General features: G+C 65.8%; 49 protein-coding genes (1 of these 49 only partly in view). 30 read left to right on the forward strand and 19 right to left on the reverse strand.

Features of this window, described 5'->3' with window-relative positions:
* The 4 genes from ACNFH5_RS10790 to ACNFH5_RS10805 all read left to right on the forward strand — a co-directional run.
* Positions 1–606: the end of a PBS lyase gene (locus ACNFH5_RS10790; RefSeq protein ID WP_416745831.1), read on the forward strand. 777 nt of this gene lie to the left of the window's left edge; only the last 606 of its 1383 coding nucleotides appear in the window; its start codon lies beyond the left edge, outside the window; it ends in the stop codon at positions 604–606.
* Positions 607–653: 47 nt separating this feature from the next.
* Positions 654–1679, forward strand: a complete 1026-nt coding sequence (gene rtcA / locus ACNFH5_RS10795; RefSeq protein WP_416745833.1) for an RNA 3'-terminal phosphate cyclase — start codon at positions 654–656, stop codon at positions 1677–1679.
* An 88-nt stretch (positions 1680–1767) separates the two neighbouring features.
* Positions 1768–2127 (forward strand): hypothetical protein, encoded by a 360-nt coding sequence (locus ACNFH5_RS10800; protein ID WP_416745835.1) that lies wholly within the window; start codon positions 1768–1770, stop codon positions 2125–2127.
* 125 nt (positions 2128–2252) lie between these two features.
* Entirely contained in the window at positions 2253–3284 is a 1032-nt protein-coding gene (locus ACNFH5_RS10805) for a cytochrome-c peroxidase (protein WP_416745836.1), read from the forward strand.
* Between the two features lie 609 nt (positions 3285–3893).
* Here the strand turns inward: ACNFH5_RS10805 and gdhA are convergent.
* Positions 3894–5228, reverse strand: a complete 1335-nt coding sequence (gdhA, locus tag ACNFH5_RS10810; protein ID WP_416745838.1) for an NADP-specific glutamate dehydrogenase — start codon at positions 5226–5228, stop codon at positions 3894–3896.
* Between the two features lie 213 nt (positions 5229–5441).
* Between gdhA and ACNFH5_RS10815 the strand changes: the two genes are divergently transcribed.
* Positions 5442–5741 (forward strand): hypothetical protein, encoded by a 300-nt coding sequence (locus tag ACNFH5_RS10815; protein WP_416745839.1) that lies wholly within the window; start codon positions 5442–5444, stop codon positions 5739–5741.
* Between the two features lie 56 nt (positions 5742–5797).
* Here the strand turns inward: ACNFH5_RS10815 and ettA are convergent, their stop codons facing one another.
* Positions 5798–7462 carry an energy-dependent translational throttle protein EttA gene (gene ettA / locus ACNFH5_RS10820; protein ID WP_017521646.1) on the reverse strand — a complete coding sequence of 555 codons (1665 nt, stop codon included), beginning with the start codon at positions 7460–7462 and terminating at the stop codon, positions 5798–5800.
* A gap of 380 nt (positions 7463–7842) precedes the next feature.
* Between ettA and ACNFH5_RS10825 the strand changes: the two genes are divergently transcribed.
* Positions 7843–12045: an EAL domain-containing protein gene (locus tag ACNFH5_RS10825; protein WP_416745841.1), complete on the forward strand. Its 4203-nt coding sequence runs from the start codon at positions 7843–7845 to the stop codon at positions 12043–12045.
* 273 nt (positions 12046–12318) lie between these two features.
* Positions 12319–13572 carry a serine hydroxymethyltransferase gene (glyA, locus tag ACNFH5_RS10830; protein WP_024763060.1) on the forward strand — a complete coding sequence of 418 codons (1254 nt, stop codon included), beginning with the start codon at positions 12319–12321 and terminating at the stop codon, positions 13570–13572.
* A 176-nt stretch (positions 13573–13748) separates the two neighbouring features.
* Here glyA and ACNFH5_RS10835 read toward each other — a convergent pair whose 3' ends face one another.
* On the reverse strand, positions 13749–14240 hold the full coding sequence (locus tag ACNFH5_RS10835) for a SecDF P1 head subdomain-containing protein (RefSeq protein WP_416745844.1): 492 nt from the start codon (positions 14238–14240) through the stop codon (positions 13749–13751).
* 277 nt (positions 14241–14517) lie between these two features.
* Here ACNFH5_RS10835 and ACNFH5_RS10840 point away from each other — a divergent pair, with 277 nt between their 5' ends.
* The 3 genes from ACNFH5_RS10840 to ACNFH5_RS10850 all read left to right on the forward strand — a co-directional run bounded on the left by ACNFH5_RS10840 (position 14518) and on the right by ACNFH5_RS10850 (position 17608).
* The gene (locus tag ACNFH5_RS10840) at positions 14518–15813 is read left to right on the forward strand and encodes an NCS2 family permease (protein WP_416745846.1); all 1296 of its coding nucleotides are present in this window, start codon (positions 14518–14520) and stop codon (positions 15811–15813) included.
* Between the two features lie 122 nt (positions 15814–15935).
* A complete protein-coding gene (gene trmA, locus ACNFH5_RS10845) occupies positions 15936–17021 on the forward strand; it encodes a tRNA (uridine(54)-C5)-methyltransferase TrmA (protein WP_416745848.1) in 1086 nt (361 codons plus the stop codon).
* Positions 17022–17116: 95 nt separating this feature from the next.
* Entirely contained in the window at positions 17117–17608 is a 492-nt protein-coding gene (locus ACNFH5_RS10850; protein WP_416745850.1) for a DUF4136 domain-containing protein, read from the forward strand.
* A gap of 20 nt (positions 17609–17628) precedes the next feature.
* Here ACNFH5_RS10850 and ACNFH5_RS10855 read toward each other — a convergent pair whose 3' ends face one another.
* Positions 17629–17931, reverse strand: a complete 303-nt coding sequence (locus tag ACNFH5_RS10855; protein ID WP_017521653.1) for a DUF1883 domain-containing protein — start codon at positions 17929–17931, stop codon at positions 17629–17631.
* 101 nt (positions 17932–18032) lie between these two features.
* Positions 18033–18491 (reverse strand): DUF4345 family protein, encoded by a 459-nt coding sequence (locus tag ACNFH5_RS10860; protein WP_416745853.1) that lies wholly within the window; start codon positions 18489–18491, stop codon positions 18033–18035.
* Between the two features lie 201 nt (positions 18492–18692).
* Here ACNFH5_RS10860 and ACNFH5_RS10865 point away from each other — a divergent pair, with 201 nt between their 5' ends.
* Positions 18693–19127: a DUF411 domain-containing protein gene (locus ACNFH5_RS10865; protein ID WP_416745855.1), complete on the forward strand. Its 435-nt coding sequence runs from the start codon at positions 18693–18695 to the stop codon at positions 19125–19127.
* Between the two features lie 176 nt (positions 19128–19303).
* Here the strand turns inward: ACNFH5_RS10865 and alaC are convergent, their stop codons facing one another.
* The gene (gene alaC, locus ACNFH5_RS10870; RefSeq protein ID WP_065084200.1) at positions 19304–20521 is read right to left on the reverse strand and encodes an alanine transaminase; all 1218 of its coding nucleotides are present in this window, start codon (positions 20519–20521) and stop codon (positions 19304–19306) included.
* A 172-nt stretch (positions 20522–20693) separates the two neighbouring features.
* Here alaC and ACNFH5_RS10875 point away from each other — a divergent pair, with 172 nt between their 5' ends.
* Together ACNFH5_RS10875 and ACNFH5_RS10880 are read left to right on the forward strand one after the other, a co-directional pair.
* Positions 20694–21554 carry a PhzF family phenazine biosynthesis protein gene (locus tag ACNFH5_RS10875; protein WP_416745858.1) on the forward strand — a complete coding sequence of 287 codons (861 nt, stop codon included), beginning with the start codon at positions 20694–20696 and terminating at the stop codon, positions 21552–21554.
* A gap of 67 nt (positions 21555–21621) precedes the next feature.
* Positions 21622–22515, forward strand: coding sequence for a neutral zinc metallopeptidase (locus tag ACNFH5_RS10880; protein ID WP_416745860.1), 894 nt, complete (start codon positions 21622–21624; stop codon positions 22513–22515).
* An 89-nt stretch (positions 22516–22604) separates the two neighbouring features.
* On the opposite strand, the gene ACNFH5_RS10885 is transcribed toward ACNFH5_RS10880, so the two are convergent.
* The gene (locus ACNFH5_RS10885; protein ID WP_416745862.1) at positions 22605–23039 is read right to left on the reverse strand and encodes a response regulator; all 435 of its coding nucleotides are present in this window, start codon (positions 23037–23039) and stop codon (positions 22605–22607) included.
* 153 nt (positions 23040–23192) lie between these two features.
* Positions 23193–25088 carry a propionyl-CoA synthetase gene (locus ACNFH5_RS10890; protein ID WP_416745863.1) on the reverse strand — a complete coding sequence of 632 codons (1896 nt, stop codon included), beginning with the start codon at positions 25086–25088 and terminating at the stop codon, positions 23193–23195.
* Positions 25089–25391: 303 nt separating this feature from the next.
* On the opposite strand from ACNFH5_RS10890, the gene ACNFH5_RS10895 reads away from it, so the two are divergent.
* Entirely contained in the window at positions 25392–25571 is a 180-nt protein-coding gene (locus ACNFH5_RS10895; protein WP_416745865.1) for a hypothetical protein, read from the forward strand.
* Here ACNFH5_RS10895 and ACNFH5_RS10900 read toward each other — a convergent pair whose 3' ends face one another.
* The 3 genes from ACNFH5_RS10900 to ACNFH5_RS10910 form a co-directional block, all read right to left on the reverse strand.
* Positions 25572–26747: a multidrug effflux MFS transporter gene (locus tag ACNFH5_RS10900; RefSeq protein ID WP_416745867.1), complete on the reverse strand. Its 1176-nt coding sequence runs from the start codon at positions 26745–26747 to the stop codon at positions 25572–25574.
* Between the two features lie 210 nt (positions 26748–26957).
* Positions 26958–30110 carry an efflux RND transporter permease subunit gene (locus ACNFH5_RS10905; RefSeq protein ID WP_416745869.1) on the reverse strand — a complete coding sequence of 1051 codons (3153 nt, stop codon included), beginning with the start codon at positions 30108–30110 and terminating at the stop codon, positions 26958–26960.
* Positions 30111–30122: 12 nt separating this feature from the next.
* Positions 30123–31307, reverse strand: a complete 1185-nt coding sequence (locus ACNFH5_RS10910; protein WP_416745871.1) for an efflux RND transporter periplasmic adaptor subunit — start codon at positions 31305–31307, stop codon at positions 30123–30125.
* A 155-nt stretch (positions 31308–31462) separates the two neighbouring features.
* Here ACNFH5_RS10910 and ACNFH5_RS10915 point away from each other — a divergent pair, with 155 nt between their 5' ends.
* Complete coding sequence (locus ACNFH5_RS10915) at positions 31463–32095, forward strand: TetR family transcriptional regulator (protein ID WP_416745873.1); 633 nt, start codon at positions 31463–31465, stop codon at positions 32093–32095.
* A 36-nt stretch (positions 32096–32131) separates the two neighbouring features.
* On the opposite strand, the gene ACNFH5_RS10920 is transcribed toward ACNFH5_RS10915, so the two are convergent.
* On the reverse strand, positions 32132–32329 hold the full coding sequence (locus ACNFH5_RS10920; RefSeq protein WP_416745874.1) for a heavy-metal-associated domain-containing protein: 198 nt from the start codon (positions 32327–32329) through the stop codon (positions 32132–32134).
* Positions 32330–32483: 154 nt separating this feature from the next.
* On the opposite strand from ACNFH5_RS10920, the gene ACNFH5_RS10925 reads away from it, so the two are divergent.
* The 3 genes from ACNFH5_RS10925 (at position 32484) to cueR (ending at position 35933) form a co-directional block, all read left to right on the forward strand.
* Positions 32484–32972: a hypothetical protein gene (locus tag ACNFH5_RS10925; protein WP_416745875.1), complete on the forward strand. Its 489-nt coding sequence runs from the start codon at positions 32484–32486 to the stop codon at positions 32970–32972.
* Between the two features lie 105 nt (positions 32973–33077).
* Positions 33078–35483, forward strand: coding sequence for a heavy metal translocating P-type ATPase (locus tag ACNFH5_RS10930; protein ID WP_416745877.1), 2406 nt, complete (start codon positions 33078–33080; stop codon positions 35481–35483).
* Between the two features lie 48 nt (positions 35484–35531).
* Positions 35532–35933, forward strand: coding sequence for a Cu(I)-responsive transcriptional regulator (gene cueR / locus ACNFH5_RS10935; protein WP_236200465.1), 402 nt, complete (start codon positions 35532–35534; stop codon positions 35931–35933).
* Between the two features lie 92 nt (positions 35934–36025).
* Here the strand turns inward: cueR and ACNFH5_RS10940 are convergent, their stop codons facing one another.
* The 5 genes from ACNFH5_RS10940 to ACNFH5_RS10960 all read right to left on the reverse strand — a co-directional run bounded on the left by ACNFH5_RS10940 (position 36026) and on the right by ACNFH5_RS10960 (position 42232).
* Positions 36026–36910, reverse strand: coding sequence for an EamA family transporter (locus tag ACNFH5_RS10940; protein ID WP_416745879.1), 885 nt, complete (start codon positions 36908–36910; stop codon positions 36026–36028).
* A gap of 170 nt (positions 36911–37080) precedes the next feature.
* Complete coding sequence (locus tag ACNFH5_RS10945) at positions 37081–37632, reverse strand: nucleotidyltransferase family protein (RefSeq protein WP_416746440.1); 552 nt, start codon at positions 37630–37632, stop codon at positions 37081–37083.
* Positions 37633–37637: 5 nt separating this feature from the next.
* Positions 37638–38534 carry a PA4780 family RIO1-like protein kinase gene (locus tag ACNFH5_RS10950; RefSeq protein ID WP_416745881.1) on the reverse strand — a complete coding sequence of 299 codons (897 nt, stop codon included), beginning with the start codon at positions 38532–38534 and terminating at the stop codon, positions 37638–37640.
* 72 nt (positions 38535–38606) lie between these two features.
* On the reverse strand, positions 38607–39788 hold the full coding sequence (locus ACNFH5_RS10955; protein ID WP_416745883.1) for an HD domain-containing phosphohydrolase: 1182 nt from the start codon (positions 39786–39788) through the stop codon (positions 38607–38609).
* 98 nt (positions 39789–39886) lie between these two features.
* Positions 39887–42232 carry an ATP-binding protein gene (locus ACNFH5_RS10960; protein WP_416745885.1) on the reverse strand — a complete coding sequence of 782 codons (2346 nt, stop codon included), beginning with the start codon at positions 42230–42232 and terminating at the stop codon, positions 39887–39889.
* A gap of 140 nt (positions 42233–42372) precedes the next feature.
* Here ACNFH5_RS10960 and ada point away from each other — a divergent pair, with 140 nt between their 5' ends.
* Positions 42373–43461 carry a bifunctional DNA-binding transcriptional regulator/O6-methylguanine-DNA methyltransferase Ada gene (gene ada / locus ACNFH5_RS10965; RefSeq protein WP_416745887.1) on the forward strand — a complete coding sequence of 363 codons (1089 nt, stop codon included), beginning with the start codon at positions 42373–42375 and terminating at the stop codon, positions 43459–43461.
* On the opposite strand, the gene ACNFH5_RS10970 is transcribed toward ada, so the two are convergent.
* Positions 43405–43998 carry an MFS transporter permease gene (locus ACNFH5_RS10970; RefSeq protein ID WP_416745889.1) on the reverse strand — a complete coding sequence of 198 codons (594 nt, stop codon included), beginning with the start codon at positions 43996–43998 and terminating at the stop codon, positions 43405–43407. The genes ada and ACNFH5_RS10970 overlap by 57 nt on opposite strands.
* 158 nt (positions 43999–44156) lie before the next feature.
* Between ACNFH5_RS10970 and ACNFH5_RS10975 the strand changes: the two genes are divergently transcribed.
* The 9 genes from ACNFH5_RS10975 (at position 44157) to ACNFH5_RS11015 (ending at position 53956) form a co-directional block, all read left to right on the forward strand.
* On the forward strand, positions 44157–44771 hold the full coding sequence (locus ACNFH5_RS10975; protein ID WP_416745891.1) for a phosphatase PAP2 family protein: 615 nt from the start codon (positions 44157–44159) through the stop codon (positions 44769–44771).
* Between the two features lie 237 nt (positions 44772–45008).
* Positions 45009–45917 (forward strand): glutamate/aspartate ABC transporter substrate-binding protein, encoded by a 909-nt coding sequence (locus ACNFH5_RS10980; RefSeq protein WP_065084484.1) that lies wholly within the window; start codon positions 45009–45011, stop codon positions 45915–45917.
* A gap of 195 nt (positions 45918–46112) precedes the next feature.
* On the forward strand, positions 46113–46859 hold the full coding sequence (locus ACNFH5_RS10985; protein WP_017521678.1) for an amino acid ABC transporter permease: 747 nt from the start codon (positions 46113–46115) through the stop codon (positions 46857–46859).
* The gene (locus ACNFH5_RS10990) at positions 46856–47524 is read left to right on the forward strand and encodes an amino acid ABC transporter permease (RefSeq protein WP_184592492.1); all 669 of its coding nucleotides are present in this window, start codon (positions 46856–46858) and stop codon (positions 47522–47524) included. The genes ACNFH5_RS10985 and ACNFH5_RS10990 overlap by 4 nt, the downstream gene beginning before the upstream one ends.
* Complete coding sequence (locus ACNFH5_RS10995; protein ID WP_236200475.1) at positions 47521–48255, forward strand: amino acid ABC transporter ATP-binding protein; 735 nt, start codon at positions 47521–47523, stop codon at positions 48253–48255. The genes ACNFH5_RS10990 and ACNFH5_RS10995 overlap by 4 nt, the downstream gene beginning before the upstream one ends.
* An 83-nt stretch (positions 48256–48338) precedes the next feature.
* Complete coding sequence (ggt, locus tag ACNFH5_RS11000) at positions 48339–50012, forward strand: gamma-glutamyltransferase (RefSeq protein WP_416745894.1); 1674 nt, start codon at positions 48339–48341, stop codon at positions 50010–50012.
* Positions 50013–50092: 80 nt separating this feature from the next.
* Positions 50093–51985 (forward strand): sensor histidine kinase, encoded by a 1893-nt coding sequence (locus ACNFH5_RS11005; RefSeq protein ID WP_416746441.1) that lies wholly within the window; start codon positions 50093–50095, stop codon positions 51983–51985.
* Entirely contained in the window at positions 51982–53316 is a 1335-nt protein-coding gene (locus ACNFH5_RS11010; RefSeq protein ID WP_416745896.1) for a sigma-54-dependent transcriptional regulator, read from the forward strand. Before ACNFH5_RS11005 ends, ACNFH5_RS11010 begins: the two co-directional genes overlap by 4 nt.
* Before the next feature lie 190 nt (positions 53317–53506).
* Positions 53507–53956, forward strand: a complete 450-nt coding sequence (locus ACNFH5_RS11015) for a hypothetical protein (RefSeq protein ID WP_416745898.1) — start codon at positions 53507–53509, stop codon at positions 53954–53956.
* Between the two features lie 150 nt (positions 53957–54106).
* Here the strand turns inward: ACNFH5_RS11015 and ACNFH5_RS11020 are convergent, their stop codons facing one another.
* The gene (locus ACNFH5_RS11020; protein WP_416745900.1) at positions 54107–55075 is read right to left on the reverse strand and encodes an AraC family transcriptional regulator; all 969 of its coding nucleotides are present in this window, start codon (positions 55073–55075) and stop codon (positions 54107–54109) included.
* A gap of 168 nt (positions 55076–55243) precedes the next feature.
* Here ACNFH5_RS11020 and ACNFH5_RS11025 point away from each other — a divergent pair, with 168 nt between their 5' ends.
* Both ACNFH5_RS11025 and ACNFH5_RS11030 read left to right on the forward strand, forming a co-directional pair.
* On the forward strand, positions 55244–56137 hold the full coding sequence (locus ACNFH5_RS11025; protein ID WP_416745902.1) for an NAD(P)H-binding protein: 894 nt from the start codon (positions 55244–55246) through the stop codon (positions 56135–56137).
* A 120-nt stretch (positions 56138–56257) separates the two neighbouring features.
* Complete coding sequence (locus tag ACNFH5_RS11030) at positions 56258–56500, forward strand: hypothetical protein (RefSeq protein ID WP_416745904.1); 243 nt, start codon at positions 56258–56260, stop codon at positions 56498–56500.
* The last annotated feature ends 157 nt before the right edge of the window (positions 56501–56657 follow it).

Consider the following 56657-nt stretch of genomic DNA (forward strand, 5'->3'; position numbering starts at 1 on the left):
CTGTGGCACGCGCCACGCGAAGGAATCGACCCGGCACAGGTACTGCTGCAAAGCGTATCCGGGGCAATGCCAGCGACCACCGCTCGATGGCTGGGTGTGCTGAGCCTGAGTGCGACCCTTGGCAAGCCAGTGTATACGACCTGGCTCGACGTCGCATTGCGCTCGGCCAGCACGCGGGTCCGATTGGCGGCCATCGCTCAGTTGGACGAAGACGCACTACCGGCCTTCATCGAACAGTTGGAGCATCCTTCGCCCAAGGTGTTTCGCGGCGCCCTCGAACGGTTGCGCAAACTCCCCTGGCAGAGCCTTCAGGGGCCGATCAGCCATTACCTCGATCGACGCTGGCGGGAGCTGGATGAGACTCGCCGCGAAACGCTCTTCGGTCTGCTGGCGTATTGGCAACGCCTCGCCTACCTACTGCGGAAAATCGACGAAGCGCCGGACTCGACCTACTGGGTGAAAGCACTGCGCTCATGGAGCTATCAGCGCTACGCGGGCCAGGACCCACTGACACCGCCTGAAGAGCGGCAGGCGCTGGCAGAACGAATCCGTCAGCTGGTCGCGACCGGTCAACTGCCCAAAGGCAGCCTGACCTGCATTGATTGAACTCGCCGCCTCGAAGCGGCTGAGTGAGCACACAAGGACTACACAAGATGAACAGGCACGTGATCGAACTCGACGGCGCCGAAGGTGGCGGGCAGATCCTGCGCAGCGCGCTGAGCCTGTCGATGATCACCGGCAAGGGGCTGCGCATCGTCAACATCCGCGGCCGGCGTTCGCGGCCGGGGCTGCTGCGTCAGCACCTGACGGCCGTGCGCGCAGCGGCGGAAATCTGTGGCGCGGTGGTGGAAGGCGACGAGCTGGGTTCGCGCAGCCTGGCCTTCCACCCCGGTGCGATTCGCGGCGGCGACTACTGCTTTGCCATCGGCAGCGCGGGCAGCGCCGTGCTGGTGTTGCAGACGCTGCTGCCGGCCCTGCTGTTCGCCGAAGGGCCGAGCAGCCTGGCGATCAGCGGCGGCACGCACAACCCGCTGGCCCCGCCGGCGGACTTCATCGAGCGCAGCTGGCTGCCGTTGCTGCGGCGCATGGGAGCGAAGGTCGACTTCGAACTGCTGCGTCATGGCTTCATGCCGGCCGGCGGCGGTGAGTTGCGGGTGGGCGTCGAGCTCGGCGAGCTGCAGCCACTGCATCTGCCGGAGAGCGGCGCTGTGCTTTCGCGTTCGGCCCGCGCCCTGCTGGCGGCCATTCCCGGCCATGTTGGAGATCGTGAGCTGGAGAAGGTGAAACGGCATCAGGATTGGCACATGGCATCCGCGCAGGTCGTCCGTCTTCCTGAAGACCAGGGGCCGGGCAACGCTTTGCTGCTGGAAGTCGAATGCGAGCAGTTGACCCTGCTGTTCTGCGCCTTCGGTCAGGCCGGAGTCAGCGCCGAACGGGTTGCCATCCAGGCGCTGCGCCAGGCCGATGACTGGCGCCGCTGCAGCACCAGCGTCGAGGAGCATCTCGCCGACCAGTTGCTGCTGCCCATGGCGCTGGCCGGCGGCGGCAGCTTCACCACGCCGGTGCTGAGCGATCATCTGCTGAGCAACCGCGCGGTTATCGAAGCCTTCCTGCCGGTGCGCATCGATTGCGAGGCACGCGAGGCGGGCGGCCAGCACATCCGCATCACACCGGCTTGACGCTTTCCTGACTAAACGCCGGATAGAGTGCCGCCCAATCATCCTATCCGGCGCGTGTGCCCGCCCTCCTCGGCCCACGGGAGTTTCCATGGCGCACCGCGCCGCCCTCGTTCTGCTCTGCGCCGCGCTGCTCGTCGGCTGCGAAACCACCCATGAAGCGCTCATCGCCCAGGGCTATCCGCCCGCCTACGCCGATGGTTATGACGACGGCTGCGGCAGCGGTCGCCAGGCGGCCGGTGCCATTTCCGGCGAGTTCCGCAAGAACGTGCCGCGCTATCTGGACGAGGCGAAATACGCACTGGGCTGGAACGACGGTTTCCAGCAATGCCAGGCCATGAGACTGAGCCAGGAACGCCAGCAGTACGAAGAACAGCGCAACAGCGACCGGGACCGCGACTGGGAACAACAGAAAGACCGCGCGCTGTCCCGTGCCCTGCGCGGCAACTGACCGCTGCGGCAACCATCCGCACCCGCCCAGGGCTACCCCCTTGATTTCGGTCAAGCCAGCCCCCCATCCCATCGCCTCTCCTTGAACTCAGAAGAAACCAAAAGCCTGAGAAAAGGAGACTCCACATGCAGCCCATCAAATTGGCCCTGGGCAGCCTGCTGCTGGCCGTGAGCACGGCGGCGGCGCAAGCGAACGCCGACGTCCTGCGCGACAACGCCAACAGCATCTTCAAGCCCATCCCGGAGCAGCCCAGCGACAAACTCGACCCCAACCAGATCGAACTGGGCCGGCAGCTGTTCTTCGAGCCGCGCCTGTCCGCCAGCCATGTGATCAGCTGCAATACCTGCCACAACATCGGCACCGGCGGCGCCGACAACGTGCCCGCCTCCAGCGGCCATGCCTGGCAGAAGGGCGCGCGCAACTCACCCACGGTCTTCAACGCGGTGTTCAACGTCGCGCAGTTCTGGGATGGCCGCGCCAAGGACCTGGAAGAACAGGCCAAGGGGCCGGTGCAGAACCCGGTGGAAATGCACAACACACCGAAGAACGTCGAGGCCACGCTGCGCAGCATGCCGGAGTACGTCGCTTCCTTTGAGAAAGCCTTCCCCGCTGACCAGCAACCGGTCAGCTTCGACAACATGGCGCGCGCGCTGCAGGCCTTCGAGTCGACGCTGATCACCCCGGATTCGCGTTTCGACCTCTACCTCAAGGGCGACGACAACGCCCTGGACGCCAAGGAGAAGAAGGGCCTGCAGACCTTCATGAGCTCGGGCTGCATCAGTTGTCACAACGGCGTGAACCTGGGCGGCCAGGCGTACTTCCCGTTCGGGCTGGTGAAGAAGCCGGACGGCAAGATCCTGCCCACCGGCGACCTGGGTCGCTTTGAGGTGACCAAGACGCAGAATGACCAGTATGTGTTCCGTGCCGCTCCCCTGCGCAACATCGCGCTGACCGCGCCGTACTTCCACAGCGGGCAGGTCTGGGACCTGGAGGAAGCCGTAGCGATCATGGGTACCGCGCAGCTGGGCAAACAGCTCAACGCGGAAGAAGTCGGCGACATCGTCGCCTTCCTCAAGACCGCCACCGGCAAGCAGCCGAAGGTGGAGTATCCGATCCTGCCGCCGAGCACCTCGACCACGCCCAAACCGGTGGATTAATCAGCCCAACGCCGAACCCGTAGGAGCGAGCTTGCTCGCGAACAGCCCCGCGCCAACGGCGAGAGGTTCGCGCCGGCCTGGAGAGGTTCGCGAGCAAGCTCGCTCCTACAAAACCCAAACAGCCTGCACGCCGGCTGGAATGAAGAATGGGGCCACCAGCCAGCCCTTTCTCTTCCTCAACACCACCATCGGCAGGCAGCTGAAGGTGGGTCGATCCGCCCAACGCCCCCGTGGGAGCGAGCTTACTCACGAACAGCCCCGCGCCCACGGTGAGAGGTTCGCGCCGGCCTGGAAAGGTTCGCGAGCAAGCTCGCTCCTACAAAACCAGAACAGCCTGCACGCCGGCTGGAATGAAAAACGGGGCCACCAGCCAGCCCTTTCTCTTCCTCAACACCACCATCGGCAGGCAGCTGAAGGTGGGTCGATCCGCCCAACGCCCCCGTGGGAGCGAGCTTGCTCACGAACAGCCCCGCGCCAACGGTGAGAGGTTCGCGCCGGCCTGGAGAGGTTCGCGAGCAAGCTCGCTCCTACAAAACCCAAACAGCCTGCACGCCGGCTGGAATGAAAAACGGGCCCGATGGGCCCGTTCTTTTCATGCTGTCGGAGCGATCAGACCACGCCTTGGGCCAGCATCGCGTCGGCGACCTTGACGAAGCCGGCGATGTTGGCGCCCTTCACGTAGTTGATCCGGCCATTCTCCTCGCCGTAGGCAACGCAGGCATGGTGGATGTTCTGCATGATGCCGTGCAGGCGCTGGTCGACTTCACCAGCGGTCCACAGCAGGCGCATGGCGTTCTGGCTCATCTCCAGGCCGCTGGTGGCGACGCCGCCGGCGTTGGAGGCCTTGCCTGGCGCGTAGAGGATGCCGGCCTCGAGGAAGATATCCACAGCCTCCAGGGTCGACGGCATGTTCGCGCCCTCGGCCACGCAGACGCAGCCGTTGGCCAGCAGGGTGCGCGCGTCGTTGGCATCCAGTTCGTTCTGCGTGGCGCAGGGCAGCGCGATATCGCAGGCCAGCGACCACGGACGCTCCCCGGCAATGAAGCGCAGACCGGGGCCGGTCATCTCGCTGAGACGGCCGCGACGGACGTTCTTCAACTCCATGACTTCCTCCCACTGCTCCAGGGTCAGGCCGGCTTCAAAGAACAGAGTGCCCTCGGAATCAGATAGCGAGATCACCTTGCCGCCCAGTTCCATGACCTTCTGCGCGGCGTACTGGGCCACGTTGCCGGAACCGGAGATAGCCACGCGCTGGCCGTCAAAACCGCTTTCGCGGGCCTTGAGCATCTCCTGGGCGAAGTACACACAGCCGTAACCGGTAGCTTCCGGACGGATCAGGCTACCGCCGTAGGACATGCCCTTGCCGGTCAGCACCGAGGTGAACTCGTTGGACAGGCGCTTGTACTGGCCGAACAGGTAACCGATCTCGCGGGCGCCCACGCCGATGTCGCCGGCCGGCACGTCAAGGTCAGCGCCAACGTGGCGGAACAGCTCGCTCATGAAGGACTGGCAGAAGCGCATGACTTCCGCATCGCTCTTGCCCTTGGGGTCGAAGTCCGAGCCACCCTTGCCGCCACCCATGGGCAACGAGGTCAGGGAGTTCTTGAAGACCTGCTCGAAGGCGAGGAACTTCAGCACGCCCAGGTTCACCGAGGGGTGGAAGCGCAGGCCGCCCTTGTACGGGCCGATGGCGCTGCTCATCTGGATGCGGAAACCGCGGTTGACCCGCACTCGTCCGGCATCATCCACCCACGGTACGCGGAACAGGATCGCGCGTTCGGGCTCGACGATGCGTTCGACGATGCCGGCCTGCAGGTAGTGCGGGTTGGCTTCGAGGAAGGGCCAGAGGGAGCGCAGCACCTCTTCCACTGCCTGGTGGAATTCGGGCTGATCGGGGTCGCGCCGCTTCAGGCGCTCGAGGAACGAGTCAACGGATTGCGTCATGTCTACACCGGTACTTTTCTGATTATGTGATGCTTTTTTGCCGGCAGACTCTAACAACCCACGCCGCCCCGAGATAGTGCGGCGTGACGCTTTTATGAATCTTTATGGTGCAAAAATATAAATCCCACTTCTGCCGGACCGGCAGAAAAACAGATTCTTGTATACAAAATCAATAGGTAGTTGCACTCAACAACTTACTCCACCAGGACGCCCATGATGCTCGCACGCCCTCTCGCGCTTCTCGCCGCCCTCACCTGCACCCTCGCCCTGCCCGCCCAGGGAGCCATGAAATTGGGCAACTTCACCGAACCCGGTGCGCTGGTGGTGGCGGATACATTCGACAGCGAAGTGATCCACAAGTCGAAGTTCAGCACCGACGACCTGGAGCGCATGTCCCGCCAGCTGGAAGAACAGCAACGCACCCTGCAGGACCAGGCGCGGCAAATCGACACACTGCAGCGCCAGCTGGAGGATCAGCGCCGCGCCCTGGACGATCTCAAGCGCAGCCGCTGATAAAGGCACAGAAATGAAAACGGGGCCCGAAGGCCCCGTTCTCTTGCAGAAGCGGCTTACGCCAGCTTCTTGTAACGCACGCGGTGCGGCTGCGAGGCAGCGTCGCCCAGGCGTTTTTTACGATCGGCTTCGAACTCGGTGTAGTTGCCTTCGAAGAAGACCACCTTGCCGTCGTCCTCGTAGGAGAGGATGTGGGTCGCGATGCGGTCCAGGAACCAGCGATCGTGGGAAATCACGATGGCGGCGCCGGGGAAGTCCAGCAGCGCTTCTTCCAGCGCACGCAGGGTTTCCACGTCGAGGTCGTTGGACGGTTCGTCGAGCAGCAGCACGTTGCCGCCCTGCTTCAGGGTCAGGGCCAGGTGCAGGCGGCCACGCTCACCACCGGAGAGGTCCTTGACGAACTTCTGCTGGTCGCCGCCCTTGAAGTTGAAGCGGCCGACGTAGCTGCGCGACGGGACTTCGTAGTTGCCGATCTTGATCTGCTCGAAGCCGTCGGACACTTGCTCCCACACGGTCTTGTTGCCGTCGAGGATTTCGCGGCTCTGATCGACGCTGGCGATCTGCACGGTTTCGCCGATCTCGATGGTGCCCGAGTCCGGTTGCTCCTTGCCGGTCAGCATGCGGAACAGGGTCGATTTACCTGCGCCGTTGCCGCCGATCACGCCGACGATGGCGCCCTTGGGAATGCTCAGCGACAGATCGTCGATCAGTTGGCGATCGCCATAGCCCTTGCTGACGTTGTGCAGCTCAATGACCTTATCGCCCAGGCGCGGACCGGCCGGGATATAGATCTCGTTGGTCTCGCTGCGCTTCTGGAATTCCTGCGATTGCATTTCCTCGAAGCGCTGCAGACGGGCCTTGGACTTGGACTGGCGAGCCTTGGCACCCTGGCGTACCCACTCCAGTTCGGCCTTCATGGCCTTGGCGTGGGAGGCTTCCTGCTTGGCTTCCTGGGCCAGGCGGTTGGCCTTGGATTCCAGCCAGCCGGAGTAGTTGCCTTCGAACGGGATGCCCTGGCCACGGTCCAGTTCCAGAATCCAGCCGGCGACGTTGTCGAGGAAGTAACGGTCGTGGGTGATCGCTACCACGGTGCCCGGGAAGTCGTGGAGGAAGTGTTCCAGCCAGGCGACGGAGTCGGCGTCCAGGTGGTTGGTCGGTTCGTCCAGCAGCAGCATGTCCGGGGCGGACAGCAGCAGGCGGCACAGGGCGACGCGGCGCTTCTCACCACCGGAGAGGTGTTCGATCTTGGCGTCCCACGGCGGCAGACGCAGGGCGTCGGCGGCGACTTCCAGCTGGCGCTCCAGGTTGTGGCCGTCGGAAGCCTGGAGGATGGCCTCCAGCTTGGCCTGCTCGGCAGCCAGGGCGTCGAAGTCGGCGTCCGGCTCGGCGTAGGCGGCGTAGACCTCGTCCAGGCGCGCTTGGGCGGCCTTGATCTGGCCGACAGCCTCTTCAACGATCTCGCGAACGGTGGCCTGCGGGTCGAGCTTGGGCTCCTGCGGCAGGTAGCCGACGTTGATGCCCGGCATCGGGCGGGCTTCACCTTCGATCTCGGTGTCGACGCCGGCCATGATGCGCAGCAGGGTGGATTTACCCGCGCCGTTCAGGCCGAGCACGCCGATCTTGGCGCCGGGGAAGAACGACAGGGAGATGTTCTTGAGGATTTCACGCTTGGGCGGCACGACCTTGCCGACCCGGTGCATGGTGTAGACGTATTGAGCCATGGATACCTGACTTCTGGGATGAATTGTGATCGGGATGGCCGGAACGGACGACGGCAGGTTCCGGGACGCCGGCTCTTCGGGCCGGAACGGTGGCACCGCGGGCCACCGGGGGGCGCGAGCGGCCGATGGACGGCCCTTCGCGCGGGACTCTGCGCGGATGTACTTTATGCCCCGAACTTTGGCCGTACATCACGCGCGCGTGCGGCAAAGCTACCGGAATGAATCGGGAAGGGCAAACGACGCTCGTCGGCCATGCTGGCACTTAGCCGCCTTTCCGGGCATCCTAGCCTGCGCCGAATTCAGCCGTATCGCCCCAGGTCCCTAAGTCCTTGTCTATTTTCCCCCGTACTCCTCCGGACGCCTTGGCCAGGCCTGGCCGCGTGGCGACCCGGACCGCGCTGGTGCTGCTGGTTCTGTTCATGCTCGGCCTGCTGGGCTTGCAGCTGCACCAGGAGTTCCGCAGCCAGGAGCGCTTCGAGCGTGAGCGGGTAGTGCTGCACGGCGAACAGATGGCGCAGCGGATCTCCCTGACCCTGGAGCTCAAGGCGGTAGCGGCCCAGGCTCTGCTGCAACAGGAACAGGACCGCGACCACAGCGATGCCCACCCAACACTGATCGCCGGCCTGAAGCACATCTATCCATCCTTCCACAGCCTGGTGCGGCTGGACGCCAGCGGCGTTCCCGTGCGCGACTCCGCCGGCGGCATCAAGGACGGCGCATTCATCGAGGCCTTGCGCCAGCGCAGCGCGCAACAGAGCTATCACTACGCGTTCAGCGAGGAAAACGGCGGCTACTTCTATGTCTGGCTGAAGGCCACCGAGCCGGACGAAGGCGACAGCGTCTTGCGTCTTGACGAGAAGATTGCCCGACGTGGCTGGGCAGCGCAGATTCGCCCCGAGTCGCCGGACTGGATTCTGGTCGACGACGTCCAGCAGAAGGTCCTCGGACGCTCCAGCGGCTTCCGCCCGGGCCCGCTGTCCGCCGCCTCACCGCTGGAACAGGCACAGAGCCTGGACGGCCTGGAGATCCAGAACACCGACTGGCGGTTGCACCCGCAATTCGACGACCGGCAGATCCGCACCACCCTGCTGCCGCGCCTGGGCGGCGAGCTGGCGCTGCTACTGGTGCTGGCAGGCATCGCCGCTGCCGCCCTGCTGCGCCTGCAGCGTGAACAGCAGAATCTGCGGGCACTGACCGCCGAGTCCCAGCAAGGCCTGCGCCAGGCCGCACAGGCCCTGGGAGCCATCGACGAACGCGTGCTGGTGACCCGCGCCGACGGCCGCCTCGCCTACCTCAACCCGCAAGCCGAGCAGTTGTTCGGCATCACTGCCGACAAGGCTGGCGAGCATCACCTGCTGGAGCTGCTGCCTGGCCTGGGCGCCCTGCTGCACGGCGGCGATACCTCGGCGGACAACGGCTCCGAGCTGGTGCGCGTCAACGATACCGGCCAGGCCAGGCTGTTCGCCGTCAGCCATCACTCGCTGGACGACAGCCCGCTGTCGCCGGAGCAGACCTGGGTACTGCGCGGCAACCTGCCCCACGGCGGGCAGGTCTGGGTGCTGCGCGATGTCACCGAGGAGCAGCAGGCGCTGCACATCCTCGAAGAGACCCGCCGGCGCTACCAGGACATTTTCGACGGTGTCGGCGTCGCCCTCTGCGTGCTCGACCTTTCTGCGCTGCGCCAGAGCCTGGTGGACCTCAACCTGCGCCGACAGAGCGACCTGCGCGAGTGGATCGCCTCGCAGCCCGAGCGCCTGCCCTGGCTGCTGCGCCAGGCGCGGATTACCGAGATCAACAACGTCGCCAAGCGCCTGATGCGCGTCACCAACACTGAGCAGGCCTGGCAGATTCTCATCGGCAGCGCCGGCATGCGCCCGGACGGCGTGCGCAGCAAGGTGCTCGAAGCCGTGCTGCACGGCCAGGGCATGGTCGAGCTGGAAGCCTGCATCAGCACGCGCCAGGGCGAGCAGCGCCACCTTTGGCTGCAACTGCGCGTGCCGGAAATGATCCAGGACTTCCACGCCGTCACCCTGAGCCTGTCGGACATCACCAGCCGCAAGCAGGTCGAACTGTCGCTGATCGAACGCGAGAAGTTCTGGTCCGATGCGGTGCGCGCGGTGCCAGACACCCTGTACATCCACGACATCGCCGCGCGCCGGGTGATCTTCACCAACCACAACCTCGGCTACCAGCTGGGCTACAACGGCGACGAGCTGCGCGAGATGGGCGAGCGCTTCTGGGAAAAGGTGTTGCACCCGGACGACGTCGAATACTACTGGCGCGTGCGCAACCTGCAGCAGGTGGTGGGCGACGGCCTGTTGCTGGACAGCCAGCTGCGCTGGCGCCATCGCGACGGCTCCTGGCACTGGTTCGATATCCGCGAGCAAGCCCTCACTCGCGACTCCGCCGGCCGCGTGGCACGGCTGATCGGCGTGGCAAAGGACATTACCGACACGGTCGAGGCACACAACTCCCTGCGCGAGAGCGGCCGCCGCTACCGCATGCTCGCCGAGAGCATCAGCGACGTGATCCTCTCCACCGACGCCCAGGTCCAGCTCAACTACATCAGCCCATCGATCCAGCAGGTGTTCGGCTACAGCCCCGAGTGGGTGCTGGCCAACGGCTTCCAGCAGGTGGCCGCCAACCCGGCGCAGCTGGAGCGCCTCGACGAACTGCTGCACCGCGTGCAGGCCGCCATCGGCGAGCCCAAGCGCCTGGCCGAACTGCGCGAGAGCGCCGAGCCGCAGCTGTTCAGCCTCGACTGTCTGCACGCCGACGGCCACAAGATTCCCGTGGAGCTGCGCATCGCCTTGATGTGGGACGACCACGGCCGCTTCGAGGGCCTGCTCGGCGTCGCCCGCGACATCAGCCAGCAGCGCCGCGCCGAGCGCGAGATGCGCATGGCGGCGACGGTGTTCGAGCACTCCACGGCGGCGATCATGGTCACCGATCCCGCCGGCTACATCGTGCAGATCAACGACTCCTTCAGCCGCCTCACCGGCTACTCCGCCGAGGAGGTGCTGGACCAGTTGCCGCGCCTGCTCACTGCCGACCGCCAGGAGGCCAACCAGCTCAAGCACGTGCTGGAAAGCCTGCGCAAGAGCGGCAGTTGGGAAGGCGAGATCCTGCAGAAGCGCAAGAGCGGCGAGCTGTACCCCAGCTGGGTCGGCATCACCGCGGTGCACGACGAAGAAGGCGACCTGGTCAGCTTCGTCTGCTTCTTCAGCGACATCAGCGAGCGCAAGGCCAGCGAGCGGCGCATTCACCGCCTGGCCTACTACGACGCCCTGACCCACCTACCCAACCGCACGCTGTTCCAGGACCGCCTGCACACCGCCCTGCTGCAGGCCGAACGGCACCAGCAGTGGGTGGTGCTGATGTTCCTCGACCTCGACCGCTTCAAGCCGATCAACGACTCCCTCGGCCATGCCGCAGGCGACCGCATGCTCAAGGAAGTGGCCGAGCGCCTGAGCCATTGCGTCAGCGACGACGACACTGTGGCGCGCATGGGCGGCGACGAGTTCACCCTGCTGCTGCCCGGCCAGAAGGACCGCGAGAAGGCGCTGAGGCAGGCGATCCAGGTCGCCGAGCAGATCCTCTCCAGCCTCGCCCGCCCCTTCACCCTGGAAGGCCGCGAGTTCTTCGTCACCGCCAGCATTGGCGTGGCACTCTCGCCGCAGGACGGCGCCGAGCTCAGCCAGCTGATGAAGAACGCCGACACGGCGATGTACCACGCCAAGGAAATGGGCAAGAACAACTTCCAGTTCTACCAGGCCGAGATGAACGCCCGCGCCCTGGAGCGCCTGGAACTGGAAAGCGACCTGCGCCGCGCCATCGAACTGCACGAGTTCGTGCTGCACTACCAGCCGCAGTTCACCGGTGACGGCCGCCGTCTGACCGGTGCCGAGGCGCTGCTGCGCTGGCAGCATCCCAAGCGCGGGCTGATCCCGCCGGCGGAGTTCATCCCGGTGCTGGAAGAGCTCGGCCTGGTCGCCCAGGTCGGTGACTGGCTGCTGGAGCAGGCCTGCCTGCAGCTGCGCGCCTGGCACCGCGACAAGGTGCGGGTACCGAAGATTTCCGTGAACCTCTCCGCCCGGCAGTTCGCCGACGGCCAGTTGGGCGAACGCATCGCCGGCATCCTCGAAGACACCGGAATCGCACCGGCGTGCCTGGAGCTGGAGCTGACCGAAAGCATCCTGATGAGCGACGTTTCCCAGGCGATGCAGATACTTCAAGGTCTGAAACGCCTGGGCCTGGCGATTGCGGTGGACGACTTCGGTACCGGCTATTCCTCGCTGAACTACCTCAAGCAATTCCCCATCGATGTGTTGAAGATCGACCGCAGCTTCGTTGACGGCCTGCCCCATGGCGAGCAGGACGCGCAGATCGCCCGTGCCATCATCGCCATGGCCCACAGCCTGAACCTGATGGTGATCGCCGAGGGTGTGGAGAGCCACGAGCAGTTGGAGTTCCTGCGCGAGCATGGCTGCGACGAAGTACAGGGCTTCCTCTTCGGCCGCCCTGTCCCGGCCGACCAGTTCGCCGCGCTGTTTGCCAGCAACGCGCTGTTCCTGCTGGGCTGACCCATCGGCTGAATGTTCGATACGGCGTAGGAGCGGACTCCGTCCGCGATCTGCCACCGGCCAGCTCGGAGCCGCCGGGGATCGTTCGCGGACGGAGTCCGCTCCTACACGCGCCCCACCGCCTCAGCAAGCGCCAAGCCGCTCGCAAATCCGCCGATCCGCGGCCTTGAACCCCGCTTGTCAGCCACATGACCGCCTTTCATGTGCCAGCACCGGCGCCTTGGGTTAGAATGCGCGCCTTTCCCCCAGCACCCGATCCTTAAGAGGACCGCCATGTTCAGCCGTGATTTGACCCTCGCCCGCTACGATGCCGAACTCTTCGCCGCGATGGAGCAGGAAGCCCAGCGCCAGGAAGAGCACATCGAGCTCATCGCCTCCGAGAACTACACCAGCCCGGCGGTGATGGAAGCCCAGGGTTCGGTGCTGACCAACAAGTACGCCGAAGGCTACCCGGGCAAGCGCTACTACGGTGGTTGCGAGTACGTCGACGTCGTCGAGCAACTGGCCATCGACCGCGCCAAGGAACTGTTCGGCGCCGATTACGCCAACGTCCAGCCGCACGCCGGTTCCCAGGCCAACGCCGCCGTCTACCTGGCCCTGCTGTCGGCCGGTGATACCATCCTGGGCATGAGCCTGGCCCACGGCGGTCACCTGACCCACGGCGCCAGCGTTTCCTCCTCCGGCAAGCTGTACAACGCAGTTCAGTACGGCATCACCGACGCCGGGCTGATCGACTACGACGAAGTCGAGCGTCTGGCCGTCGAGCACAAGCCGAAGATGATCGTTGCCGGCTTCTCCGCCTACTCCCAGGTGCTGGACTTCGCCCGCTTCCGCGCCATCGCCGACAAGGTCGGTGCCTACCTGTTCGTCGACATGGCCCACGTGGCCGGTCTGGTCGCCGCTGGCGTCTACCCGAACCCGGTGCCGTTCGCCGACGTCGTCACCACCACCACCCACAAAACCCTGCGCGGCCCGCGCGGCGGCCTGATCCTCGCTCGCAAGAACGAAGAGATCGAGAAGAAGCTGAACTCCGCTGTCTTCCCGGGCGCCCAGGGTGGCCCGCTGGAGCACGTGATCGCCGCCAAGGCCGTGTGCTTCAAGGAAGCCCTGCAGCCCGAGTTCAAGGCCTACCAGCAGCAGGTCCTGAAGAACGCCCAGACCATGGCCAGCGTGTTCATCGAGCGCGGCTTCGACGTGGTTTCCGGCGGCACCCAGAACCACCTGTTCCTGCTGTCCCTGATCAAGCAGGACATCACCGGTAAGGACGCCGACGCCGCCCTGGGTCGTGCCTTCATCACCGTGAACAAGAACAGCGTGCCGAACGACCCGCGTTCCCCGTTCGTCACCTCCGGCCTGCGTATCGGCACCCCCGCCGTGACCACCCGCGGCTTCAAGGAAGCCGAGTGCCGCGAGCTGGCCGGCTGGATCTGCGACATCCTGACCAACATGGGCGACGAGTCCGTGGTGGACGGCGTGCGCGAGAAGGTCAAGGCCATCTGCGCCAAGTTCCCGGTCTACGGCGCCTAAGCCGAACCCGCGAACAGCACGACGAAAAAGCCCGGCATCTGCCGGGCTTTTTCATGTCTGTCACTCACAGAACTCAAGGTGAACCTGTAGGAGCGAGCTTGCTCGCGAACAGCCTCCAGCCAGGCACCAGTGGTATGCGGTTCGCGAGCAAGCTCGCTCCTACATGCTTAGTGCGGCTATGGCTGCCCACCTGATTTCTGCTCCGGCTGCACCGGCACATCACGCAAGTCATTGAGCCGGCGCACCAGCGTCTCAGCCTCCGCCTGGCTGGTGAAGCCCTTGAGCATCACCTGGCCGTCCGTCACCACACGCGTCACTTTCGGCAACAGGCGCAATTGCCCATCGATCACGACGGCCAGGGCCTTGCCCTGCTCTTCCTGGGTCAGCTTTGCCAGACGCTGGCTGGCTTCGGGCGTGAACAAAACACGCACCGCCGGCTTGCCGTCTGCCACGCTGGCCAGCTCGGCCCGCTCTACATCGTGCTGGGTCAGAACCGGATGGGTTTCGAGCAATACCGCCTTGCCCTGCGGGTCGGCCAGGGTGCGCGTGCTGGCCGTGGGCCTGTCGGCCACGGCGTGGACATCGAAGGTATGCTGCGGCGCCGACGGCGGCGCACCGGCGCAGGCGCCCAATAATGAGGCGAGGAGGATCGGAATAGAGCGTTTCATCGACTGCGAATCAGACTGAGCGGCCCGGAAGGCCAGGGTTATAGAGAGTCAGACCACGCCGAAGGCACAAGTTGCACTCCCTTGGTCGGCGCCCGCGACTAAGCTTGCAGACGAACGGATGCTGGCGGTCCGGTCAGAAATTCTCCGGCTCAGGGCAAGCTGGTATCATGCGCGCCTTTTGCCGGTCACAAGAAAAGGCGCACGGCCCACCTGGGCATGCACCTTGCTTTTCCCGGCCAGAACGATAACGGCGCAAGAGCGTCACGGGGAGCCAAACATGCTGGAAAAGCTGTTCCAACTCAAGGCGCACAACACCACTGTGCGCACCGAGATCCTGGCGGGTATCACTACCTTCCTGACCATGGCCTACATCCTCTTCGTCAACCCGAGCATCCTCGGCGAGACGGGCATGGACAAAGGCGCGATCTTCGTGGCGACCTGCCTGGCCGCGGCCATCGGCTCGGCCATCATGGGCCTGATCGCCAACTACCCGATCGCCCTGGCTCCCGGCATGGGCCTGAACGCCTTCTTCACCTACACCGTGGTCCTGCACATGGGCCACACCTGGCAGGTGGCGCTCGGCGCGGTGTTCCTCTCCGCGTGCATGTTCTTCATCATTTCGATCTTCCGCATCCGCGAGTGGATCATCAACAGCATCCCGCTGGCGCTGCGCTCGGCGATCGCCGCTGGCATCGGCCTGTTCCTCGCGCTGATCGCGCTGAAGGAGTCGGGCATCGTCGTCGCCAACCAGGCCACCCTGGTTGGCATGGGTGACCTGGCCAAGCCGGCACCGCTGCTGGCGATCCTCGGCTTCATCCTGATCGTCGCCCTGGAAGCCCGCCGCGTGACCGGCGCGGTAATGATCGGCATCCTGGTCGTCACCTTCATCTCCATCGCCATCGGCGTCTCCCAGTTCGGTGGCGTGGTGTCGATGCCGCCGTCCCTGGCGCCGACCTTCCTGCAGCTGGATATCAAGGGCGCGCTGGACATCGGCCTGTTCAGCGTGATCTTCGCCTTCCTCTTCGTCGACCTGTTCGACAACTCCGGCACCCTGATCGGCGTAGCCAAGCGCGCCGGCCTGATGGGCAAGGACGGACACATGCCGAAGATGGGCCGCGCGCTGATCGCCGACAGCTCCGCCGCCATGGTCGGCTCGCTGCTGGGCACCTCCACCACCACCAGCTACATCGAGTCGGCGGCGGGCGTTTCCGCTGGCGGCCGTACCGGCCTGACTGCCATCGTGGTTGCCGTGCTGTTCCTGCTGGCGCTGTTCTTCGCCCCGCTGGCGGGCAACGTTCCGGCCTTCGCCACCGCCCCAGCGCTGTTCTTCGTCGCGGTGCTGATGGCCTCGGGCCTGGCTGAGATCGACTGGGACGACCTGACCGTCGCCGCCCCGGTGGTGGTGACCGCGCTGGCCATGCCGCTGACCTTCTCCATCGCCAACGGCATCGCCTTCGGCTTCATTACCTGGACCGCCTGCAAGCTGCTGTCCGGCCGCTTCCGCGAGCTGAACCCGGCGCTGGTCATCCTGTCGATCCTTTTCGTGATCAAGCTGGGCTGGTTCAACGCCTGATTTTCCCTTTCGCGGCAGGGGTATCGCCGCGCTTCTCCATCCGCAAGTGACACTGGCGTAGGATGGCGTGGAGCGCAGCGATGCCCATCAACTGCCGCCGACCCACACGAGTTCCCCGCCCCATGAGCAGTCCGCGTTTCGATCCCTCCCAATACGACAGCCAACTGGCCGACAAGGCCGCGCGCCTACGCGAGCTGCTGGCGCCCTTCGCCGCGCCGGAGCCGGAGGTGTTCGATTCGCCCCGCGAGCATTACCGCCTGCGCGCCGAGTTCCGCCTGTGGCGCGAGGGCGAAGCGCGCCACTACGCGATGTTCGAGCAGGGCGACAAGCACACGCCGATCCTGATCGAGGAATTCCCCATCGCCAGCCAGCGCATCAACGAGCTGATGCCGCGCCTGAAAGCTGCCTGGGCCGAGCCGACCCTGGGCCACAAGCTGTTCCAGGTGGAATTCCTCACCACCCTGGCGGGCGACGCGCTGATCACCCTGTGCTACCACCGTCCGGTGGACGCGACCTGGCAGGCCGCTGCCGAGAAGCTGGCTGTCGAACTGGGCGTGAGCATCGTCGGTCGCTCCCGCGGCAAGCGACTGGTGGTGGGGCGAGACTACGTCAGCGAGGAGCTGACCGTTGCTGGCCGCACCTTCCGCTACCGCCAGCCGGAGGGCGCCTTCACCCAGCCCAACGGCGAGGTCTGCCAGAAGATGCTCAACTGGGCGTACGAAGCCCTGGGCCAGCGCGAGGATGATCTGCTGGAGCTGTACTGCGGCAACGGCAACTTCACCCTGCCGCTGGCCACCCGCGTGCGCAAGGTAATGGCCACCGAGATCAGCAAGACCTCGGTGAACGCCGCCCTGGCCAACCTGGCCGACAACGCCGTGGGCAACGTCACCCTGGTGCGCCTCTCCGCCGAGGAACTGACCCAGGCGCTCAACGAGGTACGCCCGTTCCGCCGCCTGGCCGATGTCGACCTGAAGTCCTATGAGTTCGGCAGCGTGTTCGTCGACCCGCCGCGCGCCGGCATGGACCCGGACACCTGCGAGCTGACCCGGCGCTTCGACAACATCCTGTACATCTCCTGCAACCCGGAGACTCTGGCGCAGAACATCGCTCAGCTGCACGACACCCACCGGGTGAGCCGTTGCGCCCTGTTCGACCAGTTCCCCTACACGCACCACATGGAAGCCGGCGTGCTGCTCACCCGCCGCTGAGTACCTCGCACAAGTACGGGCCGCCCAACCTAGGGTTGGGCGGCGCCTCCTGGTTCTGCAGCTAGGCTTGCGGAACAACGACAAGAGGCACGCCCATGTCCCGCCTGATCCTTCCCCTGCTCTGCCTGCTGCTGGCCGCCTGCGCCGGTACCGATCCCGCCACCATCAACGTCTCCCCCGCCGCCAATGGCCGGCAAAGCACCTTCTTCATCCAGGCCGTGCGTGCACAAGGTCACCGCGAGGACCTGGAAGATCGCTTCGATCTCGCCGTGCGCCGCGCACTGGAAGCCAAGGGTTACCGCTATCAGGACAATTCAGGGGAGCTGCGGGTGATCTATGCCGTCGGCCTGGACAGCCAGACGGGCATCATCCAGCGACCGGTAGCGACCAGTGCGGGCGTGATCACCCAGACACAGTTCACCGATCAGGAGCAGGCGCGCCTGGCGCTGCAGATTCTCGACGAGGCGACCGGGCAGGTGCTCTACCAGGCGCAGGTGGCGCGCCAACTGCACGATCCGAAGATCACTCAGCAGGCCGTGGACGAAGGCATTGCCCGCCTGCTGGCGGACTTCCCCGCGCACCAATGAATGGGCCGGGGAGCTGAGGATCAGCTGTAGTTCGACGGCGACTTGCGTACGAACTTGATGCTGTACTTGAAGTCAGCCTTGCGCGTGACACTGATGGCGCGGCGGGTGACAGTATCGATGGTGATGTTCCAGTTGCCGGTACTGGGCACCTTTATCTTGGCCGGGAAACGATCGAACGCGCCGCCGTGGTAGACGTGACGACCGCCATTCTTGAAGCTGCGGAAGGCGGCGTCAGTCATCAGACGGATATTGCAGGTCATGGAGCACTCGATGACGACCAGGTCGCCTTCGTTCAGGTGCTCACGTTGATGTACGAACTTCATGCTGGCTCCGCCTTGCTTCTACCGCGAAATCAATACGATAGCACGGAGCGGGGGCTGCCCGGCAGCGGCGCTGCCAGCAGGCCGCGCCGCTCATCCGAAGCTCAGAGCCCCTCGAAGTCCGCCTTGCGCTCCTCAGGCTCCGGCTCTTCGCGCACTACCACCTGGCGACTTCGCGACTGCCGCTCCAGCCAGTAGAGGGCGAAGATCGCCAGCGCCGAGATCACCCCGCGATAGACCACGCCGGCCAGTTGCGCATCCCATTCCATGCCGCCCTCGGTCCAGGCGATGAGCAGGCGCGACAGCGTCAGGGTCAGTTGCACCAGGATCACCAGGATCAGGGCCGGGCGCACCAGCAGGCGACGACGCAAAGCGAAAACCAGGAACAGCGCGAGGGCGAACTGATGGCCGCCGTAGAAAACCCGGGCGTCACTCACCGACGATGGCTCCATCAGCAGCATGCCGCTGAGGTTGGCCATTTCATAAGGACGAATCCAGTAGAGCAGTCCCAGACCACCCCAGACCAGAGCCTGGACCAGCAGGACGAGACGGGCGAAGAGCATCCGATTTCTCCTTGGCCTTGCGGCCCTTGCCGAGCGTCCCTACCTGCGACGGACAGTCGCGGACGCACCACCGATCAGCTACAGACCCCGCACGGCGCGGCAAGTTCGTCGCCCGCGTCATATGGGGAAACAAACGGCGGGTGGGGAGGCAGGGCACACGGGAGTATGCTCGGTCGCGTTCAACTTCCAAGGTTTCGAACCATGCGCACCCTGCTTCTGCTCACCGCCCTTGTTGCCGGCGCCGTCCAAGCCGCCGAGCCGCTGACCATCGACGTACACCGCGATGCCAACTGCGGCTGCTGCAAGGACTGGATCAAGCACCTGGAAAGCAACGGTTTCACCGTCAACGACCACGTCGAAGCCGATATGAGTGCAGTGAAGACCAAGCTGGGCGTTCCGCACAGCATGGGTTCGTGCCACACCGGCGTGATCGACGGCAAGTTCGTCGAAGGCCATGTCCCGGCCGCCGACGTACTGAAGCTGCGCGAGCGCGCCGACCTGGTCGGCGCCGCCGTGCCCGGCATGCCCATGGGTTCGCCGGGCATGGAGATGGGCGACCGGCATGACGCGTACCAGGTAGTCGGCCTGAGCAAGTCCGGTCAGCGCGAAGTGCTGGCGGACTACCCCGCCCACTGACGTCTGACATCGAGGCACTCCCTCACCCCTGAACGCTGGTGGAGGTGGGATGGGGCTTCCGGCGCGTGGGGCACTCTCCAGGTTCCCGCGCGACATTGCTCCGCGAGCGGAATGGGGTGAGGGACTCCAAAACGAAAAGGGCGACCATCGGGTCGCCCTTTTCATTCACACGGCTTTTATTCGGCCTTCGCCGGTAACAGGCCATCGGCACGGAACATCGCCTTGATCCCACGCACCGCCTGACGCAGACGGTCACGGTTTTCGATCAGGGCGAAGCGCACGTGGTCGTCACCGTAGTCGCCGAAACCGATGCCCGGCGATACCGAGACCTTGGCGTCCTTGAGCAACTTCTTGGCGAACTCCAGCGAGCCCAGGTGAGCGTAGGGCTCGGGGATCTTCGCCCAGATGTACATGGAGGCCTTGGGGTTCTCCACCATCCAACCGGCTTCGTGCAGACCTTTCACCAGCACATCGCGGCGCTTCTGGTACTGGTCGGCGATATCGCGCACGCACTGCTGGTCGCCCTCCAGCGCGGCGATGGCGGCTACCTGCAGCGGGGTGAAGGTGCCGTAGTCGTGGTAGCTCTTGATCCGCGCCAGGGCCGAGACCAGCTCCGGGTTGCCGACCATGAAGCCGATACGCCAGCCAGCCATGTTGTAGCTCTTGGACAAGGTGAAGAACTCCACCGCGATGTCCTTGGCGCCAGGCACCTGCATGATCGACGGCGCCTTCCAGCCATCGAAGGTGATGTCCGCGTAGGCCAGGTCGTGCACCACCAGCACGTCATAGCGCTTGGCGAGGTCCACCACGCGCTCGAAGAAGTCCAGCTCCACGCACTGCGCGGTGGGGTTGGAGGGGAAGCCGAGGATCATCATCTTCGGCTTGGGAATCGATTCGCGGATCGCCCGCTCCAGCTCGTTGAAGAAGTCGATCCCCGGCACCAGCGGCACCGAGCGCACCTGCGCGCCGGCGATCACCGCGCCGTAGATGTGGATCGGGTAGCTGGGGTTCGGCACGAGGATGGTGTCGCCGTGGTCCAGGGTTGCCAGCATCAGGTGCGCCAGACCTTCCTTGGAGCCGATGGTGACGATGGCTTCGGACTCGGGGTCGATCTCGACCTCGTAGCGGTCGCGGTACCAGTGCGAAATGGCGCGGCGCAGACGCGGAATGCCACGGGAGGTGGAGTAGCCGTGGGTATCTTCGCGCTGGGCGACCTGGCAGAGCTTCTCGACGATGTGCGGCGGCGTGGCCCCGTCCGGGTTGCCCATGGACAGGTCGATGATGTCCTCGCCACGGCGGCGGGCGGCCATCTTCAGTTCGGCAGTGATGTTGAAAACGTACGGGGGCAGGCGATCGATGCGCGCAAAGCGACGAGCTGAACGGGGTTCAGTCATGGTGTCCTCTGATGAACGTAGGCGCCCGGAACCGTCCGAGCGACGCCGGCCACTGCGGTGGCCTGGAAAGCGCGGCGCTGTGACCTGCGCTTTCTTGTCGGCGAACATATAGCTCGCTAGGCTGGCTGTCGAGTTTTTCTTTGCGCCGCTCAAGGGCGGCATCTGGAGGCCCATGTCCGCGCAACAGTACTGGCAGCTCGACGTCTTCGCCGACCAACCGCTCACCGGCAATGGCCTGGCGGTGTTTCCCGACGCCCGAGGCATACCGGCCCAGACCCTGCTGGCACTCACCCAGGAGCTGCGCCAGTTCGAGTCGATCTTCCTGTTCCCCTCCGCCACGCTGGACACCTATTCGGCACGCATCTTCACCGTCGACGAGGAACTGCCTTTCGCCGGCCACCCGGTGCTTGGCGCCGCCGCGCTGCTGCATCACCTTCACCAGCGCGGCGAGGAAGAGCACTGGACGCTGGAGCTGCCCGCCAAGGCCGTGAAGGTCGCCACGCGCCGGCGCGGCACCGGCTTCCACGCCGAGATGAACCAGGGCGCCGCCGACTTCGGCACAGTGCTGGATGACGACGCGCGCCGCTGGTTCGCCGAGGCCTTCTCGCTTTCCGTCGCCGACCTCGCCGACTATCCCGCCGCAGTGGTCAGCACCGGCCTGCCTTACCTGTTGCTGCCGGTGCGCGGCGAAGCCCTGGGCCGCGTGCGCCAGCGCACGGATCTGACGGCCGAGCTGGCAAAGCTCAACGCCGCCTTCGTTTTTGTGCTGGATGTGGATAATCGCGAGGGCCGCACCTGGGACGGCGCCGGAATCATCGAGGACGTCGCCACCGGCAGTGCCGCCGGCCCCGTCGCAGCCTACCTGGTGGAGCTGGGCAAGGCGCGCCGCGGCGAGCTGTTCTACCTGTCCCAGGGCCGCTTCGTCGGTCGCCCCAGCCGGCTCGACGTGCAGGTCGGCCAGGACGATGACGTCCACGTCGGCGGCGACGTGCAACTGCTGGCTCGCGCCGAGTTGCTGCACCGCTTCGCCTGACGACCGGGCTGGCGATCAGCGCCACCCGCGACAACACTGAACCCACCTGTTCGATGGAGATGCCGCCATGCAATGGCGCAAAGGACGACGCAGCGACAACGTAGTGGATGCCCGCGATGAAACCGGCGGTGGCGGTGGTGGAGGCATGCGCATCGGCGGTCGCGGCCTGAGCCTGGGCGGTGTGGCCATCGTGGTGGTGATCGGCCTGCTCTCCGGGCAGGACCCGATGACCATCCTCGGCTCGCTGCTCGGCCAGATGGATGTCTCGCAGCAAGCGCCCGCCCGCCCAACCCAAGGCAAGCCGGCCACCGGAAATGATCCGCAGGTGGAGTTCGTTCAGTCGATCCTGGGCGACACCGAGGACACCTGGGGCGAGATCTTCGCCCGCAGCAACCAGCAGTATGAACAGCCCAAGCTGATCCTGTTCAACGGCGGGGTGAACTCGGCGTGCGGCTTCGCCTCCTCGGCAGTCGGGCCGTTCTACTGCCCGGGCGACCACCGCGTGTACCTCGACCTCGGTTTCTTCCGCGAGATGGAGCAGAAGTTCTCCGCCGCCGGCGACTTCGCCCAGGCCTACGTGATCGCCCACGAAGTCGGCCACCACGTACAGAACCTGCTGGGCATCTCCGCCAAGATCAACGCCGCCCGCCAGCGCGGCGCGCGCATGGAAGGCGCCAACGGCCTTTCGGTGCGCCAGGAATTGCAGGCCGACTGCTTCGCCGGCGTCTGGGCCAACCATGCTCAGCAACGACTGAACTGGCTGGAGCCCGGCGACATAGAAGAGGCACTCAACGCCGCCAACGCCATCGGCGACGACCACCTGCAGCGCCAGGCGCGCGGCACGGTGATGCCGGACTCCTTCACCCACGGCTCGTCCGAGCAGCGCGTGCGCTGGTTCAAGCTCGGCTTCGAAAGCGGCTCGCCGGGCAAGTGCGATACCTTCAAGGCGCAGGCGCTGTGACGTCTTGACCGGGTTCGCGAGCTCGCTCCTACAAGCACCGAACAGAACTGTAGGAGCGAGCTTGCTCGCGAACCGCCCGGAACGATGGTCTACAGGTACCGCCTTAGCACCTCAAGGAAATACGCCGGGTCCAGCGGCTTGACCATGAAATCCAGCACGTTCAGCCGCATCGCCTCGATCACGTCACGGGCATCGGCCTGACCGGAGACGACGATGATCGGCAGGAAGGTGCCGACCTCGCTCAGCTCACGGATCAAGTCCAGCCCCGCGCCCTCATGCTCCATGCGCAGGTCGGTCACCAGCAGATCGATATCCGACTCATCGCGACGAATGCGCCGCAACGCCTCGGTGGCGCTGCCGGCCGTCAGGCAATGAAAACCTGCGCTTTCAATCAGCTCGCGCAGCTCGGCGAGTACCTCGAGGTCATCATCGACCACCATCACCACCGGCTTGCGTGGCTTCGACGCGGTGATTTCGCGCAGCGCTTCGAGCTCCTCCTCATCGAGGACGACAGGACTGATCATGAACACCACACCGCAAATAGAGGCCCATTGACATCAGTCTAGATGGCAACTGGCCTTTATTCCTGCTGCTCCGGACGGGCGCTGCGCGGATAAAAAAGGGCCGCAACGAGTGCGGCCCTGGAAAAACACCGGCAACGCCGGCGTCGTGGGATATCAGCCAGCCTTGGCCAGCCCGGCCTGACCCAGGCGCTCGGCAATCTCGCCGAGGATGGCCGGATCATCGATGGTGGAAGGCGGCGAGTAACTCTCACCGTCGGCGATCTTGCGCAGCACGGCGCGCAGGATCTTGCCCGAGCGGGTCTTGGGCAGGCGCTTCACCACCACCGCGCGCTGGAAGCAGGCCAGCGCGCCGATGCGCTCGCGCACCAGCGCCACCAGATCGCGCTGCAGGTTGGCTTCGGTGGTTTGCGCGCCGTCCTTGAGCACCACCAGCCCCAGCGGCACATGGCCCTTGAGGTCATCCTGCACGGCGATCACCGCGCATTCGGCGACGGCCTCGTGCAGCGCCAGTAGCTCTTCCATCTCGCCGGTGGAAAGGCGGTGGCCGGAGACGTTAATCACATCGTCGGTACGGCCCATGATGTAGACGAAGCCCTCCTCGTCGACATAGCCGCCGTCGCCGGTGTGGTAATGGCCGGGATAGGTCTTCAGGTACGCCTGCAGATAGCGCGGGTGGTCGTTCCACAGCGTCTGCGCGCAGCCAGGCGGCAGCGGAAGGGCGATGACGATCGAGCCCTGCTCATTCGGCCCCAGCAGCCGGCCTTCGTCGTCCACTACCTGCACGTGATAACCGGGTACCGCGCGGTTGGTGGAGCCGGCGCGCAGGTCGTGGTCGCCCAGACCGGTGCAGGGCGCGGTCACCGGCCAGCCGGTTTCGGTCTGCCACCAATGATCGTGCACCGGCTTGCCAGTGAGTTGCTCCAGCCAATGTTGGGTGCTGCTGTCGAGCTTCTCGCCGGCCAGGAACAGGTGGCGCAGCGAGCTCAAGTCGTAGCGTTTGAGCAGGTCGCCCTGGGGATCTTCCTTGCGGATCGCGCGGATCGCCGTGGGCGCACAGAACAGGCTGTTGACCTTGTGCTCCTCGATCACCCGCCAGTAACTGCCGGCATCGGGCGTGCGCACCGGCTTGCCCTCGTAGAACACCGTGGTGCAGCCGTTCATCAACGGGCCGTAGACGATCAGCGAGTGGCCGACCACCCAGCCGACGTCGGAAACGCCCCACCAGACATCCCCCGGCTGCAGACCGAAGATGGTCGGCAGCGCATAGCTCAGCGCCACCGCGTGGCCACCGTTGTCACGCACGATGCCCTTGGGTTTCCCGGTGGTCCCGGAGGTGTACATGATGTACAGCGGGTCGCCACTGGCGACTTCCACCGGGTCGACCGGCTGCGCGTGGGCCAGCGTCTCGCGCCAGTCCAGGTCGCGATCGACCTGCAGCTCGGCCATTGCCTGGGGGCGTTGCAGCACCAGAACGTGAGCCGGCTGGTGGCTGGCCAGCTCCAGAGCCTTGTCCACCAGCGGCTTGTATTCGATCACCCGCTCGAATTCCAGGCCGCAGGAGGCGGTGAGCACCAGCTTGGGTTTGGCGTCGTCGATGCGCAGCGCCAGCTCGTGAGGCGCAAAGCCGCCGAAGACTACCGAGTGCACCGCACCGAGCCGCGCACAGGCGAGCATGGCCATGGCCGCCTGCGGCACCATCGGCATGTAGATGATCACCCCATCGCCCTTCTCCACCCCCAGCGCGCGCAGGGCACCGGCCAGGCGCGCGACCTCATCGCGCAGCTCCAGGTAGCTGAAGCGCTGCTGGGTGCTGGTCACGGGGGAGTCGTAGATCAGCGCGGTCTGGTTGCCGCGGCCGAGTTCGATCTGCCGGTCGAGGGCGAGGTAGCAGGTGTTCAGGCGGCCATCGGCGAACCAGCGATGGCTGCCGTCAGGCAGGGCTTGCAGGGTGTCCTGCGGAGCGCGATACCAGGCAACGCGGCCGGCCTGCTCGGCCCAGAAGGCGGAAGGCTCCGCAATGGAGCGGTCATGGGACTGCCGGTAACTCATCGTCACTGCCTCTTATTGTTGTTATCGAGGTCGAACAACGAGTATGGACGGGGATCGCCACCCCACCATCAACCTTTGGTCGTAGTCCTGCCGTCGGCCCGGCGGCGGGCTCGGCACTATTGCTTTGCAGGATTTTTCAGCGAAGCGGCAGAGCAGAGGCCCAAGCGCTCTGCAACGGGGCCTGGCTGAAGATTCGGGCGAGGAGCTGCCGCATGTCGGCGACCACAGGTCGCACCTCCTACCGAAATAGGACAGGACTACACTGAGAGTCCCTTTTCACCTGACAGCACAGGGGTGAGCACCGTGAACATCCTCGTCCGTCCGTCCAGCCTTCGCAAAGACCAGCCGTGGGAAGTCTGCCTCGACCAGCAAGCCGTGCGCTTCCGCAGCGAGCTCGAGGCGCGCAGTTTCGTGGCTACCCTCGAAGCCCGTCTCAAGGCCCCGCACCAGCTACCGGAACTGGTGCAGCGCGTCGCCAGTTGATCAGGCCGCGCGCTCGCTGATCTGCCCGCTCAGCCAGCCGAGCACGGCGGCCACCAGGCCGCAGACGGTGATGACCACTGCCATCGGCAGTGCCGAGCCGTCGTGCAACGCACCGACCAGCGCCGAAGCGCCGGCCGCGACGGTGAACTGCAGGCTGCCCATCAGTGCCGAGGCGCTACCTGCGTGCCGGCCCTGGCTGGCCATGGCGCAGGCCGAGGAGTTGGGCAGCAGGAAGCCCAGGCTGGCGATGGCGCCGAACAATGGAACCAGGAGCGGCCACAGGTGCTCGGGCTTGGCCAGGGTGATCGCCAGCAGCGCTACGCCGCAACCGAAGTACACCCATACCGCCCGGCGCAGCCAGAACCCTGGCCCGCGATAGCGCAGCAACCGCGCGTTGACCTGCGCCATCAGGATGAAGCCCGCCGCGTTACTGCCGAAGATCCAGCCGTAGTGCTCGGCCGGCACACCGTAGAGTTCGATGAAGACGAAGGGCGAGCCGGCGATGTAGGAGAACATCCCGGCGATGGCGACCCCGCCGGTCAGTGCATAGGTGATGAAGGAGCGATCGCGGAACAGCGCTCGATACTGCTTCAGTGCACCGCGCAATGGCGGTCGCGGCCCGCTCGGGATGGTCTCGGGCAGCCACAGGGCGATGGCGCCGCCGGCCAGGGCGCTGAACAGCGTCAGGCAATAGAAGATCGACTGCCAGCCGGACAGGCTCAGCAGCAGCCCGCCACCCAGCGGCGCGAGAATTGGCGCCAGCCCCATCACCAGCATCAGTTGCGAGAAGGCCTTGGCGGCCGCGATCGGGTCGCACAGGTCACGCACCACGGCCCGCGAGATCACCATCCCGGCACAGCCGCCCAGCGCCTGGACGAAGCGTGCGCCAATCAGCCATTCCAGGTTCGGCGCGAACGCGCAGGCCAGCGACGCCAGGGTGAAGATGCTCACCCCCAGCAGCAGCGGGATGCGCCGGCCAATGCGGTCGGCCAGCGGGCCGTAAAGCAACTGGCCGATGGCGAGGCCGGCGAAGTAGGCCGACAGGCTCAGCTGAATGTGTTCGACATCGGTGCCGAAGGCCTGCGCCAGCGCCGGGAAGCTGGGCAGGTAGAAATCGATGGCCATGGGCCCGAAGGCGCTCAGGGCGCCGAGGATCAGCAGGATGCGGAGGTTCATGGATCACCTGGTCACACGCGTCCGCCGAAGCCGGTGGAAACCGCGGGCGGGCAGGTGTGGATATCTTGTTGGCGCGCACGGATGGCGCGGCGAAGCCATGCATTGTGGCTTGGCCCGAAAAATTAGCAAGCTCCCTAAGCAACGCCCCGAGCAACTCCCCAAATAGTGGGAGAGAAAGGTCCGGCCATAGCGGCCGGACCTGTCGGAACGTCAGACCTCGTGCGCCCCCTCTGCGGCGGGCTTGGCCTTGTTCTTGCGACCGCTGAGCTTGTCGGCTGCCGACTCCACCAGCATGTAGAACATCGGGATGAGGAAGGTCGCCAGCAGGGTCGCGGCGAGCATTCCGCCGATCACCCCGGTGCCGATCGAGTGACGGCTCGCGGAGCCAGCGCCGGTACTGATGGCCAGCGGCACGCAACCCAGGATGAAGGCCAGCGAAGTCATCACGATCGGGCGGAAGCGCAGCTTGGCCGCCTCCAGTGCCGCTTCGACCGGGCCCATGCCTTGCTCTTCGCGGCACAGCACGGCGAACTCGATGATCAGGATGGCGTTCTTCGCCGCCAGGCCGATCAGGGTCACCAGGCCGACCTGGAAGTACACGTCGTTATCCAGCCCGCGCAGCCAGATCGCCAGGATCGCGCCGAACACCGCGAAGGGCACCGCGGTGACCACCGCCAGCGGCAGGGTCCAGCGCTCGTACTGGGCAGCAAGGATGAGGAACACCAGGATCAGGCCGAAGATGAACGCGGTACTGCCCGAGCCCTGGGTCGCCAGTTCCTGGTAGGCCGAGCCAATCCACGCCAGGGTGTATTCCTGCCCCAGTACCTCGTTGGCCACTTCCTGCATCGCTGCCAGTGACTGGCCCGAGCTGTAGCCCGGCGCCGGGCCGCCGAGCAGCTTGGCCGCCGGGAAGACGTTGAAGCGCGCGTAGGAGTCCGGGCCGAGGATGCGCTTGACCGACACCAGCGTGGTCAACGGCACCAGGTCCCCCGTGGACGAACGCACAAAGACCTGGCTCAGGTCATCGGGCTTGCGGCGGAACTCCGGCTCCGACTCCAGGGTAACCTGCCAGGTCCGCCCATAGAGGGTGAAGTCGTTGACGTAGTAGCTGCCGAAGGTGGACTGCATGGCGGTGAACACGTCATTGATCGCCACGCCCAGGGAGCGCGCCTTGGTGCGGTCCAGGTCGATGTAGTACTGCGGCACGTTGGCGTTGAAGGTGGTGTTGACCCCCGCCAGCTCCGGGCGCTTGGCCGCGGCGGCGAGGAACTTCATGGTCACCTCCTCCAGCTGTTCGGAGGTGCCGCCGCTGCGATCCTGGATGTAGGCCTCGAAGCCGCCGGTGGTACTCATGCCGGTAATAGGCGGCGGGTTGAACGACATCACCACGCCATCTTCCTGGCCGGCGCCCATCTTCATGAATTCATGGGTCAGGTTGCGCGCGTCCAGTTCGGGGGTGGTGCGCTCCTTCCAGTCCTTGAGCGGCACGAAAGAAACCCCGGCGTTGCTGCGGGTACCAAAGGTCAGGATGTCGAAGCCGGCGAAGGTCACCACATCCTGTACCGCCGGGTGCTTCATCAACTGATGGGTCACATCACTGGTGAGCTTCTCGGTCCGCGTCAGCGAAGCCGCCGGCGGCAGGAAGTAGGCGTTGAGCACATAGCCCTGGTCCTCGTCGGGCACCAGCGAGCCGGGCACCCGGCCGAACAGGATGACCAGCAGGGCGATCATCCCGCCGAACAGCAGCAGGCCGAGCGCCGCGCGCTTGAGGAAGAACTGCACGCCCGCGCCATAGCCATTGGTGGCTTTCTCGAACATGCGGTTGAACCAGCGGAACGGCGCTGCCGGCTCCTTGTGCTCGGGCTTGAGGATCAGCGCGCAGAGCGCCGGCGAAAGCGTCAGCGCGACGATGCCGGAGATAACCACCGACACTGCAATGGTAATGGCGAACTGTTTGTACATCTGCCCGGCCAGGCCACCGAGGAAGCCGACAGGGATGAACACCGCACAGAGCACCAGCACGATGGCGACGATCGGCCCGGTCACCTCCTCCATCGCCTTGATCGCGGCCTCCTTGGGCCCGAGCTTCTCGGTACGCATCACCCGCTCGACGTTCTCCAGCACCACGATGGCGTCGTCCACCACGATGCCGATCGCCAGCACCATGCCGAAAAGCGACAGCAGGTTGATGGAGAAGCCCATCAGGTACATGCCAGCGAAGGTGCCGACCAGCGAGACGGGAATCGCCAGCACCGGGATCAGCGTGGCGCGGATGCTTTGCAGGAACACGAAGACCACGACCATCACCAGGATCAGCGCCTCGATGAAGGTGTGGATCACCTCCTCGATGGAGACCTGTACGAAGATGGTGGTGTCGTAGGGAATCTTGTAGGTGATGCCCTGCGGGAAGCGCTTGGCCATGGCGTCCATGTGGTCACGCACGGCCTGGGCGGTATCCAGCGCGTTGGCACCCGGCTGCAGGTAGATACCGAAGGCGGCGTTCTGCTGGCCGTTCAGCGAGGTCACCAGGGAGTAGTCCTGCGCCCCCAGTTCGACCCGCGCCACGTCCTTGAGCAACAGGCTGGCGCCGGTGGAATCGCTGCGCAGGATGATGTTCTCGAACTCCTTAGGATCGGTGAACCGGCCCTGGGCGGTCGCCATGTAGGTGAAGTCCTGCGGCTCCTTCATCGGCTGCTGGCCGAAGCTGCCGGCGGCGAACTGCGAGTTCTGCTCGCGGATCGCGCTCGCCACGTCCGAAGGCGTCATGTTGTATTGCGCCAGCTTGTCCGGCCGCAGCCAGATGCGCATGGAGTAGTCCTTGGAGCCGAACTGGCTGACGTCGCCGACACCGGGAATCCGCTTGAGGTCGTCGATCACGTTGATCAGCGCATAGTTGCTGATGAAGATCGGGTCGCGGGAGTTGTCCGGCGAGAACAGGGTCACCACTTGCAGGATGTCGGAGGACTTCTTCTCCACCTGCACGCCCTGCCGGCGCACCTCTTCAGGCAGCTTGGCCAGTGCGGCCTGCACCTTGTTGTTGACGTCGATAGTGGCCTGGTCCGGGTCGGTGCCCACCTCGAAGTACACGGTCAGGCTCATGGCACCGCTGCTGTCGGAGTTCGACAGCTGGTAGATCATGCCTTCCACGCCGTTGATTTCCTGCTCCAGCGGCGCGGCCACGGTTTCGGCAATCACCTGCGAGCTGGCGCCGGGATAGGCGGCGGAAACCGACACCTGCGGCGGCACGATCTCGGGGTACTGGGCAATCGGCAACGCGCGCATGGCGACGAGGCCGGCAAGCAGGATCACGATGGAAATCACCATCGCGAACACGGGACGTTCGATGAAGAAGCGCGAAATCACGATGGGCGCTCCTTAGGACTGTGCCTGGGCGGGTTGCGTCGCGGGCGCCTGCGGCGCTGCCTCACTGGCCTTCACCGGTTGGTCCGGTCTCACCTTGGGGATGCCTTCGACGATGACGTGATCGCCGTCGTCCACGCCGGCATCGATGATCCAGCGACCGTTCACGGTCTTGGAGGTGGTCACCTGGCGCACGCGGGCGAAGCCGTCCTTGTCCACCACGTAGACGAAGGTGCCGCGCGGGCCCTGGGCCAGCGCGCGCTCGGGCAGGGTCACGGCATTGCTCTGGGTGATGCCGGTGATCAGGATGCGCACAAACTGGCCGGGGATCAGCAGGTTGTGCGGATTGGGCACCACGGCACGGGCATTCACGGTGCCGGTGCCGGTGTTGACAAAGCTGTCGGTGAAATCGACCACGCCCTCGATGGGGTACTTGCTGCCATCGCCAAAGCGCAGTTCGGCGGTCAGCTTGCCGTCCTTGGGCAGGATGTAGCGACCGCTCTTCACCCCGTCGTTCATCTGCGTGGCCTGGGTGTCCGGGTAGGCGAAGTTGACGTATACGGGGTCAAGCTGGGTGAGCTTGGTCAGCAGGCTGGAGTTCGGATCGCTGGCCGCCACCAGGCTACCTTCGGAGCGCACTTCCTTGCTCGCCATGCCGGAGATCGGCGCGGTGACGGTGGTGTAGTTCAGGTCGATCTGCTTGGCCTGGACGTTGGCCTTGGCCGCCTCGACGTCGGCCTTGGCCTGTTCGAAATCGGAGACGTAGCGATCCAGCTCGCTTTCGCTGGCAAAGCCCTTTTTCTGAAGCTCCCGGATACGCTTGAGGTCGCGCTCGGTCTGCCGATAGCGCGCCTGAGTCTGTGCCAGCGAACCCTTGGCCTGGCCCAGCGCAGCCTGGTAGGGGCGCGGATCGATGCGGAACAGCACCTGGCCTTCCTTCACCGGTCGGCCTTCCTCGTAGGTACGGCGCTGAAGGATGCCACTGACCTGGGCGCGCACTTCCACTTCGCGGTAACCGGCAGTTCGCGCGGCGTACTCGAAAGTCAGGGGAACCGGAGCACTCTTGGCGACTTCGACCGTCACTGCCGGGGGAGGAGGTGCTGCCGTAGCGGGTTTGTCCTCGGCCTGGGCCCAGGCAGCGAACAGGACTGGCAACCCAACGACAGCAAGCGCGACGGGCAAACGACGGGCAAACGGCATGTAACCTCTCCATGGAAATGACTGACGGCGGAACCCCAGGGGACAACGGCTGAGCGACTTTTACCTACGCCAGTGTCTGTAAAGCACTGTTAGCGCTATAAAATCAGTAAACTGCCTGTCACCCAGTGATCCTAGCCTGTATACCAGCAAGCGCCATGCGAAGAACTAAAGAAGATTCGGAACGAACCCGCCAGACGATCCTCGACTCGGCAGAGGGCCTTTTTTTTGCGAAAGGCGTCTCAAATACCAGCCTGGAAGAGATTGCCCGCGCCGCGGGCGTCACTCGCGGAGCGGTGTATTGGCACTTCCAGAACAAGGCGCATCTGTTCAACGACATGCTCAACCAGGTCCGTCTGCCGCCCGAGCAACTGGCGCAACGGCTGTCCGGCTGCGACGGCCACGACCCGATCGAATCGCTGTTCCAGCTCAGCGTGGAAGTGGTCGAGAATCTCGCCCGTGACGAGCAGCGCCGGCGCATCCTCACCATCCTCCTGCAGCGCTGCGAGTTCACCGATGAACTGCGCGACGCCGAGGAGCGCCACAACCATTTCATCCGCCAGTTCATCGAACTCTGCGAGCAACTGTTCAGCCGCGAGGATTGCCGCACGCGGCTGATGCCAGGGGTGACGCCCAAGATAGCCTCGCGCGCAGTGCACGCGATGATCTTCGGCCTGCTCAGCGACTGGCTGCGCGACCCTGCCCTGTTCGATCCGCTGCAGGAAACCCGCGAGTTGTTCGATGCCGTCTTCCGTGGCCTGGTGCGCGCCTGGCACCCGGCACAGGCGTAAGGGCCGGCAGGACGCCGGCCCGGAAGGGATGAAACCTCAGTTGGCCTCGGCCTCGTAACCTTCCTCGCGGATCGCCGCGAGGATTGCCGAGTCGTCCAGCCGGCTGGCGACGCGGACTTCACCGGCGCCCAGATCGACCTGTACGTCCGCCGCGGCGTCCAGCGCCTGTACCGCCTGGGTGATGGCCCGCACGCAGTGCCCGCAGCTCATGCCTTTGACATTGAAGGTGTGCATGGAATCTCTCCTCTGATGGATTGAAGCGTTGGGTGCAGTCTCGACCTTGCCACCTTGGCAAGGTCAAGCCTCCCGCGCTGCGCTCGCCTTGCACTTGTCCTACGTCAGCCTCTCAGCCAAGCTGCGGAAATAGCTGACTCATCGGAGAACGCCCATGCGCCGTTCCCTTCTACTGGCCGCCGCCCTGGCTGCTGCCCTGCCCTTCACTGGCCTGCCCATCACGGCGTGGGCCGACGGCATGCCCGAAGAACCTTCGGCGCCGCCTGCTCCCGCGCCCGCCTCCCCGACCGCGCCGCCACCGAGCACACCCGGCTCCTGGCCAGTGCCCGACGCCCAGCCGGTGGCCTACGCCGTGCTGATCGTCAGCCGCGAACGGCTGGATACCGGCACCGCCTGCGATATCGACCTGTATGTGCAGGACGAGAAGGTCTCGCGCCTGCAACCCGAGGGTGAAATCGCCCTCAACCTGCCGCCGGGCGAAGTCTCCCTGCGCCTGCAGACTGCCAACTCCGGCCTCTGCCGCAGCGGCATCCAGCCGCTGCGCGCGCAGTCTGTCCAGCTGCACGCCGGCGAAGTGCGCAAGTTCCGCATCGCCAACAGCGAGAGCGGCCTCTACCTGATGCCGGTTTCCAGCGGCAGTTGATGGCCCGCTCCGCGGTTTGACCTGCGACAAGATGTCAACAGACGAGGGTTGACCTTGCCCTTATGTCAAGGTTGATGCTATCGGGGAACTTCAGGGAGAAGCCCCATGAGCAGCGCCAACCCCATCGAACTCGACTTGCCCGTTTCCGGGATGACCTGCGCCAGCTGCGCTGGCCGGGTCGAGCGCGCCCTGCGCAAGGTACCGGGCGTGCAGGACGCCAGCGTCAACCTCGCCAGCGAGCAGGCCCGCGTGCAACTCGCCGCACCATCCAACAGCGAAACGCTGCCTGCGCTGGTAGCCGCCGTCGAGCACGCCGGCTACCAGGTCCCGGCCCACAGCCTGGAACTGGCCATCGAGGGCATGACCTGCGCCAGTTGCGTCGGCCGCGTCGAGCGCGCCTTGAACAAGGTCCCGGGCGTACGCTCGGCGAGCGTCAACCTGGCCAGCGAACGCGCCCACGTCGAGCTGCTCGGCGCAGTGGACATCGCCACGCTGGTCGCCGCCGTCGACAAGGCCGGCTACAAGGCTCGCCCTATCGAACCCGACCAGCCCGCGGCTGATCCGGCCGTGGCCCGCCTGGCGCGCGAGCGCTGGTGGCTGGCCGCCGCCATCCTGCTGTCGCTTCCACTGGTGCTGCCAATGGTGGGCGACTGGTTCGGCCAGCACTGGATGCTGCCGGCCTGGGTGCAATTCCTTCTCGCCACGCCCGTGCAATTCCTTATTGGCGCACGCTTCTACGTGTCGGCCTACAAGGCCGTGCGCGCCCGCAGCGGCAACATGGACCTGCTGGTCGCCCTGGGCACCAGCGCCGGCTACGGCCTGAGCCTGTACCTCTGGTACGCAGCAGCGCCTGGGCAGATGCCGCACCTGTACTTCGAAGCCAGCGCCGTGGTCATCACCCTGATCCTGCTCGGCAAATACCTGGAAAGCCGCGCCAAGCGCCAGACCGCCGCCGCCATCCGGGCGCTCGAAGCATTGCGCCCCGAACGCGCCACCCGGTTGCGGGACGGCGTCGAGGAAGACGTCGCCATCGCCGAACTGCGCCTGGGTGACGAAGTGCTGGTGCGCCCCGGCGAACGCTTCCCGGTGGACGGCGAAGTCCTCGCCGGGCAGAGCCACGCCGACGAAGCCCTGATCACCGGCGAAAGCCTGCCGGTGCCCAAGGACGTGGGCGACCCGGTCACTGGCGGCGCGATCAACGGCGAAGGCGTGCTGCGCGTGAAGACCACCGCGCTGGGCGGCGAAACAGTGCTGGCGCGCATCATCCGCCTGGTGGAGGACGCCCAGGCGGCCAAGGCACCGATCCAGAAGCTGGTGGACAAAGTCAGCAACGTCTTCGTCCCGGTGGTGATCGGCATCGCCCTGGTCACCCTGGTCGGCTGGCTGCTCGCCGGTGCCGGCTGGGAACAGGCGCTGATCAATGCCGTCGCGGTGCTGGTCATCGCCTGCCCCTGTGCCCTCGGCCTCGCCACCCCGACCGCAATCATGGCTGGCACCGGCGTGGCGGCCAAACACGGCATCCTGATCAAGGACGCCGAAGCCCTGGAAGTCGCCCATGCCGTGACCGCCGTGGCCTTCGACAAGACCGGCACCCTCACCTCCGGCCAGCCGCGCATCACCAACCTCGCAGCAGACGGTGACGAGGCTGAAGCCCTCGCCCTGGCCGGCGCCCTGCAACGCGGCAGCGAGCACCCGCTGGCCCGCGCCGTGCTCGACGCCTGCACGGAGCGCAGCCTGAACCCAGCCGCCGCCGAGGCCACCCAGGCCCTGACCGGCCGGGGCATCCAGGGCCGTATCAATGGCCGCCTGCTGGCACTGGGCAACCGGCGGATGCTCGACGAAGCACAGCTGTCAGCCGGTGCGCTGGCCGACTCCGCTGTGCAATGGGAGGCCGAGGGCCGCACCCTGTCCTGGCTGATCGAGCGCGAACCGCAGCCCCGCGTCATCGCCCTGTTCGCCTTTGGCGACAGCCTCAAGGAAGGTGCGAAAGTCGCCATCGACGCCCTGCGCGAACGCGGCATCGCCAGCCACCTGATCACCGGTGACAACCGTGGCAGCGCCAAGGTCGTCGCCGACGCCCTGGGCCTGGACGACGTGCACGCCGAAGTGCTGCCCGGCGACAAGGCCGCCGTGGTCGGCGCATTGCGGCAGGCCGGCAAAGTCGTGGCAATGGTCGGCGACGGCATCAATGACGCTCCGGCACTGGCTGCAGCGGACGTCGGCATTGCCATGGGCGGCGGCACCGACGTGGCCATGCACGCCGCCGGCATCACCCTGATGCGCGGCGACCCGCGCCTGGTCCCGGCGGCGCTGGACATCTCCCGGCGCACCTACGCGAAGATCCGCCAGAACCTGTTCTGGGCCTTCATCTACAACCTGGTGGGCATCCCGCTGGCCGCCTTCGGCCTGCTCAACCCCATGGTCGCCGGCGCGGCGATGGCCGCCTCCAGCGTCAGCGTGGTGAGCAACGCCCTGCTGCTCAAGCGCTGGAAACCGCGGGATCACCCATAAGCCCCACGCCCCGTCGAAAAGCGGGGCGTTCGTTCAGGAGACATCGGTATGAACATCGGCGAAGCAGCGAAGAAGAGCGGCCTGACCGCGAAGATGATCCGCTACTACGAATCCACCGGCCTGCTCGCCCCCGCCGGCCGCAGCGCCAGCGGCTACCGCCACTACAGCGAACAGGACCTGCACACCCTGGCCTTCATCCGCCGCTCGCGGGACTTCGGCTTCTCGCTGGAGGAGGTCGGCCAGCTGCTCGCCCTCTGGCAGGACCGCCAACGCGCCAGCGCCGACGTGAAAGCCCTGGCCGCCCGACATATCGACGAGTTGAACCGCAAGATCGCCGAACTCAGCAGCCTGCGCGACACCCTGCAGGAGCTCAGCGACCACTGCCAGGGCGACCACCGCCCGGACTGCCCGATCCTCAAGGACTTGGAGTCGGGGACGTGCTGTCACTGATCTGCTGCCTGTAGGAGCGAGCTTGCTCGCGAACGGGCCCCGTAGTGAGGTTGGTTCGCGAGCAAGCTCGCTCCTACAGGTAAGGAATGATCCTAGGCTTTCGCCGCCGTGCGGCGGCTCCAGATCGAAGCCGGCAATACGGTCACCGCGAGACCGACGAAGACCAGCACGCAGGCCATCCAGTCCTGGGTGGTGAGGTCTTCGCCCAGGAACAGCCAGCCCGACAGCAGCCCGGACACCGGCACGGCCAGGGCGAAAGGCGTGACCTGGCTGGCCGGGTAGCGGCGCAGCAGGAAGCTCCACAGGCCGAAGCCCACGGTGGTGGCGAGGAAGGCGATATAGAGCAGCGCGCCCACCCCGCTCAGGCTGATGTTCAGTACGGCGTGCTCGATGGCCTCGGGGCCTTCGAAGATCCACGACAGCACCAGCAGGGGCAACGGCGGGATCAGGCTGACCCAGCTGATCAGGCGCAGCATGTCGCTGGCTCCGGAGCGCTTGGTGGCGATGTTGGAAAAAGCCCAGGCCAGTGCGGCGGCAATCACCAGCAGGAAGGCCACCAGGCTATCGCCCATGGGGCGCTCCAGGCCGATCAGCAGCAGACCGCCGGCGGCCAGTGCCAGACCGAGCAGTGCGCGTGGGCTGGGGCGCTCGCCGAGGAACGCAGCGGCGATCAGCACAGTGAAGAACACCTGGCTCTGCAGCACCAGCGACGACAGCCCGGCAGGCATACCGATGTGCATGCCGACGAACAGCAGGCCGAACTTGACCACGCCCAGCAGTACGCCGATCTGCACGATTCGCCAGAACGGCGCCGGCAACGGGCCGCGCAGGAAGATCAGCGGTATCGCGGCGAGAGCGAAGCGCAGGGCGCAGAACAGCAGCGGCGGGAAGTCGTGCAGCCCGACCTTGATCACGACGAAGTTGACGCCCCAGATCAGGGTGACCAGCAGGGCAAGGAGGACGTGGCGGAGGGGCATGGCAGAGCGCTCGGGGTGGGATAGCGGAAAACTAACAGCCCGTGCCTGAAATGTATGGATACAGTTGCGGCCTTACAGTTCTCCGAGACGCTTTTTGTAGGAGCGAGCTTGCTCGCGAACAGATTCACCGGGCAAATCGGCGATGGGCGGGTTCGCGAGCAAGCTCGCTCCTACAAGGAATCGATACGCAGCTTCGGCCAGCGCGCCGGCCAGTTCTTGGCGGCAATACGCTCGCGATAGATGTGCGGCTTGGCGCGGAAGTGCTCGGTCGGCCGGACGCGCAGCGCCCAGATGTCGTCGATCCCCAACGGCGCCAGCAGCTCGAGGCTATCACCGCGCAAGCGCAGCGCCACCGCCGTGCAGACCTCCGGCCAGCGGCACATGGCGTCAGCGCAATCCGCATAGGGCATATCGCCGTTGCGCAAGTGCATTCTTGCCTGATTGCGCACCGACCAGGGCGCGTCCGGGCAAACTTCCAGCAGCTTCCGCTCCCAGGCGAAGTCTGCCTCGGGCTCCAGGCTATCGGCCGCGAAATACACTACGTCGATATCGCTGAGTGGCGTCTGCTCGTCGTAGCCATGCATGGCGTCCCACACCGCGTTGCGCACAAAGCCGGCGGCGATCCAGGCGCCTTCCGGGCCGTGATCGCGCACCATGCGCAGCAAGTACATGCGTTCGGGTTGCGCGGCGACCAGGGCAAGCAGCTCGGATTCGCCGGGCAATTCCTTCAGGCCTGTTCCCACGGTGGGGGCGGTGGCTCGTCGCGTTGCTGCGGGGCGTCCTGGGCGGCACGGCCAGCTTCGCGGCGCTCCTGCTCACGCATGGCTTCGGCGATCTCGCGCAGCACCGAATCCACATCCGCCTCGTCTTCCGGATCATCGAAATGTCCGGTCAGCGGAGTGTCTGGCTGCAGCTTGCCGTCCTCATAGAGGGCCCACATTTCCTTGGCGTAATGCGTATACCTGAGCTCCGGGGCGAAGCGGCCGAAGTAGGCGGCCATGTTGCCCACGTCGCGCTCGAGCATGCGGAAGGCGTGGTTGTTGCCAGCGGCGTCCACCGCCTGCGGCAGGTCGATGATCACCGGGCCGTCGGGGCCGACCAGCACGTTGAATTCCGACAGGTCGCCGTGCACCAGACCGGCGCAGAGCATCATGACGATCTGGCGGATGAGGAACTCGTGGAAGTCGCGGGCCAGCTCGGGCTCCATCACCACGTCGTTCAGGCGCGGCGCGGCGTCGCCCTCTTCGTCGGCGACCATCTCCATCAGCAGTACGCCGTCGAGGAAATCGTAAGGCTTGGGTACGCGTACCCCGGCATTGGCCAGGCGGAACAGCGCGGCCACCTCGGCGTTCTGCCAGGCGTCCTCCTGCTCCTTGCGACCGTACTTGGTGCCCTTGGCCATGGCGCGGGCCTGGCGGCTGTTACGCACCTTGCGGCCTTCCTGGTACTCGGCGGCCTGACGGAAGCTGCGCTTGTTCGCTTCCTTGTAGACCTTGGCGCAGCGCAGCTCGGTGCCGCAGCGCACCACGTAGACCGCAGCTTCCTTGCCGCTCATCAGCGGGCGTAATACTTCATCGATCAGGCCGTCTTCGATCAACGGCTCTAGGCGTTTCGGGGTCTTCATCGGGCTTCCTGGCGTACCTCTCTGGGGCGCTGCGCTCCTTATACGGCAATCATCGACAACCGCCCAGCGCGATCAGGGCTCGGGCGGTGTCAGCTCGATACTTTCAGTGACCGCATCTTCCAGCCGCTGCAGCTCCAGCCCCAGCGCCTCGTCGCTGTCGGCGTAGCGCTGGGCGATGTTGGCGAAGCCTTCGGCGACTTCGCCGAAAGCCTCCGCCACGCGCGGGTCGAACTGTCGGCCGGCGCCGGCCTTGATGCGCTCGGCGGCTTCTTCCGGGGTCAGCGAGGTGCGATAGGCGTGGCGGCAGGTGAACTCGTCGTAGCAGTCGATCAGCGACAACATCCGCGCGCCCAGGGGAATCTGCTCGCCAGAAAGGCCTTCAGGGAAGCCGCTGCCGTCCCAGTGTTCGTGGTGGCTGTAGGCGATTTCTTTGGCGTAACGCAGAAATTCCGCCGGAGAACCCAGCTTGCGCTCGGCCGCCGCCAGGGCATCACGGCCAACGGTGGTGTGGCTTTCGAGGATCAGCCGGTCAGCCTCTTCCAACTGGCCGGGGCTGTGCAGAATGCGATCGGGCACGGCGACCTTGCCGATATCGTGCAACTGCGCCGAGCGCACCAGCAGTTCGATGTTCTCCACCGACAGCTCGGCGGCGAATTCGTCGTGCAGGGACAGCGAGCTGCCCAGCAGGCGCATGTAGTGCTCGATGCGCACCAGGTGGTTGCTGTGCGGGTTGTCGCGCAGGTCGCAGAGGGTCGCCATGGCTTCCAGGGTGGCATCCTGGATGGCCTGCAGCTCGCGGGCGCGGCGACGCACTTCCAGCTCCAGGTACTCGCTCTTGTCGCGCAGGAAGTCGGAGTTGGCTTTCAGGTTCAAGTGGGCGCGGATACGCGCCAGGGTCACCGGCGGGCTGATCGGCTTGGTCAGGTAGTCCACCGCGCCCAGGTCCAGGCCCTTCTGCTCGTCGGCGGCGCTGACCATGCCGGTGAGGAAGATCACCGGGATGTCGCGGGTGAGCGGGTCGGCCTTGAGCTGGCGGCAGACTTCGTAGCCGTCCATCTCCGGCATCATGATGTCGAGCAGCACCAGGTCCGGCCGCGGATCGCTCTGCATCAGGCGCAGGGCCTTCGGCCCGCTGGAGGCGACGCGCACCTGGTAGCGGTCCATGAGCAGCTCGCTCATGAGCATCAGGTTATCCGGCTGATCGTCCACCACCAGGATCATCTCCTGTTCCGGCCGGTCCAGCATGCTATCCATCGCAACTCCTCACATCGGTCAGATTCGTGACATGCCACGGGGGATCGGACCACGGCCCGGTCCGCGTGTTCCTACCCCGTCTTGCCGTAGCCACCTCTTCATATCCGGATATCGCGCTCCCTCGCGAGATTCACCAGACTTTCCAGGGCCCGCTCGAACTCGAAGCGCCGCACGCTCGTGGCGATGCCCTCGTAGCCCTCATTGAAGACGCTGCGCAGCAGGCTTGCACGCTCGCCGAGCAACCGTCCGGCGCGCGGGTCGTCCGCTGCCAGCAGATGCGCCAGGCGCCGGCAGACCTGCTCGACCTCGGCGTCGTTGCCGCTCTCCAGCAGCGCCGGCGCCGCCGCGGCGGCCGGCAGCATCGGCACCGGCAGCGGTTCGTGGCTGATGTTCTGCAGGCTCAGGCTCGCCGAGTCGTCCACGCGACCCATCGGCAACCGGCACCAGAACAGGCTGCCGCGGTTCGCTTCGCTCTCCACCCCGACGCTGCCGCCCATCGCCTCGGCCAGTTTCCGGCAGATCGCCAGGCCCAGGCCCGAACCGCCATAGCGCCGGGTGATGGAGCTGTCCGCCTGCTGGAAGGACTCGAACAGGCGCTGCTGCTGCGGTTCGGTGATGCCGATGCCGGTGTCGCGGAAGGCGAAGTAGAGCTGCAGGCTGTCTTCGTCCTCGTCTTCCAGGCGAACGATCAGCACCACTTCGCCCTGCTCGGTGAACTTCAGTGCGTTGTTGCCGTAGTTCATCAGGATCTGCCGCAGACGCAGCGAATCCCCCACCACCTGGGCAGGCACCCGTGGATCGATCTCGCAGCGCACCGCCAGGCCCTTGCTCGCCGCGCGGATGTTGAACAGATCGAACAGCTCGCCGAGCAGGCGCTCCAGGTCAAAGCCGATATGCTCGAACTCCAGCTTGCCGGCCTCGACGCGGGACAGGTCGAGGATGTCGCTGATCAGCTCCAGCAGGTACTGGCCCGACCCCTGGATCTTGCCCAGGTAATCCACCTGCTGGGGGTCCAGCGTCGTTTCCTGGAGCAGGTGTGCCAGGCCGATGATGATGTTCAGCGGCGTGCGGATCTCATGGCTCATGTTGGCCAGGAAGTCGCTCTTGAGCTGCGCCGCTTCTTCGGCCAGGTCGCGCGCCTCGGCCAGTGCCAGCTCGGTGGACTTTCGCGCGGTGACGTCACGGCTGACCCCCACCAGGCCGAGCAGCCGGCCACGGTCGTCATGGAAGGCGCTGCGCAGGGTGTCGAAGAGCACCCGCCGGCCATCGGGATAGACCACCCAGCCCTCGCTGGCGTAAGGCTCGCGCTCGGTCAGCGCCTGACGGTCACGCTCCTGCCGGCCGCTGCCGGCCGCCTGGCTGAACATCTGCTGGTCGCTGCGCCCGACTATGTCCTCTGGCGCGCGTCCCAGGCAGTCGGCAAAGGCCTGGTTGACCCCCAGGTAGCGCCCCTGGGTGTCCTTGAACCAGATCGGGTCGGGGATCGAGTTGATCAGCGCCAGCAGGGTGCTGCGCTGGCGCCGCTCCTCCGCCTCGGCGCGGGCGCGCTCGGCCACCTGGATCGACAGCCGACGGTTCCACACCAGTACAAAGGTCAGCAAGGCGAGGAAGCCTACCACCCAGGGCCAGGCGAGCTGCAGCAGGTTCATCCAGTCGAAGACATCCAGCGACGGCAGCCAGCGCGCCTGGATCGCCTCCTGTTCACTGCGGGTGATGTTGCCCAGGGCACGATCCAGCAACGGCACCAGCGGCTCCAGTTCCTTGCGCATGGCAAAGCGCACCTGGCTGTTGCCCAGCCCGCTGTCGCCCCGCACCTCCATGTTGGAAAGGCTGAGCTGCTCGATCAGGAAGGTGGTGGTGATGAGGTTGCCCACATAGGCGTCGGCACGCCCGGTGGAGACGGCCTTGAGCGCGCTGGGGGAATCCTCCACCAGGACGAAGTCGACCCCCGGCACCGCCTTGTTCAGCAGTTCATGGACGGCGTAGCCCTGCTCGACCGCCACCCGGCGGCCGGAAAGGTCGTCCAGCGTGCGGATGGTGCTGTCGCGCCGGGCGAAGATCAGGCTGCTGGTCGTGACGTAGGGCTGGGTGAAGCTCAGGAAATGCTGGCGCTCCTCGGTGGCCGCCATGGACGGCACCAGGTCCACTTCGCCAGCCTTCACCGCCGCCAGTACCTCCTCCCAGGTGTTGTACAACACCGGCTGGACTTTCATGCCCAGGCGCTCGGAGAGCAATTGCAGGTAGTCCGCGCTGATGCCGTGGAACTGGTCGAACTCGTCGATGACCTCGAACGGCGGCCAGCCGGCGCGGAACAGGCCGACGCGGATCGGCTCGTGGGCCGAAATTAGGGCTCGCTCCTGCTCGCTCAGCGCGAGGCTCGCGGCACGGGTCTGGGCGCTCAGCGCGAGGAGCAGCAGAAGGCAGCACAGGCAGAATCGGCGCAAGGCATGAGGTCTTCTTCAGGGAATACCCAGCAAGCGTAGCCCCTGCCGCCGGGCTTCGAGTTTGAAAACGCGATGCGGATTGCTGCACCGCGTGTCGGGACGGAGAATCTGCCCAACAGCCATTGCCCCGGAGAGCTGCCATGACGACTACCCGACTTGACCCCGAGCGCTGCTGGCAGGCGGTCTGCGAGCGCGATGCGCGCTACGAGGGGCGCTTCGTGTTCAGCGTGCGCTCCACGGGCGTCTACTGCCGGCCGAACTGCCCGGCGCGCCGGCCCTCGCGGGAAAACGTTGCTTTCTACGCCGCTCCCGAAGCCGCCGAGGCCGCCGGCTTCCGTCCCTGCAAGCGCTGTTCGCCACATGGCCCGAGCCCGCGCGAGCAGCTGGATGCGCTGGTCGCCGCGGCTTGCGAGCTGCTCGACAGGGCCGAGAAGCCTCTGACCCTGGACGAGCTGGCCGGCCGCATCGGACTGTCCGCCTCGCACCTGGCCCGCGCCTTCAAGGCCCGCACCGGCCTGACGCCGCGCGCCTGGGCGCAATCGCGCCGCGAGCAACGCCTGGCCGCCGCCCTGCCGCAATCACGCTCGGTGCTCGATGCGGCGCTGGAGGCCGGCTACTCCGGCACCCGTGCCCTGTATGAAAACGCGACGCCGCTGAGCCCTGCACAACGCCGGCAGAAAGGCGCCGGCGAACGCCTGCGCTATGCCATCGCGCCCTGCCCGCTGGGGCTGGTGTTGCTGGCGGCCACTGACAAGGGCGTTTGCGCGCTGCTGTTTGCCGACGATGCCGCTGAACTGGAGCGTCAGCTGGCCGAACGCTTCGCCGCCGCCGAGCGCAGCCGCGACAACGCTGGCCTTGGCGACTGGCTGCGCGAAGTGATCACCCAGCTGGAAGAACCCGAACAGGCCGCACACCTGCCGCTGGACCTGCATGGCAGCGCCTTCCAGCTGCGCGTCTGGCGCGCGCTCACGCGCATTCCCAGCGGCGAGACACGGCGCTACGGCGAACTGGCCGAACAGTTGGGCACCCATCCCCGCGCCATCGCCCGTGCCTGCGCCAGCAACAATGTCGGCCTGCTGGTGCCCTGCCACCGGGTGGTCGGCGGCACCGGCGAAGGCGGCTATCGCTGGGGTCTGCCGCGCAAGCGCGAGCTGCTGCGGCGCGAAGGCGGCTCAGGCGACGCCGGCGAACTCCGCCACCGAGCCGATCAGGATCAACACCCAGAGTAAGCCGCCAAGGACCAGGAAGGGCACGTTGTAGCGGGTAATCGAAGCGTTGCCCTGCCCCTGCGGATCGCCACTGGCCTGGTTGGCGCGGCGCTGGATGTTCGTCAGCGGAATGAGTGGCACCAGACCGAGGACGAGGAACGGCAGGCTGTAATGGCTGAGTTCGGGAATTCGGCTGGTGAGCTTGTCGGCGACATTGGAGAGGATCAGCAGCACCACGGCCCAGGTGGCATCGCTGCCATAGCGCCAGACCTTGCGCTGCTCCTCCGGCAGCGCTTCGTGCACACGCCGGGCGAGGGAGTGGATATAGAAGATCATGAACAGGCTGCGCAGCGGCGGGTTGATCCTGCCCGGCATGTGCGGCTTCTGGATCGACCAGTGCTTGTACATCCAGTAGAGGTTGAACAGGCCCAGCGTCGCCACATACAGCACGATCATCTTGGTGATGGAGATGACGAAGAACCGATTGGCCTGTTCGGCGCCACCTGGCGCCTCGACCAGCCGGGCTTCAGGGGCGCGGTAGGGATTTTCCATGTCCATGACGAGCATTCCTTTGGGCTGAAGCCGTCATTGTGGGCCCTGGCCGACGCCGGGGCCAAGCTGGCGCAAGCGCGCAGGCTCACATCCGTCGTGTGGCAGCCTGGGACGGCACCAGCCTGTGCTACTGTTGCCGGCCTTCGCCCCATCTTCCGATACCCATGACCTTCTGGCCCCTGATCACCCGCCTCGGCGACAGCTCCCTGCTGGCGCCGGCCGCCGTGTTCGTCTTCTGCTGGCTGCTGTACCGCCGCGAAACCGCCAAGGCAGGGCTGTGGGCGATGCTGTTCGGATTCTCGACTGCGCTGGTGGTGAGTTCGAAGCTGGCGTTCATGGGCTGGGGAATCGGAATTCCGAACCTGAACTTCACCGGCATCTCCGGCCACAGCATGCTGGCCGGGGCGGTACTGCCCACGCTGGCCGCGCAGCTGTTCGGCACGCGGCGTGCGGGCTTGTTCGCCGCGGCGCTCGCAGCCCTGCTGGCAATGCTGGTGGGCATCTCGCGGCTGGAGATCAACGTGCATTCGCCGGCAGAAGTCTACGCCGGCCTCTCGCTCGGGCTGGGCACCAGCGCCCTCTTCCTCGCGGCGACACGCGCCCACCTGCCAGCTTTCCAGCCCGCCGTTCTCCTCCTGGTAATCGCCCTTAGCCTGGGCCAGACGGTCACCGGCGTGCGCGCGCCGACCCATCAACTGCTGGAGCGCATCGCCATGCACCTGGCTGATCGCCCTGCGCCCTTCCAGCGCGGCCAGTGGGCCGGCCAGCCGGACGTCTGAGCCAGGTATTCGTTCGGATTTCCGAACACAGAATCCCGAAAAATCCGGCCAGCCGAACACCGCTTGCAGACTTCAGTTCTTATTTTTCAATTTAACTCTTTAAATTCAATGAGTTACAAATAGGTTAAAGCATTGGCACGGAGCCTGCTCTGCTCCTCCTCGAACGTGCGACCGGCCTGGAGTGAGCCTCGTCGGCGCAGGACTGAATAACAAACACAACCAGTCGAGGTAGTCTCCATGCGTTTCGCACCCCGTGCGTTGGGCGTCGCCATTGTCGCGGCCCTGCTCGCCACTCCCGTCGTCGCCGAAGAGCTGACCGGTACCCTGAAGAAGATCAAGGACTCCGGCACCATCGTTCTCGGTCACCGTGACGCCTCCATCCCCTTCTCCTACCTCGGCAGCGACCCGCGTCAGCCGGAAGGCTACTCGCACGACCTGCAGATCAAGGTCGTCGAAGCCCTGAAGAAAGAGCTGAATGCCCCCGACCTGAAGGTTCGCTACAACCTGGTGACCTCCCAGACCCGTATCCCGCTGGTGCAGAACGGCACCGTGGACATCGAGTGCGGCTCCACCACCAACAACCTCGAGCGCCAGAAGCAGGTCGACTTCTCCGTCGGCATCTTCGAGGTCGGCACCCGCCTGCTGACCAAGACCAGCTCGGGCATCAACGACTTCCCGGACCTCAAGGGCAAGAACGTGGTGACCACCGCCGGCACCACCTCCGAGCGCCTGCTCAAGCAGATGAACGCCGACCAGAAGATGGGCATGAACATCATCTCGGCCAAGGACCATGGCGAGTCCTTCCTGATGCTCGAATCCGGCCGCGCCGTGGCCTTCATGATGGACGACGCGCTGCTCTACGGCGAAATGGCCAAGGCCAAGAAGCCGGACGACTGGCACGTGGTCGGCAAGCCGCAGTCCTACGAGATCTACGCGTGCATGGTTCGCAAGGGCGACGCGCCGTTCAAGAAAGTGGTCGACAAGGCCATCTCCGACACCTTCGCCTCGGGTGAGGTTAACAAGATCTACGACAAGTGGTTCATGCAGCCCATCCCGCCGAAGAACCTGAACCTCAACTTCCCGATGAGTGATGAGCTCAAGAAGCTGATCGCCAATCCGACCGACAAGTCTGCCGAGCAGATGTAACGGTCGCGGGGGGGGGGGCCCCCCCCCCCCCCCCCCCCCCCCCCCCCCGGCGGGGGATCGGGAGCGCAAGCCATGCGCTCCCGGCCCACTACCCAATGAAGACGATGCCGGAACACCCGCTATCCGCGGGTGGCGGGTAGCTGCACGTCCGCATCCGGCTTCGCACCGTGAAACGCAATCGAGGGGAAACCCGTCATGGATTACAACTGGGACTGGGGCGTGTTCTTCAAGTCCACCGGGATTGGCGACGAGCGCTACCTGGACTGGTACATCACCGGCCTTGGCTGGACCATCGCCGTCTCGCTGGCGGCATGGGTCATCGCCCTGGCGCTCGGCTCGCTGCTGGGCGTGATGCGCACCCTGCCCAACCGCTGGCTGTCGGGCATCGCCACGGCCTATGTGGAGCTGTTCCGCAACGTCCCGCTGCTGGTGCAGCTGTTCATCTGGTACTTCCTGGTGCCGGACTACCTGCCGCAGCCGATCCAGGACTGGTTCAAGCTGGGCATCGCCCCGGAAACCTCGGCCTTCATCAGCGTCGTCGTGTGCCTGGGCCTGTTCACCGCCGCGCGGGTCTGCGAGCAGGTGCGCACCGGCATCCAGGCTCTGCCCAAGGGCCAGCTCGCCGCCGCCAGCGCCGTGGGCTTCCGCCTGCCGGCGATCTACCGCCACGTGCTGTTGCCGCAGGCCTTCCGGATCATCATTCCGCCGCTGACCTCGGAATTCCTCAACGTCTTCAAGAACTCCTCGGTGGCCTCACTGATCGGGCTCATGGAGCTGCTGGCGCAGACCAAGCAGACCGCCGAATTCAGCGCCAACCTGTTCGAGGCCTTCACCCTCGCCACCGCGATCTACTTCACCCTGAACATGAGCCTGATGCTGATCATGCGCATGGTCGAGAAGAAAGTCGCCGTGCCGGGCCTGATCTCCGTGGGAGGTAAATGATGGACTTCAGCCAGATCGTCCCCGCCCTCCCCGGCCTCTGGGAAGGCATGCTCACCACCCTGCAGCTGATGATCCTCGGTGTGCTGGGCGGCGTGGTGCTGGGCACCATCCTCGCGCTGATGCGGCTGTCCAACAGCAAGCTGCTGTCGAACATCGCCGGCTTCTACGTGAACTACTTCCGCTCGATCCCGCTGCTGCTGGTGATCACCTGGTTCTACTTCGCGGTGCCGTTCATCCTGCGCTGGATCACCGGCCAGGACACCCCCGTGGGCGCGTTCACCTCGTGCCTGGTGGCCTTCATGATGTTCGAGGCGGCGTACTACTGCGAGATCGTCCGCGCCGGCATCCAGGCCATCCCGAAGGGCCAGATCGGCGCGTCCTACGCACTGGGCATGACCTACGGCCAGTCCATGCGCCTGATCATCCTGCCCCAGGCGTTCCGCAAGATGACCCCGCTGCTGCTGCAGCAGAGCATCATCCTGTTCCAGGACACCTCGCTGGTGTACTCGGTCGGCCTGATGGACTTCCTCAATGCCGCCCGCTCGCGTGGCGACATCATCGGCCAGCCCCATGAATTCCTGATCTTCGCCGGTCTCGTCTACTTCGTCATCAGCTTCGCCGCGTCCCTTTGCGTGAAGCGCCTGCAGAAAAGGTTAACCGTATGATCTCCATCGATAACGTCAGCAAGTGGTACGGCGACTTCCAGGTTCTCACCGACTGCAACACCAAGGTCGCCAAGGGTGAAGTGGTGGTGGTCTGCGGGCCGTCCGGCTCGGGCAAGTCGACCCTGATCAAGTGCGTCAACGCGCTGGAGCCCTTCCAGAAGGGCGACATCACGGTCGATGGCACCTCCATCGCCAACCCCAAGACCGACCTGCCCAAGCTGCGCTCGCGGGTTGGCATGGTGTTCCAGCACTTCGAGCTGTTCCCGCACCTGACCATCACCGAAAACCTCACCATCGCCCAGCGCAAGGTACTGGGGCGGAGCAAGGAAGAGGCGATGGAAAAGGGCATGAAGCTGCTCGACCGCGTCGGCCTGCAAGCCCACGCCCACAAGCATCCCGGCCAGCTCTCCGGCGGCCAGCAGCAGCGCGTGGCGATCGCCCGCGCGCTGGCGATGGACCCGATCGTCATGCTGTTCGACGAACCGACCTCGGCGCTCGACCCGGAGATGGTCAACGAGGTGCTCGACGTAATGGTCCAGCTCGCCCAGGAAGGCATGACCATGATGTGCGTGACCCACGAGATGGGCTTCGCACGCAAGGTCGCCGACCGGGTGATCTTCATGGACCGCGGGCAGATCGTCGAGGACTGCCCGAAGGAGGAATTCTTCGGCGACCTGCAGAACCGCGCCGAACGCACCCAGCAGTTCCTGGCCAAGATCCTGCCGCACTGATCCCGCTGTTGTTTTACCCGAAGGCCCCGGTTCGCCGGGGCCTTCACCCTCACCGCAAGCACAAGAATAAATAAGGAAGTCCCATGCGCGTGTTCCACTTCAGCAAGCTGCCCCTGGGCGTCGCGATCCTCGCGGCGAGCTCGTCGGTCTTCGCCGTCACCCTCGACGGTGGCGCGGTTGCCGCGCCGGATCAGTACGGCGCGAAAGTCGCCGCCGAAATCCTCAAGAAAGGCGGCAACGCCGTCGACGCCGCAGTCGCCACCGCCTTCACCCTCGCGGTCACCTACCCCGAAGCCGGCAACATCGGCGGCGGCGGTTTCATGACCCTGTACGTCGACGGCAAGCCGTATTTCCTCGACTACCGCGAGATCGCGCCGAAGGCCGCGACCAAGACCATGTACCTGAACGAGAAGGGCGAGGTCATCGAAAACCTCAGCCTGGTCGGTGCCAAGGCCGCCGGCGTGCCGGGTACGGTGATGGGCCTGTGGGAGGCGCACAAGCGCTTCGGCAAGCTGAAGTGGAGCGAACTGCTGACCCCGGCCATCGGCTACGCGCAGAGCGGCTTCCGGGTCGCCGACCAGCAGTACCAGTACCGCCAGGACGCCATCGCGCTGTTCAACGGCAAGACCAACTTCGGCGACTACTTCGGCACCCTGTCGCCGGGTGAAACCTTCAAGCAGCCGGAACTGGCCAAGACCCTGGAGCGTATTGCCGACAAGGGCCCGGACGACTTCTACAAGGGTGAGACAGCCAAGCTGCTGATCGCGCAGATGAAGCAGGACGGCGGCCTGATCACCGCCGACGACCTGAGCACCTACGAAGCCAAGTGGCGCGAACCGATGCGCATCGACTGGCAGGGCAACACCCTCTACACCGCGCCGCTGCCCAGCTCCGGCGGCATCGCCCTGGCCCAGCTGATCGGCATCAAGGAACAGCGCGCCGCTGACTTCAAGGGCGTGGAACTGAACTCCGCCAAGTACATCCACCTGCTCTCGGAAATCGAGAAGCGCGTGTTCGCCGACCGCGCCGACTATCTGGGCGACCCGCAGTTCTCCAAGGTGCCGGTGGCCCAGCTGACCGACCCGAACTACATCGCCAAGCGCGCCAAGGAAGTGAACCCGGACGCCATCTCGGAAACCGAGAAAGTCCGTCCGGGCCTTGAGCCGCACCAGACCACGCACTTCTCCATCGTCGACAAGGATGGCAACGCCGTCAGCAACACTTACACCCTCAACTGGGACTTCGGCAGTGGCGTGGTGGTCAAGGGCGCGGGCTTCCTGCTCAACGACGAGATGGACGACTTCAGCTCCAAGCCGGGCGTGGCCAACGCCTTCGGCGTCGTGGGCAGCGACGCCAACGCCATCGAGCCGGGCAAGCGCATGCTCTCCTCCATGAGCCCGAGCATCGTCACCCGCGACGGCCACGTCAGCCTGGTACTGGGTACGCCCGGCGGCTCGCGGATCTTCACTTCGATCTTCCAGGTGCTGAACAACGTCTACGACTTCCACCTGCCCCTGGAGAAGGCCGTGGCTGCGCAGCGTGTGCATCACCAGTTGCTGCCCAAGGACACCATCTACTACGACGCTTACGCGCCGCTCACCGGCAAGGTTGCCGACGAGCTCAAGGCCATGGGCTACACCCTGGAAGACCAGGGCTGGAACATGGGTGACATCCAGGCCATCCGTGTGAACGGCAAGGCCCTGGAAACCGCCTCCGATCCGCGCGGCCGCGGCATCGGGATGGTGGTCAAGCCCTAAGCCCCGGCAGACGCACCGTGTGGTATCCGAGCCAGTCCATCGCCGCCCCCCGGCGTTGGGCTGGCTCGGCCCCGACGACTGTGCTGCAATGCGCTTCCAGCCCATTGCCGCCGCCGCTCACCGTGAAGCCACGCCTCGTGCGCAACTACCTGTTGCCCTTCCTGCTGCTCCTGCTCACCCTGGGCTTCGGCTACGGCGGCTACCTGATCAGCGAAGGCGCCGGCACCCGCAGCCTGATCGAGACCGGCGAACGCCAGCTGGAACTGCACGCCCGTGGCGTGGAAAGCGAGATCAGCCGCTACACCTACCTGCCCAGCCTGCTCGAACTCGAAGGCAGCGTCAGCCGCCTGCTGACCGACCCGACGCCGCTGCACCGCGACCGCGTCAACCATTACCTCGAAGGCCTCAACCGCCGCGCCGGAAGCCGCGCCGTCTACCTGCTGGATACCTCCGGCCGCGTGCTGGCCACCAGCAACTGGCAGGACGCCGACAGCTACCTGGGCGAAGACCTGTCCTTCCGCGCCTATTTCCAGGAAGCCGTGCAAGGCCGCCCCGGACGCTTCTACGGTATCGGCAGCACCACCGGCGAACCCGGTTACTACCTTGCCCACGGTCTGGTCCACGGCGGCAAGATCGTCGGCGTCGCCGTAGTGAAAGTGCGCATGGAATCCCTCGAAGAGCGCTGGGAGAAGGCGCGCCTGCAAGCCTTCGTCAGCGACGAGAACGGCATCATCATCCTCTCCAGCGACCCCACCTTGCGCCTGAAGGCCGTGCGCCCGCTGAGCGATCAGGACAAGGAACGCCTGGCCCGCAGCCTGCAGTACTACTGGTGGGCGCTCAACGAATGGCAGCCGCTGTCACGCCGCCCGCTGGGCGAGGGCGTCGAGGAAATCAGCTTCCCGCCGGGCGAGCACGCCGACAGCCACAAGCCGCTCAGCTACCTGATGCAGACGCGCCAGCTCAGCGACACGCCGTGGCACTTCACCCTGCTCACCCCGCTGGCCGACCTGCGCCGCGAAGCGATGATCCACGGCATGCTCGCCGCCGCCGGCTTCGCCCTGTTCGCCTTCCTGCTGATCGCCTGGAACGAGCGGCGCAAGGTCATCGCCACCCGCCTCGCCGCCCGCGAGGCACTGGAACAGGCCAACAACGCCCTGGAGCGACGCATCGCCGAGCGCACCGCCGACCTGCGCGCCAGCAACCAGCACCTGCGCGAGCAGATCCGCGAGCGCCGGCAGGCCGAGGACACCCTGCGCAAGGCCCAGGATCGGCTAGTCCAGGCCGGCAAGCTGGCGGTCATCGGGCAGATGTCCACCAGCATCGCCCACGAGCTCAACCAGCCACTGGCGGCGCTGCGGACTCTGTCGAGCAACAGCGTACGCTTCCTTGAGCGCGGCAAGCTCGACGTCGCCAGCAGCAACCTCGAAGCCATCGCCGAAATGGTCGACCGCATGGGCCGCATCACTGCCAGCCTGCGCGCCTTCGCCCGACGTGCCGACGACCACGGCCAGGCCACACTAAGCAAGGCCGTGGATGCCGCGGTGATGGTATTGCAGGGGCGTCTTTCGGAAGTGCCGGCGACCTTGCACCGCGACTATGCCGATGCGCGCCTGGCCATCGACCAGACGCGCCTGGAACAGATACTGGTCAACCTGATCGCCAACGCCCTCGACGCCATGAGCACGCAGACCGACCGCCAGCTCTGGCTGGAAGGCCGCCGCGAAGGGGACGGTCACTACCGCCTGGTGGTACGCGATAACGGCCCCGGCATTCCGCCGGACGCACGCGTGCACCTGTTCGAACCCTTCTTCACCACCAAGCCCGGCGAACTCGGCCTGGGCCTGGGCCTGACCCTTTCCGCCAGCCTCGCCACCGCCGCTGGCGGTACCCTGGGCGTGGCCTATCCGGAATCCGGCGGCACCGCCTTCGAGCTGCACCTGCCGCTGCTGCCCGCCATGGAGACACCCGCATGAGCGACCCATCCCTGCGCGTCCTGATCGTCGAGGACGACCCCCACGTCCGCCTCGGCTGCCAGCAGGCGCTGGCCCTGGAAGACATCGAGACCGACAGCGTGGGCAGCGCCGAAGAAGCGCTGAAGAAAGTCGGCGCGGACTTCCCCGGCATCGTCGTCAGCGACATCCGCATGCCCGGCATGGACGGCCTGCAACTGCTGGAGAAACTCAGGGAGCGCGACCCCAGCCTGCCGGTGGTGCTGATCACCGGCCACGGCGACATCGCCATGGCGGTCAAGGCCATGCGCGACGGCGCCTACGACTTCATGGAGAAGCCCTTCTCCCCCGAGAAGCTGGTGGACACCGCGCGGCGCGCCCTGGCCCAGCGCGCGCTGACCCGCGAAGTCAGCCAGCTGCGCCGCCAGCTCGCCGGCAAGCAGGCACTGGAAGGCCGGCTGATTGGCCGCTCGCCCGCGATGCAAGCGCTACGCGAGCTGATCGCCAACGTCGCCGACACCTCCGCCAACGTGCTGATCGAGGGCGAGACCGGCACCGGCAAGGAACTGGTCGCCCGCTGCTTGCACGATTACAGCCGACGCCAGGCCAAGCCCTTCGTTGCGCTCAACTGCGGCGGACTGCCGGAAAGCCTGATCGACAGCGAAATCTTCGGCCACGAGGCACACGCCTTCACCGGCGCCGGCAAGCGCCGTATCGGCAAGATCGAGCACGCCAACGGCGGCAGCCTGTTCCTCGACGAGATCGAGAGCATGCCGCTGAACCTGCAGATCAAGCTGCTGCGCGTGCTGCAGGAACAGCAGCTGGAGCGCCTGGGCTCCAATGAGCTGATCGGCGTGGACTGCCGGGTGATTGCCGCGACCAAATCCGACCTTGCCGCCATGGGCCGTGAAGGCACTTTCCGCAGCGACCTCTACTACCGCCTCAACGTCATCACCCTGAACCTGCCGCCGCTGCGCGAACGCCGCGAAGACATCCTGATGCTCTTCGAGCACTTCCTGCAGCAGTCCTCGCTGCGCTTCGACCGACCGGCGCCGGCCATCGACAACACCACCGCTGCCACCCTGATGACCCACGACTGGCCGGGCAACGTGCGCGAACTGCGCAACGTCGCCGAACGCTTCGCCCTCGGCCTGCCGGTACTGGCCGGCGGCAACCTCGGCCCGGACGCGGGAGAGCCGCGCTTCGCCGAAGCCGTGGAAGCCTTCGAGAGGAGCCTGTTGTCCACCGCCCTGGAACGCCACGCCGGCAACCTCAGCCAGGCCGCGCACGCGCTGGGCATGGCCAAGACCACGCTGTTCGACAAGGTGAAGAAGTACGGCCTCAAGGGCGAGTAATCGCCAATGCTTTCTGTAGGAGCGAGCTTGCTCGCGAACGCTTTCAGGCGGATACCACGGCTTCAGGCAGGTTCGCGAGCAAGCTCGCTCCTACACGGGTAATGACACACGGCGCAGCGCCCCATTGATCTGCCGGGAACTGTCCCGGACACTACCCATCTTTGAACCGGCCGCACGAGCGGGAGCCACCATGTCCACCCAAGCCGAAACCCTCTGGAACCAGCTCTGCGCCGACGCCGGCGTCGACCCGCAGCAGCGCATGGCCGCGCGCCGCGCCATCCTCGCCGATGCCCAGGCACTGGACGCCACCGTCTACCGCCCGGACGACAATGACCCGGACGCCGAAGAACTGGACATGGGCGACGCCAAGGTCCTCTTCCTCGGCCCCTTCGAAGCCCCCATCGAATGGGACGCCGCCGAGCGCGAAGACTTCTTCGACGACGCCGACCCGGCGCTGTTCTTCAGCGTGCGCATCGAGTGCGAAGCCGAACCGGGTAGTTCTGCCTTCTTCGTCCCGGAAGTGGGCGATTACCTGGCGGTGATGGACGGCGGCAAGATCCAGATGTACTTCCTCCACGACTGGCGCGAAGACGAAGACGGCTGCACCTGCGTGCTGATCCGCGACGATATCCAGCTCTGAACCTTCCGCCTGTGATCGCGTAGCCCGTAGGGCGTATGACGTTCAACGTTATACGCCGTTTAGCCTGGACCGCAGGGCACTCCGAACTTGGCCCCGGCTCCAGCGACGGACCTCCGTGTATCGCCGTACAACCGCGAACGGTTGTACGGCCTACGCATTACGCCGCACGCTTCCCGGCGAAACACCAATGCAGCGTTTGAACGCCCGGCTGAACGCCGCCTCGGACTGATAGCCGAGGCGCTCGGCCAGTTCGGCCACGGCGATCTCTCGCTCCTGCAACCAGCTCAGCGCCACGTGCATGCGCCAGCGGGTGACATAGTGCATGGCCGGCAAGCCGACTTTCTCGGCGAAACGCGCGGCAAAAGCGGAGCGCGACATCGCCGCCGCTGCGGCCAGGGAAGCGAGGCTCCAGTCCCGCGCCGGGTCACGGTGGATCAGGCTCAGCGCCCGGCCCAACTGACGATCCTGCAAGGCACCGAGCCATCCGATCTGGGCGGCCGGGTCTTGTTCGATCCAGGCACGAATGGCCTGGATCACCAGGATGTCGGCCAGACGGGTAATCACCGTTTCGCCGCCAGGGCGCATGGCCCGCGCCTCGCTCTCCATCAGTTGCAGGGTGCTCATCAGCCAGTCGCGCTGGGCGGGGTCGCGCACCTGCGCCTCCAATACACGCGGCAGCAGGCGCACCAGTTGCAGTGCGGCAGGATGATCGAAGCGTACCGCCCCGCAGATCATCGCCACGGGCTCTCCGCCGCCGCCCTGGCGCAGCACTTCATAGCGGTCGCTGGCATAGGCTCGAGGCAAATCGAACAGCCCCGCCGCCGGCTCGCCCGGCGAGCTCACCAGCCGATGGCCCTCACCGTGGGGCACCAGTACCAGATCCCCCGGCGCCAGCCGGCGCGGCTCGTCGCCCTCTGCCTCCAGCCAGCACTCGCCGACGGTCAGCACGTGGAACATCAGGCACTGCGGCATTGCCGGCAGGTCCAGCCCCCAGGGCGCGCTGAACTCGGAGCGGCAATAGAAGGTGCCGCTCATGCGCAGGAAATGCAGGGCCTCGCCCAGGGGATCAGTGGAAGCCCAGGCGTCGGTCAGGTCTGGAATGGCGGTAGGAGCGTTCATGGTCTTGAGACTGGTCAGACTACCCGGCGGCGTCCAGCACTTCTGGACGAATGAGCATGAAGCGGCGATTTCCAGGCATTAACCGTCCAGCGACTCGGCGTGAGACTGAGACCAGGCCAACGAACCCACGGCGGGCGCCGCGGGACGGCCAACAGCGAGGACACCGCCATGATCACTGTAATGGGAGCTACCGGCCGCACCGGTTCGAGAATCTGCCAGACCCTGCTGGCCGCCGGCGTGCTGGTTCGCGCCCTGGGCCGCAATGCCGAACGCCTGGCGCCGCTGGCTGCCGCCGGCGCGCAGATCGCCGTGGGCGAGCCGCACGACGGTGCCTTCCTCACCGAGGCTTTCCGTGGTGCCGAGGCGGTCTACACCCTGCTCGTCTACGGCCCGGAGACCGAGGACTACCGCAACCAGCAGGCGGCCCAGGGCGAAGCGATCATCCAGGCCATCTGCGCCAGCACTGTGCGACGCGTGGTGTTCCTGAGCAGCGTGGGCGCCGAGGTGCCGTGTGGCACCGGGCCGATCATCAGCATGCACGACCAGGAGCAGCGCCTGCGCCAGCTGCCGCCGGAGGTGAATGTGCTGATGCTGCGTTCCGGCGCGCTGTTCGAGAACCTGTACGGCGCGCTGGAAATCGTTCGCGCCTATGACTGCTACAGCGACGCGGTGGCGCCGGACATGCCGGTGCCGATGGTTGCCACCCAGGATGTCGCCGACGCTGCCAGTGGCGCCCTGCTGGACCGCGACTGGCAGGGCATCGTGACCCGCGAAGTGCTCGGCCAGCGCGACATCAGCTACGCCCAGGCAACCCAGCTGCTGGGAGCAGCCATCGGCCGGCCAGACCTGGCCTATGTGCCGGTATCGCCGCAGGAGCTGGCTGCCGCACTGCGGGAGGCCGGTTACTCCGCCAGCGTCGCCGATTGCTACGCGGAACTGGGCGAGGCGATCAGCAGCGGGCGAGTGCGTGCGCAAGAAACGCGCTCGCCGGCGAATACCACGGCGACGCCTTTCGAAGACTTCGCCCAGACCTGGGCCGCGGCCTATCGAGCCTTGCTGTAAGACGGCACCTTCAGTCACGGCAACATAAATTCCTACAAATATATCGGGGGCCTCTGATGAATTTGGCGTTGGTCCGCTGTCTAGAGTACTCGCCCATTTCCAAACGGCCGGACCACCGCCATGAACCACACTCCCGACAGTCTCTGGGTCGATGTGGAGACCTGGTCTCCCTACCGCCCGCAGCGCATTCTCCACGGCCGCATCAGCCGCGAGGACTACCTCGCCCTGCGCGACGGCCGCACGCCCTTCGAGGTGCGCCTGGGCGAATGCCAGAGCCGCCACTGCCCCACCGGCCCGGTGCAGGACCTGTTCCTCAGCGGCGCGCATATCCTCAACGTCACCCCTGCCGAGCGCGTGGCCTGACGCACGGGCGCCGCAAACTCGAGGGGAGCATTCGGGGAGGGTTCGGGGGGAGAGTTGGCGGGATAGTCCCACAGTCCATTCAGAGGAGCCTGACAGAGGCCATACAGGACGGACGTTAAGGTTTGCCCCTTTTCACCCTCAGTGGACCAACGTGGCA

Source organism: Pseudomonas sp. NY15435 (assembly GCF_048068295.1).
In the GTDB taxonomy this organism is placed as follows: Bacteria; Pseudomonadota; Gammaproteobacteria; order Pseudomonadales; family Pseudomonadaceae; genus Pseudomonas.

Bases quoted from the DNA above. Each gene is read 5' to 3' on its own strand.
- ACNFH5_RS10985 (WP_017521678.1), top strand. From the start codon at position 46,113: ATGGATTACAACTGGGACTGGGGCGTGTTCTTCAAGTCCACCGGGATT.
- ACNFH5_RS10980 (WP_065084484.1), top strand. From the start codon at position 45,009: ATGCGTTTCGCACCCCGTGCGTTGGGCGTCGCCATTGTCGCGGCCCTG.
- ACNFH5_RS10940 (WP_416745879.1), bottom strand. From the start codon at position 36,910: ATGCCCCTCCGCCACGTCCTCCTTGCCCTGCTGGTCACCCTGATCTGG.
- ACNFH5_RS10925 (WP_416745875.1), top strand. From the start codon at position 32,484: ATGCGCCGTTCCCTTCTACTGGCCGCCGCCCTGGCTGCTGCCCTGCCC.
- ACNFH5_RS11015 (WP_416745898.1), top strand. From the start codon at position 53,507: ATGTCCACCCAAGCCGAAACCCTCTGGAACCAGCTCTGCGCCGACGCC.
- rtcA (WP_416745833.1), top strand. From the start codon at position 654: ATGAACAGGCACGTGATCGAACTCGACGGCGCCGAAGGTGGCGGGCAG.
- ACNFH5_RS10915 (WP_416745873.1), top strand. From the start codon at position 31,463: ATGCGAAGAACTAAAGAAGATTCGGAACGAACCCGCCAGACGATCCTC.
- ACNFH5_RS10970 (WP_416745889.1), bottom strand. From the start codon at position 43,998: ATGGACATGGAAAATCCCTACCGCGCCCCTGAAGCCCGGCTGGTCGAG.
- ACNFH5_RS10840 (WP_416745846.1), top strand. From the start codon at position 14,518: ATGCTGGAAAAGCTGTTCCAACTCAAGGCGCACAACACCACTGTGCGC.
- ACNFH5_RS11010 (WP_416745896.1), top strand. From the start codon at position 51,982: ATGAGCGACCCATCCCTGCGCGTCCTGATCGTCGAGGACGACCCCCAC.
- ACNFH5_RS10860 (WP_416745853.1), bottom strand. From the start codon at position 18,491: ATGCTCTTCGCCCGTCTCGTCCTGCTGGTCCAGGCTCTGGTCTGGGGT.
- ACNFH5_RS11020 (WP_416745900.1), bottom strand. From the start codon at position 55,075: ATGAACGCTCCTACCGCCATTCCAGACCTGACCGACGCCTGGGCTTCC.
- ACNFH5_RS10880 (WP_416745860.1), top strand. From the start codon at position 21,622: ATGCAATGGCGCAAAGGACGACGCAGCGACAACGTAGTGGATGCCCGC.
- alaC (WP_065084200.1), bottom strand. From the start codon at position 20,521: ATGACTGAACCCCGTTCAGCTCGTCGCTTTGCGCGCATCGATCGCCTG.
- ada (WP_416745887.1), top strand. From the start codon at position 42,373: ATGACGACTACCCGACTTGACCCCGAGCGCTGCTGGCAGGCGGTCTGC.
- cueR (WP_236200465.1), top strand. From the start codon at position 35,532: ATGAACATCGGCGAAGCAGCGAAGAAGAGCGGCCTGACCGCGAAGATG.
- ACNFH5_RS10805 (WP_416745836.1), top strand. From the start codon at position 2,253: ATGCAGCCCATCAAATTGGCCCTGGGCAGCCTGCTGCTGGCCGTGAGC.
- ACNFH5_RS10955 (WP_416745883.1), bottom strand. From the start codon at position 39,788: ATGGATAGCATGCTGGACCGGCCGGAACAGGAGATGATCCTGGTGGTG.
- ACNFH5_RS10910 (WP_416745871.1), bottom strand. From the start codon at position 31,307: ATGCCGTTTGCCCGTCGTTTGCCCGTCGCGCTTGCTGTCGTTGGGTTG.
- ACNFH5_RS10920 (WP_416745874.1), bottom strand. From the start codon at position 32,329: ATGCACACCTTCAATGTCAAAGGCATGAGCTGCGGGCACTGCGTGCGG.
- gdhA (WP_416745838.1), bottom strand. From the start codon at position 5,228: ATGACGCAATCCGTTGACTCGTTCCTCGAGCGCCTGAAGCGGCGCGAC.
- ACNFH5_RS10875 (WP_416745858.1), top strand. From the start codon at position 20,694: ATGTCCGCGCAACAGTACTGGCAGCTCGACGTCTTCGCCGACCAACCG.
- ACNFH5_RS10815 (WP_416745839.1), top strand. From the start codon at position 5,442: ATGATGCTCGCACGCCCTCTCGCGCTTCTCGCCGCCCTCACCTGCACC.
- glyA (WP_024763060.1), top strand. From the start codon at position 12,319: ATGTTCAGCCGTGATTTGACCCTCGCCCGCTACGATGCCGAACTCTTC.
- ACNFH5_RS10885 (WP_416745862.1), bottom strand. From the start codon at position 23,039: ATGATCAGTCCTGTCGTCCTCGATGAGGAGGAGCTCGAAGCGCTGCGC.
- ACNFH5_RS10930 (WP_416745877.1), top strand. From the start codon at position 33,078: ATGAGCAGCGCCAACCCCATCGAACTCGACTTGCCCGTTTCCGGGATG.
- ACNFH5_RS11030 (WP_416745904.1), top strand. From the start codon at position 56,258: ATGAACCACACTCCCGACAGTCTCTGGGTCGATGTGGAGACCTGGTCT.
- ACNFH5_RS10800 (WP_416745835.1), top strand. From the start codon at position 1,768: ATGGCGCACCGCGCCGCCCTCGTTCTGCTCTGCGCCGCGCTGCTCGTC.
- ACNFH5_RS10850 (WP_416745850.1), top strand. From the start codon at position 17,117: ATGTCCCGCCTGATCCTTCCCCTGCTCTGCCTGCTGCTGGCCGCCTGC.
- ACNFH5_RS10975 (WP_416745891.1), top strand. From the start codon at position 44,157: ATGACCTTCTGGCCCCTGATCACCCGCCTCGGCGACAGCTCCCTGCTG.
- ACNFH5_RS11025 (WP_416745902.1), top strand. From the start codon at position 55,244: ATGATCACTGTAATGGGAGCTACCGGCCGCACCGGTTCGAGAATCTGC.
- ACNFH5_RS10865 (WP_416745855.1), top strand. From the start codon at position 18,693: ATGCGCACCCTGCTTCTGCTCACCGCCCTTGTTGCCGGCGCCGTCCAA.
- ACNFH5_RS10995 (WP_236200475.1), top strand. From the start codon at position 47,521: ATGATCTCCATCGATAACGTCAGCAAGTGGTACGGCGACTTCCAGGTT.
- ACNFH5_RS10990 (WP_184592492.1), top strand. From the start codon at position 46,856: ATGATGGACTTCAGCCAGATCGTCCCCGCCCTCCCCGGCCTCTGGGAA.
- ggt (WP_416745894.1), top strand. From the start codon at position 48,339: ATGCGCGTGTTCCACTTCAGCAAGCTGCCCCTGGGCGTCGCGATCCTC.
- trmA (WP_416745848.1), top strand. From the start codon at position 15,936: ATGAGCAGTCCGCGTTTCGATCCCTCCCAATACGACAGCCAACTGGCC.
- ettA (WP_017521646.1), bottom strand. From the start codon at position 7,462: ATGGCTCAATACGTCTACACCATGCACCGGGTCGGCAAGGTCGTGCCG.
- ACNFH5_RS10855 (WP_017521653.1), bottom strand. From the start codon at position 17,931: ATGAAGTTCGTACATCAACGTGAGCACCTGAACGAAGGCGACCTGGTC.
- ACNFH5_RS10900 (WP_416745867.1), bottom strand. From the start codon at position 26,747: ATGAACCTCCGCATCCTGCTGATCCTCGGCGCCCTGAGCGCCTTCGGG.
- ACNFH5_RS10890 (WP_416745863.1), bottom strand. From the start codon at position 25,088: ATGAGTTACCGGCAGTCCCATGACCGCTCCATTGCGGAGCCTTCCGCC.
- ACNFH5_RS10835 (WP_416745844.1), bottom strand. From the start codon at position 14,240: ATGAAACGCTCTATTCCGATCCTCCTCGCCTCATTATTGGGCGCCTGC.
- ACNFH5_RS10950 (WP_416745881.1), bottom strand. From the start codon at position 38,534: ATGAAGACCCCGAAACGCCTAGAGCCGTTGATCGAAGACGGCCTGATC.